The organism is Rheinheimera sp., from assembly GCF_037442525.1.
GTDB lineage: Bacteria > Pseudomonadota > Gammaproteobacteria > Enterobacterales > Alteromonadaceae > Pararheinheimera.
Window position 1 is genome coordinate 346,028 of record NZ_JBBIQD010000001.1, and the last position, 56,435, is coordinate 402,462.

The following is a 56,435-nucleotide window of genomic DNA, read 5'->3' on the forward strand; positions in this document are numbered from 1 at the left end:
GCTGCAAGGCCTGCTCGGCACTGCAACTGTCTTTGAGCGCCTGCGACATCGGAATACGGCTGACATCGATGACCGCGCCAACGCCGGAGCGCCGCAATATATGCAGAATGTCACCGGCCAGACCGTCGGAGATATCCATCGCGCTGCTGGCAATGGTCCGCAGCGCCTGCCCTAACGCCACCCGTGCGGTCGGGTAATGAAAACGCTGCAGCAGATGAGCCCTGTGTTTTTTACTGACCTCGACCTGCTGCTGCACCAGTTGCAAACCCAAAGCCGCATCACCTAAAGTGCCGGTGACATAGACATAGTCGCCCACTTTCGCTCCAGCGCGGGTTAAGGCTTTGCCTTTAGGCACCTGGCCTTTGGCTATCATGGTCAAAGACAAGGGGCCTTTAGTGGTATCGCCCCCTATCAGCTGGCAATTGTAATAATCGGCCGTTTCGCTTAAACCTTCAGCAAAAGCGGTTAACCAGGCTTCGTCGACCCGGGGCAACGTGAGGCCCAACGATAACCAGCACGGTTCGGCGCCCATGGCGGCCAGGTCTGAGACGTTGACAGCCACCAGCTTGTGCCCTAAAGCCCTGGGGTCGACATCAGGAAAAAAGTGAGTCCCTTCAATCATACTGTCGGTGGTCACCACCAAATCACAGCCTTCGCGCACCTGCAGCACGGCACCATCGTCGCCAATACCTATAGTCACATCGGCCCTTTGACGGCCAGCTTGTGCAAAACAACGCTGAATTAACTCAAATTCACCCATAAAAAAGCCGACTTTCGCCGGCTCTCCATTTTATTCAGTCCGCAGGCGTTTCACTGCTTTATCCAGAATGCCGTTGACAAACTTATGGCTGTCTTCAGCAGCAAAGGCTTTAGCCAGCTCAATAGCTTCGTTAATCACCACTTTGTACGGCACATCCAGACGGTATTTCAGCTCGTAAGCCGAGACCCGCAGTACTGCTTTTTCCACCAGATCAATTTCTTCAAAAGGCCGGTCTAAAAACGGCTTCAGAATTTCATCCAGCGTACCATGATGCACGGCCACACCGCGCAGCAGGTCCTGAAAGTAGCCTACATCCAGATGTTTGGTATTTTGTTCCAGCAATAACTGCTGTTCGATATCACCAACAGGGTTTTTACTGACCTGCCAGCTGTAAACGCCTTGGACAGCCAGACTTCTGGCCAGACGACGTGCATTAGGTTTCATGCATTATTCCTGGATCTGCGCTACCACGTTAACCATTTCCAAAGCAGACATCGCGGCTTCACCGCCTTTATTGCCCATTTTGGTGCCGGCACGTTCGATCGCCTGTTCAATACTTTCGACTGTCAGAACGCCAAATGCCACAGGCACGCTGTACTGCATCATCACCTGAGCCAGGCCTTTGGTGCATTCACCGGCCACATACTCAAAGTGTGGCGTTCCGCCACGGATCACTGCGCCCAGCGCAATAATCGCGTCATACTTTTTGCTGGCAGCCACTTTTTGTACTGCCAATGGCATTTCAAAAGCACCAGGTACGCGGATCACCGTGATGTCCTGCTCAGCAATATCACCGACACGTTTTAAGGTATCGACAGCGCCTTCCAGTAAGCTTTCCACGATAAAGCTGTTAAAACGGGCGACCACAATAGCGAATTTTTTTCCTTTGGCGGTTAAGCCAGCTTCAATCACTTGCATGGAAAATCCTCATTGCACCTGGGTTTGAAAAAAACGGCGGCAATAATACCACAACAGCATCAAATCACCGCTCGTTTTTTTATTCACAAATATAATCCACCACATCCAGGCCAAAGCCGGATAAGGCATGGTATTTTTTCGGCTGGCTGAGCAGGCGCATTTTCTTCACGCCCAGGCTGGCCAGAATTTGTGAGCCGACGCCGACATTGCGGGAGGCGCCTTTCCAGGGGGCGGCTGCCGCACGCTCACCTTTATCCTCCGCTTCAAAAGCGCGCACAGTTTCAATCAGCTCTTCCGCTTTTTCGTTTTTGCCAAGCAGCACCAGTACCCCACCTTCATCGGCGATACGTTTCATCGCACAGTGCAACGAAAAACTGCGGTTGGCACCGCGGTCTGACAGCAGTAAATCGCTGAAGGTATTGTGCAGATGCACCCGCACCAGAGTGGGTTGATCCGCTTCAATCACACCTTTGACCAAGGCAAAATGAATTTGATTGTCAATAGTGTCGCGAAAGGTATGCAGCTGGAAATCACCAAACTCAGTCGGCAGGTTGCAGCTGGCGACCAGCTCTATGGTGGTTTCGTTCAGATTGCGGTATTCAATTAAATCGGCAATGGTGCCAATTTTAATGCCGTGTTTTTTGGCAAAGACTTCCAGGTCCGGCCGACGGGCCATGGTGCCGTCTTCGTTCAGAATTTCGACTATAACGGCAGCCGGTTCCAAACCGGCCAGCCGGGCTAAATCACAACCGGCTTCAGTGTGGCCTGCGCGCACCAGCACACCGCCATCCTGCGCCATCAGCGGGAAAATATGGCCTGGGTAAACAATATCCGTCGGTTTGGCGTCCCGCGCTACTGCCGCTTTGACAGTGCGGGCCCGATCGGCCGCTGAAATGCCCGTTGTTACGCCTTCGGCGGCTTCAATCGACAGAGTAAAAGCCGTGGCAAAAGGCGACAGGTTTTTATCCACCATTAAAGGCAGTTTCAATTGCTCACAGCGCTTTTTCGTCAGCGTCAGGCAAATCAGGCCCCGGCCATGGGTCGCCATAAAGTTAATGGCATCCGGCGTCACATAATCTGCCGCCATCACCAGATCACCTTCGTTTTCCCGGTCCTCATCGTCCATCAGGATCACCATTTTGCCCTGACGGATGTCTTCAATAATTTCTGCTGGTGTATTTAATTGCATAGTCGGGTCCAGATTCAGAGGGGATCAGACAAAACCCCGTTGTTGTAATAAGTTCAGCGTCACACCAGAGCTTTTTGACTCTGTCGTAGTGGCCGTTAGCAGACGTTCCAGGTAACGGGCGATTAAGTCGACCTCCAGGTGCACCTGACTGCCCACTTTGAGTGTTAATAACGTGGTTTCTTTCGCCGTGTGCGGCACTATGGTCAACCGAAACTGGCCGGCTGCCAGTTCATTGACGGTCAGGCTGATGCCATCGACAGTGATGGAACCTTTTTCTGCGATATAACGGGATAATTCTGCTGGCATCTCGACCCAGACCTGCCAGGCTTCGCCATAGGTGTCGATACGCAGGACTTTGCCTACGCCATCGACATGACCACTGACCAGATGCCCACCTAAGCGGCTGGTCGCCAGCAAGGCCTTTTCCAGGTTCACCTGCTGCCCTACTTGATACTGGCCAAATAAGGTCCGCTTGACCGTTTCCCCCGACACGTCGGCACTAAAGGTCTGCGGCCCTAAGGCGGTGACCGTCAGGCAAACCCCGTTGGTGGCAATACTGTCACCTAATTTCACGTCGGAAAAATCCAGACTGGCCGATTCAATGGTCAGCTTCAGGTCTTTGCCTTTGTGGTGCAGCGCCGTGACCCGGCCTTTGGCTTCAATAATTCCGGTAAACATTTAAGGCTCCTGTAAGCAGGCTCTTAGTTTCACATCAGGCCCCAGGCACTGCGCCTGTTGCCACTGCCAGCGTGGCGCATCGGCTAAACGGTTCAGACTGGCCAGGTGCAGCAGTGGCTGGGAGCCAGCCCCCAGTAACAGCGGAGCCTGATACACAATGAGTTCATCCACCAGCTGCTGCTGCCATAAAGAGGACGCCAGAGTTGCGCCCGCTTCCACCCACAAGTCATTGATTTGTTGTTCGGCCAGCAGGCGGAGCAAGAACTGTAAATCCAGTTGGCCATCGTGTTCTGGCACCGCCAGGTAACGTACCGGCGCATTACTTTCTGGTGCATGGAGCTGGTCGCTATGGACTAGCCAGATGGGGCCACCAGACTGAAATAACAACTCTTGCCCGGTTAATTTCAACTGCCGGTCGAGAATAATACGCACAGGTTGCCGTACAGTGCCGTCAAGCAAAGGAGTAATCTCAGCCGTTTCAGCACGAACTGTCAGCCTGGCCTGATCCTGCATTACGGTAGTGGCGGTCGATAATATGGCGTGGGATGCAGCCCTTTCCAGCTGCACATCGGCCCTGGCTTCTGGTCCGGTTAACCATTGGCTTTCGCCATTGGCCAGCGCAATAGCGCCATCCAGGCTACAGGCAAGTTTTAACCTCAGCCAGGGCCGCTGCCGCTCCATCCGGCTGAGAAAACCCGGGTTCAGCGCCCGGGCTTCCCGCTGATACAGTCCGACATGAACCTCAATACCCGCCTGCTGCAGAATAGCAACGCCTTTGCCTGCCACCAGTGGATTCGGGTCCAACATGGCCACCACCACCCGGCTCACGCCAGCATCAACCAGCGCCAAAGCACAAGGTCCGGTGCGGCCGTAGTGACTGCAGGGCTCTAAAGTGACATAGCAGGTGGCGCCCAAAGCTTTGCTTCCAGCTTCCCTCAAGGCATAGACTTCGGCATGAGGCTGGCCAGCCTGATGGTGATAACCCTGGCCAACCACCTTGCCATCGAGAACCACCACAGCCCCAACATTAGGATTAGGTGCTGTGGTAAAACGTCCTTGCTGTGCCAGCTGCAGCGCCTGCTGCATAAATTGCTGGTCCGCGTCCGACCACCGCATTACTGATCCCCCAGGCGGGCAATTTCTTCGCCAAACTCGCGGATGTCTTTAAAAGAACGGTACACCGAAGCAAAACGCACGTAGGCCACTTTATCCAGTTTGACCAGCTCATCCATAATCAGGGTTCCCAGCAGTTCACTGGGCACTTCGCGCTCACCAGTGGCACGTAACTGGCTTTCCACTTTACTGATCAGCGACTCGACCTGCTCCGTGGGCACCGGACGCTTTTCCAGCGCCCGCATCAGGCCAAGCCGCAGTTTGGTGTCATTGTAGGGTTCACGCGAACCATCGCGTTTGATGATACGGGGCATCACCAGCTCGGCCGCTTCGAAGGTGGTAAAACGTTCATGACAGGCACCACACTCCCGGCGACGTTTCACCTGGTACCCATCAGCCACCAGGCGGGAATCGATCACTTTGGTGTCGTCGGCCCGGCAAAATGGACAAAACACTATGACACTCCTGAAAAAAAAGGCCGCACTAGGCGGCCATCTTAACACTGCGGGCAGGATCAGGCATAGACCGGGAAGCGGCTACACAGCTCTGCCACCTGGCCGCGAACCTTGTCGATCACAGCGGCATCACCGCGGCTATCCAGCACGTCACAGATAAAAGCTGCCACCTGACGCGCTTCAGCTTCTTTGAAACCACGACGGGTAATAGCCGGAGTGCCAATACGTAAACCTGAAGTCACAAAAGGTGACCGTGGGTCGTTTGGCACCGAGTTTTTGTTCACCGTAATGTGTGCCTGACCTAACCAGGCATCCGCTTCTTTACCTGTGATGTCTTTGTCGATCAGATCCATCAGGAACAGGTGATTTTGCGTGCCACCAGACACAATCTTGTAGCCACGTTGTTGCATGGCTTCACACATGGCGACTGCGTTTTTCAGAACCTGTTGCTGGTAGGCTTTAAACTCAGGTTGCAGCGCTTCTTTAAACGCAACAGCTTTGGCGGCAATCACGTGCATCAAAGGGCCGCCCTGACCACCAGGGAACACGGCAGAGTTGAGTTTCTTCTCAATTTCTTCGTTTTTACGGGCCAGGATCAGACCGCCACGTGGACCAGCCAGTGTTTTGTGCGTAGTTGTAGTGACCACATCAGCCACAGGCACAGGGTTTGGATACAGACCTGCCGCCACCAGACCAGCGACGTGCGCCATGTCCACCATCAGGTAGGCACCCACTTTGTCAGCAATGTCACGGAAACGTTGCCAATCAACAATACCTGAATAAGCAGAGAAGCCAGCGATAATCAGTTTTGGTTTGTGTTCCAGTGCCAACGCTTCAGCCTGGTCGTAATCAATCACACCAGTTTCCGGGTGCAGACCATACTGAACCGCTTTGTACAGCTTGCCAGATGAGCTGACGGTAGCGCCGTGAGTCAGGTGACCACCGTGTGCCAGGCTCATGCCCAGAATGGTATCACCGGCACTTAATAAAGCTAAGAAAACAGCAGAGTTGGCTTGTGAACCGGAGTGCGGCTGTACGTTGGCGTAATCAGCACCAAACAGCTCTTTGGCACGGGCGATAGCTAAATCTTCAGCAACGTCCACGTACTCACAACCACCGTAATAACGCTTGTGCGGGTAACCTTCAGCGTATTTGTTGGTCAGCTGAGACCCCTGAGCTTGCAGTACCCGTGGGCTGGCATAGTTTTCAGAGGCAATCAGTTCGATATGCTCTTCCTGACGACGGGTTTCGTTGGTAATGGATTGCCATAACTCCGGGTCGAAATCGGCAATGTTCATTTCACGCTTTAACATGCTTGCTCCTTGAATCGCCATAAGGCTGGGCTGATCAAAAAAATTGGCGCTATTCTACATCGAATTCCGGCAGGATGCACCGATTAAGTAGACGTCTAAACATCCAAACCAACATGTAAGAGCAGTTCGTCAGCAACGCTTTTTTTTGATGCAGGAAATCTTTGACATTCATCAGATACTGTCTAAAATTACAGCTGTATATATAAACAGTTAACGACGGTGAAGCGATGCGGAAAATTATTCATATTGATATGGATTGTTTTTATGCTGCAGTGGAAATGCGAGACAGGCCTGACTGGCGTAGCATTCCGCTCGCTATTGGCGGTAGCAGGCAGAGCCGTGGCGTCATCAGTACCTGCAATTACCCGGCACGCGCTTTTGGGGTTCGTAGCGCCATGCCAACCCATCAGGCGCTGAAACTCTGCCCACATCTGTTATTGCTGCCCGGCAATATGGAAAAATACAAAGCGGCCAGTTTGCAGATCCAAGCCATTTTTCATCGCTATACCGACAAAGTGGAACCCTTGTCGCTGGATGAGGCTTATCTGGACGTAACCGATACCCCGCTATTTAATGGCAGCGCCACCCGGATAGCGGAAGATATCCGTCGCACCATTGTGCAGGAAACTGGCTTGACAGCCTCAGCTGGCGTCGCTCCGAATAAATTTCTGGCTAAAATAGCCAGCGATGAAAATAAGCCCGATGGCCTCTTTGTGATCCGGCCCGAACAAGTCGCCAGTTTTGTCAGCACTCTGCCCCTGCACAGAATTCCCGGTGTTGGCAAAAAGACCGCTGAGCGTCTGGCGTTGCTCGGCCTGTATCACTGTGCCGACGTCCAGAAAGCACCATTGAAACAACTGATCAGTCATTTTGGCAGTTTCGCCGAAACCTTGTTAGAACGCAGCCACGGTGTGGATGAACGCCAGGTCAAAAACGACTATCCGCGTAAATCTGTCGCTGTTGAACACACTTATGATCAGGACCTTCCTGATCTTGTTGCTGGCGAACAAAGTTTGCAGGAATTATTGCCGAAGTTAAGACGTCGTATTGAACGTTGCGACGCAGCTCCTTTTATCCAGAAAATAGGCATCAAACTCAAATTTGCCGACTTTCAGCAAACAACTGTTGAGCGAAGCCAGAATGAATTGGATTTCATAACGCTGAAACAGTTATTGCAACAAGCCTGGTCCAGGGGGGAAGGCAAAAAAGTACGACTGGTCGGGATCCATGTCGGCCTGAAAGATCAGCAGGCCCAGGCTCAGTTATCTTTAGCCTTGTGAGGCCCAGCGGAGCCGCCCCCATTTATTCGTACGTCATTTATTCAGTACAGCAAAAAGTAGAGATAAAAAAACCGGCATTAAGCCGGTTTTTCCAGAAGCTTCGTCAACTTAGTGCTATTAAGCAACTACAGTTACGTTTTCTGCTTGAGGGCCTTTTTGACCTTCAGTGACTTCGAAAGTCACTTTCTGACCTTCAACCAGAGTTCTGCGGCCAGTACCGTTGATAGCGCGGAAGTGTACGAATACATCTTTGCCGCCTTCGCGCTCAATGAAACCAAAACCTTTATCTTCGTTGAACCACTTAACGGTACCGGAAATTAATTGTGACATAACATTCTCTTACTTAAACTAAATTTGCCGAGTCATCGGCGACTTTAAATATTACCGGCCACGTTGAGCTAGCACATATTTCAACCCCATTATCAGTGAAGCCACCAGAGGGGTCAATACTTATCACTGGATCAACAGAAAAATAGTTGTTTCTCTATTGGCCGTTCCGGTTACTTAACTCTATTTCTCAATAAAAACAAATTACTGCAAATTCAATTGATGAACAAAGCGTCAAAGTAACCTCTCGAGTGTAACACTTTTTTCCGAATAAAAAACAACCAAAAGTAAATTAATTGTTCTTTTTGCGTACAGGCATCAGGCCATCATCTCCAGCCTGAAAAAAATGTGGGCTAGCTGCCTTTTTACCTTTTTGTACCTGTTTTGTTTTTTGTCCCGGCGCCTTAGCTACAGAGCCCGATTTAGCCTTGACTGCTGTTTTCGGAACAGTCATCGTGACAGGCCCTTTAAAGCGGGCAATCAGTCCTTCCACTTCGGATAGCGGTAAAGGACGGCGTAAAAAGCTTTCAATCTCGCAAAAGGATTTCCAGTCTTTTGGGCCCACCAGGGAAATGGCCACGCCTTTTTGCCCTGCCCGTCCGGTGCGGCCTATACGGTGTACATATTCTTCTGCATGTTTAGGCAGGTCGAAATTCACCACATGGCTGACCTGCAGCAAATCCAATCCTCTGGAGGCGACATCAGTGGTGACCAACACCTTAAAACGGCCGGACGCAAACTCCTGCATCACTTGGTTCCGCCTGGCCTGACTCAACTTGCCACTCAGCCCCACTGCTGGCAGCCCTAATTGCTCACAGAGCAGCGCCAGCCGTTCCGTGTCTTCACGAGTTGCGGTAAACAGGATCAGCTGTTTAATCTCTTCAGTCGAAATAAAGTGCTTCAGCAGCGCTTCTTTATGGGTCAGGTGATCCGCAAAAAAACAACGCTGTTCAATGTCTTCATGTTGCTGGTGTGACACGCCGACAGAAACCCGGTGCGGACTTTTCAGCAGCGCCATAGCCAGCTCGTTAATTTCTGTATTGTCCAGAGTCGCTGAAAACATCAGGGTTTGACGCAGTCTGTGGTCCGCAGCTTTGTTGATCGCTGTCAGTTGCGGCATAAAACCTAAATCCAGCATCCGATCCGCCTCGTCCAGGATCAGCAATTCCAATCCGGCAATAAACAAGCTTTTATGCTCCAGATGATCCACCAGGCGACCGGGCGTTGCCACAATAATCTGTGGCTGACGCTTCAGCAGCTTTTCCTGATCGTTAAAGTTTTCCCCCCCGACAATCAGCGCACTGCTCAAAGGCGTATTGGCAACAAAAAGCCGCAACCGGCCATAAACCTGATGGGCCAGTTCACGGGTCGGCACCAGGATCAATGCCCTGGCATCTTGCTTCGCCAGCGCTTTGCTGCGCAGTAAACGTTGCATCATAGGCAGCAAATAGGCCAGCGTTTTGCCTGAACCTGTCTGAGACGACACCAACAGATCTTTACCTGTCATGGCTGCAGGGATCGCTTCCTGCTGCACTGTGGTTGGTTGGGCAAACCCCAAATGCTGTACCGAACGCACCAAACGCGGGTCCAGCCGGAAATCCTGAAATGCCAAAATAAATCACCTGTCCGGTCAAAAGATACCCTTATGATACCTGAATTACGCCGCAGCCGTTACTGCCTTGCTTGGCAGAGCAGGCTGCACATGAAACAATAAGCCGATCACAGAACAGGATTGCATCATGAGTAAATCACTACAGGAGCAGTTGCTCAAAGCAGGCCTTGGCAATGCCAAGACCGCCAAAAACATCAACAAACAAAAACATAAAGAACGGGTGCAGGCAGGCAAAAAGGGCACAGTGGTGAACGAAGCGTCGGTTCTGGCTGAGCAGGCACGCCAACAACAGCAAGCACGCGATCAGGAGCTGAACCGTCAACGTAAGGCGGAACAGGATCAAAAAGCCATTCAGGCCCAGGTAAAACAGCTGATTGAGCTGAACAGCATTCAGGCCAAAGGGGATTTGGCGTACAACTTTACCGATGGCAGCCTGGTCAAACGACTCTATATCAATGCCAAGGTGCAATCGGAATTGGGCAAAGGTCAGATTGCTATTGCACGATTAGGCGAAAGCTACCACCTGATCCCGGTCAAAGTGGCTGAAAAAATCCAGCAACGACTGGCATCCGCCATCATAGTGCTGAACAACTCTCAGCAAAGTGCCGAAGTACTGGCGGAAGATGACCCCTATGCGGCTTATCAAATTCCGGACGACTTAATGTGGTAGAACAGTACGACATTTTGCCTGGTGTCCAGCTTCAGCTCAGCGAGTTGGAGTTCAGTTACGTCCGGGCTCAGGGCGCAGGTGGGCAGCATGTGAACAAAACCTCGACCGCAGCCGTGCTGCGATTCGATTCACAGCACAGCAGCCTGCCTGACTGGGCGAAACAACGACTGCTGTGTTATGCCGATGATCGTATTACCCGTGAGGGTCTGGTGCTGATCAAAGCCCAAAGTAGCCGCAGCCAGGAACAGAACAAACAGGACGCCATCACTCGTTTGGTCGCTTTGCTGCAAAAAGCCCTGTTTGTCGAAAAAAGAAGAAAAGCCACCCGCCCTACCCTGGCCTCAAAAATCCGCCGGCTGGATGGCAAGAAAGCACAGCAACAGCGAAAACAACAACGTGGCAAAGTTCGACTACAGGAAGGATAAAACAATGGGGCGTCTGTTAGGCATTTTGGTATTGGTTGTATTGGCCAGCAGTACTCAGGCGAACAGTCTGTGGCAGGTGACAAAAGGCAAGCAACAGTTTTATCTGGCTGGCACCATTCACTTGCTCAGTCCCGACGATTACCCGCTGCCAGCATCTTACGAACAAGCGTTATCAGAAAGTAGACAACTGATCCTTGAAACTCCGCTGGACCAACTGGAATCGCCAGAGGGGATCAGCTTGCTGTTGCAACGTAACCGCTATCCGGACGGCGAGAGTTTACTGCAACATCTGAGTCCGACGCTGGCCGGGCAACTCAGTGAGTTTTGCCAGCAGCACCAGTTGCCGCTGCAGCAAATCAGCCGCTTCAAACCGGCTTTTGCGGCCCTGATGCTCACCAGCACTCAATTGCAACAACAAGGAGCCACTGCGCCTGGGGTGGACAAATACCTGATGCAACAAGCCAGCCAAAAAACCATCCCTCATCTCGGATTTGAGACTGTGGAACAACACCTGGCGGTATTGGATAAACTGAACCAACAAGGGGCTGAGCTGTTGATCCAAAGCACTCTGCAGGATTTGCACAGCAGCACACAGGATTTTGTTGCGATGAAACAAGCCTGGCGCCAGGGCAATGTGCAGGTACTGGAGCAGCTGTTTTTGTCTGATCTGTTAAAGTTCCCGGCCTTGTACCAAATCCTGATTGTTGAACGCAATCAGGCCTGGCTGCAGAAGCTGCCCACTTTACTGAATAACAAACCCAGCTACATAGCAGTTGGCACTTTGCATTTGGTGGGAAAAGATGGCTTGTTACAAGCCTTACAGCAGCAGGGCTATCAGATCCGGCAGGTGCAATAATGGCGTCAGTGCAATTACGCCCAGCCTTGCCGGAGCAGGTTGTGAACCTGGGAAACTGGCTGCCGGATCAACAGGCCATGGATCTGTGGGGGGGGCCGGGTTTCAGCTACCCGCTGCGACCATTGGCATTTTTGCAACAAGTGTATTTACCTGAGACCCAGAGTTACTGGCTGATGCAACAGCAACAGGCTGTGGCTTTTGGCCAGCTCTGCGATCGCTTTGACCGTCATCATCTGGCTCGTCTGCTGGTTGCGCCGTCCAAACGCAGTCAGGGATTAGGTAAAAAACTGATTCTGGCACTACTTCAGTTGGGGCTGAATGAGCAGAAGGAAAAAGACTTCTCACTGTTCGTACACAGGCACAATCAACGGGCTCTCAACTGCTACCAAAGCTTAGGTTTCCAGTTTACCACGCAGCCTGATATCGAGAATCCGAGCCTGTATTTTATGACGATGGGCCAGACCGAAGCCCGACAACTTGTGGAGTTGCACCATGATTTGGCTTGATGCCGATGCCTGCCCTGTGGTCCTGCGCGAAATGTTATTCCGCGCCGCAGAGCGCACCCAAACCCTACTGCACCTGGTGGCCAACCATCGTTTGCCTGTGCCCAAAAGCCAATACATTCGTGCCATCCAGGTTGAGCATGGCTTTGATGTTGCCGACCACTACATCAGCTCAGCCATCACGGCAGGTGATTTACTGGTTAGCAACGACATTCCTCTGGCCGCCGCAGTGATCCTAAAAGGCGCCTTGTGCCTGACCACCAAAGGCCAGTTGTTGGATAACCAAAACATCAGCGAACGTCTGGTCGTGCGGGATCTGGCAGATGAACTGCGAGGCAGTGGTGTGCAAATGCGTGGCCCTGCCCCATTATCCCAGGCAGATAAGCAGCAGTTTGCCAGCCAGCTCGACAAATACCTGCAACGGCTCAGCCAGAACTCTGGCGGGCGCTGATCCCTTTCACTGCAGGCTGGAACGAAGGTATTTTTTGCCATTTGGGCCGGATAGGTATCAGCGGATGCTCTCGCTTGCGGGCAATCAGCACATAACAGGTGCCGAAATAGCCCAGATAACGTTCACACCAACGCTGCCAGCCGCTGTTTTCTTTATAATGCCCAAGCAAACCAGACCAGAAAAAGCGCTGTTCATGGATCAGCTCAAACCCCAACAAATGTAACCAGTCCCGCACCCGTCCGGGTGTAAAAAACCGTCCTGACCAGGGCAACTGCTGTTTGACGCCGGGCCAAAGCTTCAGCAAACCGGCATTGCTTAACGGGTTGTAGCCTGTCAGCAATACATAGCCATTGGGCATCAGTACCCGGTGAGCTTCCCGCACTATATGGTGCGGATCCGGATAAAACTCCAGGCAATGCGCCAGCAATACGGCATCCACAGCGTGCTCTGTAAGAGGTAACGCATCGGGTTCACCGAGCAGATTGCTGTTCCGTTCATCTGTTCCCAGCCGGATTTGATGCTTGATAGGACATAAACTGCTGTCAAGCTCCGAGCTCAATGAGCCGACTTTCAACAAATGGTAACCAAAGATCCGCGGCCACCATGCATTCAGCTGCTGCTCTACGGCTTTTGCCATCCAGGGCCCCTGAGGTAATTCAGACCAGCTTTGTGGTAAAGGGCTACTGTGGTAACTTAAAGCGGGTTTCATAAGTCTGCCGTTGAGATAAAAAATGTCTGAGCCTGTTGCTCTGCCTGCATTTAAGGATAACTACATTTGGTGCCTGCGCCAAGAGAACAAAGCGCTGGTGGTCGACCCCGGCGATCCGCAGGTCGTACTGACGTATCTGGCCAGTCAGCAGCTGGAACTCAACCTGATCCTGATCACCCATCACCATTGGGATCATGTGGATGGTATCCAGTTGTTACGTCAGCACTACCCCCAAGCCCGTGTACTGCTGCCTGCAGCTGAACAACACAAAATTGCGGCTGCTGGTGAAGGGGTTGCACATGGGGACATCATTCACTGGCAACAGTACCAGTTTCAGGTGATGGCGGTGCCAGGCCATACATTGGGGCATCTGGCCTATTATTGCGCCCCTTGGTTATTTTGTGGCGATACGCTGTTTAACGCTGGCTGTGGCCGTTTGTTTGAAGGCACGGCCGAGCAGATGTGGCACAGTCTGAACCAGCTCATGGCACTGCCAGCTGACACCTGGCTGTACCCAACCCATGAATACACCCTGGCCAATCTGGAGTTTGCCCGTTGGGCCGATCCGAACAACCCAGAATTGGAGCGTTATCAAAAACAAAGCAAAGTGCAACGTGACAGAGGCGAACCCACTCTGCCCACCCGTCTTTCGGATCAGTTGAGATTTAATCCCTATTTACGAGCCGTGGATCCGGTGTTGCAACAGCACTGGCAGCAGGAAAACGCGCTGGAATTGTTCAGGTTTTTGCGTCAGCGTAAGGATCAATGGTAGCTGTTAACTTGCAATTCAGATCGGAGCGGGTAACATACTTGTCTTTATCGTTGTTGGAACCGCTTTATGCTCAATAAACTTTATGTCGCCGTTGCAGCGGCTTTACTTGCCAGCTGTGCAGCACAGAAGTCGGTACAAAGCCAGGATCCGGAACCAGAGATCATTGCCGATCAACCGATCCGAGACAAAGCAGCAACGGCGCAGCAAGTCGCCAATGCCCTGTGGCAGGATGCTGAACTTTCCCCTTTAGCCCCGGACACCAAACTGCAGAGTTATGACAACCTGTGGCAACGGGCCATCGCTCAGTTCAGTCTGAAGGTTCCAACCGATAATCGTGAAGTTGAACAACAAATCCGTTTTTACCTGCGCAATCAGAAGCTGCTGAAAATAGCCACCGACAATGCAGCGCCTTTCTTATACCATCTGATCACTGAGCTGGAACGGCGCAATATGCCGCTTGAACTGGCGCTGTTACCTATAGTCGAAAGCACATACAACCCAAAAGCTGGTTCTGTGTCCGGTGTACTGGGGATCTGGCAGTTCAGTGCCGGCACAGGGCGTAATTTTGGCTTAAAACAAAACGCCTGGTACGATGGACGCCGCGATGTCATCGAATCCAGCCGCGCCGCCTTTGACTACTTAAAGTACCTGTACAGCAACGTCGATCAGGACTGGCTGAGCGCTGTGGCAGCCTTTAATGCGGGTGAAGGCCGGGTGTTTAAAGCAGTAGAGCGCAACAGATACAGCGGTCGGCCGACCGATTTCTGGTCCTTGCATTTACCCAAACAAAGTACCAGTTACATTCCCAAATTGCTGGCGCTGGCCCAACTGCTGAAGCATGCAGACAAGTACGCCATTTCAGTGCCGCTTATCGCCAACAAACCGCAAAGCCGTATTCTGAAAATCAACAGAGGTCTGGATTTACCTCTGACCGCTGAAGTGTTGGGCATCAGCCTGGACGAACTCAAGCGTCTGAACCCGGGCTTTAAAGCCAACATCATTCCAAGTGCCAGTTATCAGTTGGTAGTCCCTTTAACCAGTCCGCTAGACACTAAGCAACAATTGGCCGCTTTACCTAAAGTAAAAGTCGCTCCGGTGGCCAACCCCACCAGTGCAGGGAAATACAAAGTCCGCTCTGGCGACAGTCTGAGCAAAATTGCGCTTCAGTTTAAAACCTCAGTTAACGCCTTGCAGAAAGCCAATCAGATGGCAGGTACTCAACTGAAAGTAGGCCAGGTCCTGAACATTCCGGGTCTGAATGCCACAGAGGCGCCTGCTCTGCAACCCAGAAATCAGCCAGGATCTCACTACAAAGTGAAATCCGGTGACAATTTGTGGCTGATTGCCAAAAAGCTCAATGTCAGTGCTGCCGATCTAAAACGCTGGAACCAACTCACTGATAAATCCACCTTAAAACCTGGTCAGCTGCTGCAACTTAAGTCTGTCGCGGCCAATACAGGCAATAAAATGACCTATCAGGTCAAAGCCGGCGATTCACTGGCCAGCATAGCGCAGCGCTTTAAGGTTAAGGTTGCAGATATTCTGCAGTGGAACGGCCTGAACGCCGATAACTATTTACAACCAGGCCAGGAACTAACGCTCTATACTGCAGGTTGAGGTTGTTGCTGTACTGGAGAAAAACCGATGAAACAACTACTGATTTTCATATTATCCGTCTGGTTACCCTGTGCCTGGGGCGCCTTTGAAGTACCTGGCAAAGGCAGCATGACTCTGGCTAACGGCGAAACTCAACCGCTGATGTTCAGCTTCGCCTACAAACAAGCCAACAGTGGCTTTGTGTTCCAGGCCGGACAACAAGAAGTGGAAGTCGCTGATGTGCCTGAGAAATACACTCTGGCTCTGGTACTGCATCAGGACAAAGAAGTCTGGGTCACAGACTGGGTCAATGAACCCATTGCATCCTTTGACTGGACTTTGGGCCAGTATCATCTGGTTCTGAAAAAGAATACGGATCCAAAGCTGGCCACCAAAGCCCGTGGCGGTTTCGTTTTGTCAGTGAACGGCACTCTGTACTTCTTCCATAAAAATATGGCGCAGCTGAAGTTTCATTTTGATGCGACAGGGTTAAAAGAACTCAGCGTTGAAGGCATGTTCACTCCCGGACGTTAACCCTCTATTTATCGCGCTCCGCGGGTTCTTGCTGCAGCTGCAATGCGGGTACCAGCCCCCACAGCAGACAGACCAGTGGCGCGGCCCAATGAAACCACCAATGCAGCTCCCTGCTCTGCCCCTGCAGCAATATCACCACAGAGGCAATCAACTGAAAACTCAGCCCGGTCAGGCCACAATAAAACAAGGTTTTGTTTAACCAACGGCTTGGTAACTTCATACAGGCTCCACACTGCTTGCCAGTACCGTCAGACTACCGCAAAATTCCTTATTGTGCATCCGGCTGCTGTTCAGGCGCAGCCTGAAAAAAGGCTGGCTGTTGCATACAGTGCTGATAAATACGCAATAACACTGGGTAAGGCGTCATATCCAGGTTAAAACGCAGCGCGTTGTACACCTGTGGCACCAGACACAAGTCCGCCAGGCTCACTGCATTGCCAACAGCGTACAAAGCTGCAGAGTGCTGCAGGCGTTTTTCCAAAGCGGCAAAACCTGTGTGCAGCCAGTGATGGATCCAGGCCAGTTTCTGCTTTTCATCAAGTGCCAGCGGTCCGGTCAGGTATTGCAGTACCCGCAGGTTATTGAGCGGATGGATATCACAGGCAATATCCAACGCAAGAGCCATCACTTTGGCTTTTTGCAGCGGATCAGCGGGCAATAAAGCAGGCTCCGGATACAGATCGTCCAAGTACTGGATCATCGCCAGCGACTGATTCAGTGTGTCCTGCTCCAGTTCCAGGGCCGGCACCAGCTCAGCCGGGTTTTGCAGCTGGAAAGCGGCACTGTGTTGCTCGCCCCCGTTATTCAGCAAATGCACCGGCACCTGCTCGCAGGTTACTCCTTTGAGGGCCAGAGCGATCCGGACCCGAAAGGCTGCGCTGGAACGCCAGTAACTGTAGAGTTTCATATAATGCTCCATAAAAAAGGCTATCCTGCGATAGCCTTATTGCCCGGTTCGGGCACTCAGCCCTGATACTTCACCACTTGCTGTTCAATAGCACCAAACACCGACTGGCCCTGGGCATCAAACATTTCAATACGTATGCGGTCGCCAAACTTCATAAAGGAGGTTTTAGGTGCGCCATCGCGAATGGTTTCAATCATCCGCACTTCAGCAATGCAGCTGTAGCCCACCCCACCTTCGTCCACCGAGGTGCCCCAGTCAGTGCCTTGTTTATTCGACACTGTGCCTGAACCAATCACCGCCCCTGCCCCCAAACGGCGTGTCCTGGCGGCATGCGCCACCAGCTGGCCAAAGTCGAACGTCATATCGACACCGGCATTAGGTTTGCCAAAGAGTTTGCCATTTAAATGTGACACCAAAGGCAGATGCAGTTTGGCATCCTGCCAGTCAGCGCCCAATTCATCTGGCGTGACCGCCACAGGGCTGAAGGCCGAAGCAGGTTTGGACTGAAAGAAACCAAAACCCTTGGCCAGTTCATTTGGAATAAGGCCACGCAAAGACACATCGTTCACCAGCATCACCAGACGGATTTTCTCTCTGGCTTGCTCCGGGCTTGCTGCCATCGCCACATCATCCGTAATGACCGCCACTTCGCCTTCAAAGTCGATGCCATAGTCTTCACTGACGACATCAATGGCATCCCTTGGGCCTAAAAAGTCGTCGGAGCCGCCCTGGTACATCAGCGGGTCTGTCCAGAAACTTGGTGGCATTTCGCTGTTACGGGCTTTTCGCACCAGCTCCACATGGTTGACATAAGCGCTGCCATCGGCCCATTGGTAAGCCCGTGGCAATGGCGACTCACAAGCGCTTTGGTCAAAGGCGGTTTCACCAGCCACAGTGCCGCTGTTCAGGGCCTGATAAACTTCACGGGCTTTTGGCGCCAGGCCCGCCCAATTGTCCAGCAACTGCTGCATAGTGGCAGCAATGGCCGGCACCGCCACACAACGTTGTAAATCGCGGCTGACAACCACCAATTGTCCGTCACGCTGGCCATTTTTTAAGGTCGCTAACTTCATCGACTTATCCTTCTGCCTGTACAGGTTTAATTTTCCAGCTGTTCACATAGTCCGGGTTTTCCGTGGCCAGCGCCGCTTCGCCCATCTCCAGCGCATCGCGGGTATCAAGCATCACTGCCACTTCATCGGTAAACTTTTTGCGGTACTCCCGCCCAGCCTGAAAAGCTTTCGGGTGCGGGCCATGCGTAAAACCAGCCGGGTGGAAGGTCACCATGCCACGTTCAATATTGTCGCGACTGAAGAAATCTCCGGCATGGTAAAACAGTACTTCATCGTAATCGTCATTGTTGTGGTAAAACGGCACTTTTAACGCCCCCGGATCACTTTCAATAGGACGGGGCACAAAGGTGCAGACGACAAAACGCGACGCCACAAAAGTGGTGTGGGCCGAAGGAGGTAAGTGGTAGCGGTGGCTCATTAAAGGCCGGATATCACGCCAGTTAATGCGCATCACGGTTAAATCACCATGCCAGCCAATGGCATCCAGCGGGTTGTAGGGATAAGTCATCACCGACACCTGATTGTGCCGCTTGACCTGCACCTGGGTTGGCTGCTCGGAATACTGCGCTTTAAAAGCCTCGTCAATTTTCGGGTGATCCAGCATTGCCGGGTCAAAAATAGCGTGGTTGCCGACCAGGCCTTTTTCCGGCAGCTGGTAAGAATCGTTGGTCGCTTCAATCATCAGTAAAAACAGCGGCTCTGTCACTTCCAGCCGCCACATGGTGGAGCGTGGGATCACCACATAATCGCCGTCGCGCAGCGTCAGGTGACCGTAGTCACAATAAAGCTCCGCAGCGCCCTCATGCACGAACAGCAAGTCATCACCGTCGGCATTACGCACCAGATACGGCATGGATTGTGTCAGGCGCCAGGTGCGCATTTTGCAGTGCGCATTGTGCAGTAAAAACGGCACCTGCCACGGCGACATATCTTGGTTTTCGCGGATCTGGTTGAAGTTAAACAGCCGCGGCTTGAGCGGCCCCTGCCAGTCGCTCCAGCCGGTTGGCGCATGGGTATGATGAAAATGCGCTGCCGGACCAAAAAAGCCGCTGCGGCCGGTTTCACGCTCGTAAATCGCCTGCTCCGGAAAATCAGCATGAGCCTGACGTGAAATTTCGCCTTCTTTTAATGGAAAAGACGCCCATTTACGCATCTTGCAGCACTCCGCGACGGATCTGATCTTCTTCAATGGATTCAAACAAGGCTTTGAAATTACCTTCGCCAAAGCCTTCATTGCCTTTACGCTGGATAATTTCAAAAAACACCGGGCCAATCACAGTCTTGGTAAAAATTTGCAGCAAAATACCATCTTTCATCGGTGCGCCGTCAATCAGAATGCGCAGCTCTTTCAACTGGTCCAGGTCTTCCGTGTGGCCTTCCACCCGGGCATTAACCCGCTCGTAATAGGTATCGGGCGTTGGCATAAAGTCCATGCCCCGCTCACGCAAGGTGCGCACTGTCTGGTAGATGTCTTCTGTGGTCAGCGCAATATGCTGAATACCTTCGCCTTTGTATTCACGGATAAATTCTTCGATCTGCGATTTGTCGTCAGACGATTCATTGATTGGAATACGGATTTTGCCACAAGGCGCCGTCATGGCTTTGGACACCAGGCCGGTCAGTTTGCCTTCAATGTCAAAATAACGGATTTCACGGAAATTGCCGATGCGCTCATAAAAGCCGGCCCAAATGGCCATATTGCCGCGGCGAACATTGTGTGTCAGGTGATCAATCACTTCCAGACCCACCTGGTTTTTCGCCATGTCCTCCTGCCAGTTGTCGTAGAACTTAAAGTCAACGTCGTACACTGAGCTTTGACCATAGCGGTCCACAAAGTACAGCAGGCTGCTGCCAATGCCATACACAGCAGGAATATTCAGCTCCATAGGGCCAACCTGGTTCTGGTACTGCTTGGCACCATTGTTGACGGCATTTTTCAAAGCGGCGGCAGCATCCTTCACTCGGAATGCCATAGCGCAGACGCTGGGGCCATGTTCAGCCGCAAACTTCTCTGCCTGGGAATTTGGCTCGGCATTGACGATAAAATTGACATCCCCTTGTTTATACAACCAGGCTTCTTTGGAGCGATGCTTTGCCACTTCAGTAAAACCCAAAGATTTAAACAGGTTCTTCAAATTCTCAATGCCCTGTTTGTCTGCGGCTGTGTACTCCACAAACTCAAAACCATCGGTTCCCAGCGGATTTATCGGATCGAACATCATAATTCTCCTGCAGTTGCACACTGTAATTTTGGCTTATCTTGCTTACTGCCACGAAAAAAGAAAGATAGCCCCGTGTTGGCGGGGATCCGCAGGAAAACCGGCTTTTTGTACAGTTCTGCTGACAAAACTGACCATTCAGCAAAAAATGGCGAAAAAAAGCTCCGAAACACAATCCGGAGCCCATTTTTTGTATCAGAAGCACTACAAAGCGTGGCTAAATTTTTACACTCTTCTTGCTAATACCGTAATCACGCAGTTTATTCGCGACTGCGGTGTGGCTTAAACCAAGTTTTTTCGCCAATTGGCGTGAACTGGGGTAAGCAGGAAACAATTTGCGTAACAAATCTGCTTCAAAGGCTTTGACGGCTTCATCCAGCGTGCCTTCAAAATCTTTTTCCAGATAGCCCAGATCACTGGTGTAGCTGGGCAGTTGCAGGTGGTCTTTGTCCAGCTCGTTGCTTTCCAGTAAGGTCACGGCCCGGTACAAGGCGTTTTCCAGTTGCCGCACATTGCCTGGCCAGGGGTAATGCTGCAGGAAGTGTTCACAGGCTTCGGTCAGCTTCGGTGACTTGCGACCCAAACGCGCGGCAAAACGGGCAATAAAGTGTTCCGCCAGCGGCACCACGTCCTGCTTACGCTCCCGCAGTGGTGGTAAGGTCAGGCTCAGCACATTGAGCCGGTAATACAAATCTTCCCGGAACTTGCCTTCCTGCACCATAGCAGGTAAGTCTTTTTGCGTGGTGCAAATCACCCGCACATCCACCCGCACTTCGTTTTCATCACCAACACGGCGAAAACAGCCATCCTGCAAAAAGCGCAGCAGTTTGGTTTGCAATTCGCGGGACATCTCGCCTACTTCATCCAAAAAGACCGTGCCTTTGTTGGCTTGTTCGAAAATGCCTTTTTTGGCGTCAACAGCACCCGGCATTGCATTGGGGCCATGACCAAACAGCTCGGACTCTGCCACATTGTCCGGCATCGCGGCCATATTCACGGCTAAAAAGGGTTTGCCGCTGCGGCCACTGGCAGCGTGGCAAGCCCGCGCCAGCACTTCTTTGCCTGTGCCGGTTTCGCCCATGATCAAAATAGGCGCATCCAGCAGTGCCATTTTTTTCGCTTCGCGCACCACTTTACGCATCAGGTTGCTGTGCGCATGCAGGTTGTTAAAACTCTCCTGATCGCCTTTTTTAAAGACCACCATCTGCTCACCAAGGCGGCTTTCAGATTTCAGGTTCAGTACAGCACCAGCCAGAGTTTCCTGCCCCTGTTCATCCGGCACCATCACCGGCAACAAGTCAGCAATAAATTTTTTATTCTGAATTTCGACCCGACGGGTTTGCGCCAGCACATCGTCCCCTTCGAGCCAGCGGTTTAAATGAAAGCCTTTCAACAGCGGAGTGAGCAGATGGCCTTCTATTTCTTCCCGCTTCAACGATAAAGCGTCCAGCGCGGCTTCGTTGATAATGGTGACATTGGCTTTGCTGTCGACCGCAATAATGCCATCCGGCAAGGTGCGCAGCAGAGTGGTCAGTTCATTGTGCTCGCGCTCTGAAGGTAAAAAGGCGGTGGTCTTCACGTCATCGACACCGGCCAGCCGACGGATTTTCGCCATCAACTCCTGAAAGGTAGCAAACTCAACGCCAGGAAAGGACACATAAATACGTCCCTGCGTCGGGTCCACTTCGATACCCCGTAAGTCAAGCTGATAACTGACCAGGATTTGCAACACTTCCTGAGCTATGCCCAGTCGGTCCTGGCAATGGATTTCTAACCTCATAAGCAACAACCGTGTTTGGAATTGGGTTCAGGCTATAATACGGCAGGCAACGCAGAAGAAACCAGAGTAAATTGTAAAGAATTATGCACGGCTCCGCCTGGTACAAACAAGCGGAGCCTTCTGCCGTTTAAGCGTTCAGCAGCTGATCGGTTTTCGCTGCGCAGATAAAGTCGTTTTTGTGCAGACCTTTAATGGAATGGGACCACCAGGTCACCGTCAGTTTGCCCCACTCCAGCAGCAGCGCCGGATGGTGGCCTTCGGCTTCCGCCAGTTCAGCGACTTTGTGATGAAAAGCCCAGGCTTGTTTGAAATTTTTGAATTTATAGACACGCTCCAGCTGCAGAATGTCGTCCCGCACTACAGGGGTCCAGTCCGGGATCTGACGGATCAGCACCGCCAGCTCTTCGTCACTGACTTTGGGTGCGTCGGCACGGCAGGCTTCACATTTTGCTTGGGTTAAATCAGACATGGCTTGCTTCTCTTTTTAGTCCAGCCATCAGCTGGCTTGTTTTTGTTTCGGAGGAAATTTTGCAGGATGCAGCCCCAGTGCTTTCGCCTGTTGCACCAGCGCCATCAAATCCAGTTTGGCAATATCAAACAGATCGTCAATGGACTGCAGCATAAAATACACAGGTTGCATAATATCGATACGGTAAGGCGTGCGCATCACATCCAACGCATTAAAGCTGTGGCGTTCAGGCACATCAGAACCCAGGGCATATTGGGTTTCACCAGGCGACGATAAAATCCCGCCACCGTAAATCCGTAACCCCTCTGGCGTATTCAGTAAACCAAATTCGATGGTAAACCAATACAAACGGGCCAGGTAAACCCTGTCTTCTTTGCTGGCCGCCAGACCCAACTGACCATACCTGTGGGTAAATTCAGCAAAAGCGGGATGGGTCAGCATGGCGCAGTGGCCAAAGATTTCGTGAAAAATATCTGGTTCCTGCAGGTAATCAAACTCTTCCCGGCTGCGGATAAAGGTGGCCACCGGAAACTCTTTGTTGGCCAGTAACTGGAAAAACCGGTCGAAGCTAATCAGCGCTGGCACCTCAGCACAGCGCCAGCCGGTGGCCTGCTGCAAAACAGCATTGACTTCGGCTAACTGCGGAATGCGGTCTTGCGGTAAATTCAGCTTTTTCAAGCCGTCCAGATATTCATTGCAGGCCCTGCCTTCAATGCAGGACAACTGGCGTCTGATCAACTCAGACCAGATTTGGTTTTCTTCATCAGTCCAGTGGATAAAGCCCTGTTCATCCGACTGCCTGGATACATAACTGCTGGTTTTACTCATAACAACCCTGGTGTGAAATGCTGCAATGCGGCCTTTGGCCTGCTTTTTATTGCGGCCGATACTAGTGGATTGGACTGCGGCTGTTAACCCATGGTTGTGCAACCGCCGCCTGGACCTTCTGCTGGTTTTGTAAAAAAAACGCTACATCAGGCCGTCTTCAAACCCCTGCTCTGGCGTTGTTGCATTTTTTTCAGCGCCTGAGCCAGGTCGGCAATAATATCGTCCTGATGCTCAAGCCCAACAGAAATCCGAATAAGACCGTCGCTGATGCCTGCCATCGCCCTTTCTTCCGGGCTGTAGGGGCTGTGCGTCATCGAGGCCGGGTGCTGAATTAACGACTCGGCATCCCCCAGGCTGACGGCAAGGGCCAATAACTGACACTGATTGATAAAAAACCGGCCATCGTCCAGGCTGCCGTTCAGTTCAAAAGCCAATACGCCACCGGCTCCTTTCATTTGGCCTCCGAGAAACTGATGCCCCGGATGCGACGGCAACCCAGGGTAATAAACCTTTGCCACGGCCGGGTGCTGCTCCAGGTATTCGGCCACTGCCTGCGCATTTTTCAGATGCCGCTCCAACCGCACCGACAGGGTTTTCAAGCCTCGCAGGATCAACCAGGCATCGTGTGGACTGATGGTGGCCCCCATATCTTTTAAGGTTGTCAGCTTAATGCTCTGAATTTTTTCTGCACAGCCAACAATGGCTCCAGCAACCAGATCCCCATGACCATTCAGGTACTTGGTGGCACTGTGCACAATTAAATCAATGCCATACAGTGCTGGCTTTTGCAGCAGGGGGGTCAGAAAGGTGTTGTCGACCACTGAGATCAGGCCATGACGACGGGCAAAGTCACCTAAAAAGCTCAGATCAATCACAGTCAGTGTCGGGTTGATCGGAGTTTCTGCAAACAACATTTTGGTATTGGGCCGCACCGCAGCTTCCATTGCCTGATGGTCGGTAAAATCGACAAAACTGACCTCAATGCCATACCGGGCAAACTGATGGTTAAACAACGCAAAACTGCAGCCATAAATGGCTTTGCTGGCCAGTAAATGATCGCCCTGTTGCAAAAAAGCCAAAGTAGCCGCTGCGACAGCCCCCATGCCTGTGGCCGTGGCCGCAGCGTCTTCCATGCCTTCGAGCGCCGCCAGTCGCAACTCCAGTTCACGGGTGGTCGGGTTGCCTAGCCGGGTGTAAATATAACCGTCGGCTTCACCGGCAAAGCGGGCTGCGCCTTGTTCGGCACTGTCAAACACAAAGGTCGAGGTTTGGTATAACGGCGTGGTTAAAGCGCCGTGGGGATGAGACTGGGGTTTACCAGCATGGATACATAAAGTTTCGGCATGGCCGTACTGCTTGGTCATAAAACACCTGTTGCGTCTAGATTGTGGTTTTTTCTTTTATCTAAGCAAAAGACCCTGGATCACAACAGGCATATGGACATCTGAGGGGCCGAAACAACGCGGGTAGGCTGTGACGACAACTGAGTTAAGTGTCAGAAATTATTGACAGTCACTCCTTATTCGTCCCGCTCAGGCGCTGCATCAGTGCTTTGCCAAGCTGACGCAGGCTGAGTTTCTGCTGCTCAGGCAACGGCACAGGCCGCAACAATTGCTGAGCCGCCAGACCAAGCCTGGCTGTCAATAAACCAGCGATCAGACCCTGACCTGCCCGGGCAGAAAGACGGGAGGTCAGTTCAGTGCCAACCACCTCTGACGATAAATCCAGTGCCAGCTCTGAGCCCCCCGCCCAGACCAAAGATGCAAACAGCCGTTTGAGCAGCAACAGGCTGCGCAGCTGCCCTATGCTGGCGCCATAACTTTGCGCTATTTCACGAAGCATCCGGCTGCTGCGCCACAACACGAGCAGCAGATCAGCCAACACAAAAGGCGACAGGGTCACCGCCAGGCTGGTATCTGCCGCCGCTTGATGGATCTGCTGTTGCACTTGTTTATCAAGCGGATTGAGCACCGACAACTCAAATAACTGCAGTACCTCTTTGTCACTGTGTTCGGTTTTATAGTGCTGGTGAAACTGCTGTACAGAGGCTGGCGTGGCTGGCAATTGCTTCAGCATCTGCTGACAAAGAGGCAGCGCTTCGCCATATTGCATACTTTGTTGGATACGTTCAGCACTTTGCTGCCACAGCTCTCCCTGCTTCAGACGCCGCCAGAGCCTGTACTCGCGCCCCAGTAACACCAGCACCAATCCAGTCAGACTGACCGCCAAGACAGCGCTGAAAAAAGTCCCGGCTCCCGGGTTTCTAATCAGTTGCAGTACAGTGTCCATCAGCTGCCAGCCACCATAAGCCAAGAATGACAATAACGCCGCCGCCAACCAGCGCCCCACACCTCTGCCCTGCGGAACCTCTGAGACAGGCTCGGTCAGGTCGGCTTCGACGAAGTCAGCCGGATCAAAGTCTTTGGCCTGTACAGGCAGGGTCTTGATTTCGGCCTGGCTCTGAGTTTCAAATTCAACGGCGGGTTTCAGTGGTTTCATCGGAGTTTGTCTCCCAATAAAAATTCAAGGGCATGATCCAGCCGGATATGCGGCAACGCCCCCTGGCCATCCCATGGCGCCGGGTTCAATTCACTAAAGGCAAACTGATGGGCGCTGAACAGCTGATGGTCGGGCCAATAACGCGGTACGTCGCCCGGATAAAAAGCAGTTGCGTGTGGCTGTCCGCGTTTGGTCGCACGCAAACAAGGCAAGTTTTGTCCCTGGTATTCGACAGTACCGGTTTCACTGGCCCGGACTGCTGCTATCACCATCACCTCAAACTGGCAAAGCTGGTACTGGGTTTGACTCAACTGCTCAGCCAATAACTGTTGCAGCAGCAAACTCAGCGCCTGATGCTGGTCTGGTGTGACATGGTCGGCTTTGCTGACTGCAAAAAGTACTTTGCTGATCCTGGGCTTAAACACCCGGCGCAACCAATGATTGGGCCCATAACTGAAGCTTTGCAGGATCAGCAAAATACTTTGTTTGAGCTCAGACAACGCGGCTTCACCGGCATTAAGGGCCCCCAGAATGTCCACCAGTACCAGTTGCCGGTCCAGACCGGAAAAAAACTGCTGGTAAAAGGGCTTCACCACCAGCTTCAGATAATTGGCATACTGCTGCTGCATCAGCGCCACCAAAGCGCCGCCTTGCCGAAGTTGTTCCGGCAATAATGGCAATAACTGCAACACTGGGGTGCCTTCCAGTTCTGCCGGTACCAGCAACCGGCCAGGTTGATTCAGGTAAGCACCGGCAATCTGGCTGAACTGTTGCAACAGGTCGCGATACGAAGCGCAAAGCTGCTGCACGGCCAGAGGCTCGGTTTGATTCAGATCCACCCGGCTTAGCTGCGTGCGAAACGCTTCGGCCAGCGCCTGACGATGTGGCTGGCTGAATAAGTCCCAACTCTGTTGACACCACTGCACATAACTTTGTTGCAGCATAGGTAAATCCAGCAGCCATTCGCCTGGGTAATCCAGCAATTGCAGCGACAGCTGCTGATAATCTCTGAGCAGGCGTTTGACCGTTGACGCACTTTGATAACGCAAGGTCAGCGCCAGCTGGCTCCAGCCGACTGTGGATGGCGGCCACTGTGGTTGCTGCTGCTTGAAATACAATAAATTCTGTTCATAAGGAAAACGGGGGAAGTGCAGCGCCTGCTGCGCATCAATGCGGGCCCCAAGCCAGCGTTTTTGTTGCATTACACTGAAAAAAGGCATTGCGGTGTTATCGTGCTGCAGCAGTTGTTGCAGCGCAGCGGTTAAAAAGGCGGTTTTTCCTGCGCCACTCAGTCCGGTTACCCCAAGACTCAGCTGTGTATCTAAGGCGCGCTGGCCCAGAGTTTTCAGTTGCCAGCTCGCCTTATCTACCCACGTCATTGGCTTGTCCTTGCAGTCAATATCAGTCTCAGAGCTTATTCAGCTCACGGTTCAGCTGAAACTTTGCCGAAGTCACATGGCTTTCCATATCACGCAGCCGATACTCCAGGCTATTGAACTGCGCCACCAGATGGTGCAAGGCAGACTTGGGTGCTTCTCCTCGCTGCCAGACCCGGGTTTTGACTTCGACAGGTTTCTCTTCAAACTTCGGTTGTGTGACGCCCTGACGGGCTTCCACCACAGATTTCTTTTCGAGAATAAACCAGGCAGCCACATAGAGCACCGGCAATAAACCACCTAAGCCCAACAACACCGAAGTCACCACAATCAGCCGGATTAACCAGACTTCCCAGCCAAAGTAATCGGCGATACCAGCACAGACCCCGGCGATTTTGCCGTTCCGGTCATCCCGGAACAGCTCGCGGCGTATTTTAGTCATGTTTCTCCCTCCAGCGCGGGGACTCCGCATCCAGAATGGCTTCCAGTGTTTTGATCCGGTCTGCCATTTTTTCGGCTTTATGGGACAAATCGTTTAACTGAGCCAGTTCATTGTCGCTCAGCCCCTGCCCGATTTTGTTTTTGCTTCTGTAGTGCATAAAGACCCACAGCGGCGCGACAAAAATCATAAACAGAATGACAGGAATTCCAATAACCTCACCTATATCCATGATGCACTCCTACAACGCCTGAGAATCAGGCGTTATCTTTTTTAGACAATTTAGCTTTCAGATCAGCCAGTTCGGAATCTATCTTGTCAGAAGATGCCAGTTCAGCAAACTCATCTTTTAAGCTTTTCTTGCCTAAATCATAGGATTCAACCTGCGCTTCCAGCGAATCAATTTTTTGCTCGTAGCGCTCAAACTTGTACATCGCATCCTGCAGACGGCTGCTGTCCAGCGTCTTTTTCACATCCAGCCGTGAGGCCACGGTTTTCTGGCGCATCAGAATGGTTTTCTGACGGGCTTTGGCGTCAGCCAACTTTTCCTGCAGCTGAGCCACTTCGTCCTGCAACTTGCTGATGTGCTCGTCCAGGTGCTGAATATCGGCTTCAACGGCGGCAGCCTGATCAGCCGCTTTCTGTTTTTCCACCAGCGCGGCGCGGGCCAGGTCGTCACGGTCTTTGCTCAACGCCAGTTCCGCTTTGGCCTGCCAGTCTTCCACTTCGGCATGCAGCTTGCCAATCACCCGTTGCAGTTCTTTTTTCTCTGCAATGGTTTTGGCAGAGGTGGAACGCACTTCCACCAAGGTGTCTTCCATTTCCTGAATAATCAGGCGGACCATTTTTTCCGGATCTTCAGCTTTATCCAGTAACGCATTGATATTCGAGTTCACGATATCTGAGAAGCGAGAGAAAATACCCATAGCAATTTACCTCTTAAGGATGTTTCGGTTTCGTAAGATACTATTCAGGATCGGTGCCAACTCGAAAAAACATTATAAGCAATTGTTTTAATTGAATTTTATTTATTCAGAAAAAGCACTATGCCATACCATCGTTATGAAATACACTACTTATTAGTTAAATTCACTATTTCGTGAGCAGGCATGAGCAGAGGTTTTCAGCAAGACAACTTAATAGGTCAGTCCAACAGTTTTTTAAGTGTATTGGAACAGGTGTCCCAAATTGCGCCTTTGCACAAGCCCGTGCTGATTATTGGCGAACGCGGCACAGGGAAAGAACTGATTGCCGCCCGGCTGCATTACCTGTCACAACGCTGGGATCAGAGTTACCTGACCTTAAACTGTGCCGCGCTGAATGAAAACCTGCTGGAAAGTGAATTGTTTGGCCATGAAGCAGGAGCTTTTACCGGCGCGGCTAAACGTCATGAAGGCCGCTTTGAGCGGGCTAATGGTGGCACGCTGTTTCTGGATGAGTTGGCCAATACACCGGCCATGGTGCAGGAGAAACTGCTACGGGTGATTGAATACGGTGAATTCGAGCGGGTCGGTGGCAGCCGGCCTATCCGGGTTGATGTGCGGCTGATTTGTGCCACCAATGAAGACTTGCCTGCAATGGCAGAGCAAGGCGAATTTCGTGCTGACTTGCTGGACCGGCTGGCCTTTGATGTCATCACCTTGCCACCGATGCGCGAGCGGCGTGAAGATATTCTGGTGCTGGCTGAACACTTTGCCGTCAATATGGCGCGCGAGCTGGGTTATGAGCTGTTCAGCGGTTTCAGCGAGAAAGCCAGACGCACCCTGCTGGATTACGACTGGCCAGGCAATGTGCGGGAACTGAAGAATGTGGTGGAACGCAGTGTGTACCGCACCAACAATCCTTATGTGCCGGTGCACCATATCCAGTTAGATCCCTTTGAATCCCCGTTCCGGCCTCAGCGGCGAGTCCGCACACTGGACAGGGCGCCCAAAACGGCCACACCTGTTGTGGCAGCCAAGGCAGAAACGACCATCGCAGATACAACGGCTTTCGCAGCTCCAACTGCCAGTTTTGATGCCAGCAAAGGCGCCGATTTTAAGCTGTTGTCTGAGCAGTTTGAGATGGATTTAATCAAGCAGGCGCTGGCTGGCTGCCAGTATAATCAGAAGAAAACTGCTGAAGCGCTGAACCTGACCTATCATCAGCTCAGAGGCTATATGAAAAAGTACAAAATGCTGGATAGCCAACAATGAACGTTGTCTTTTATGGCTCGCTGCTAAGCAGTCTGTGCCTGCTCAGTGCCTGTCAGCCTCAGTTACCTCAAACCCTGGCCGAAGGCCTGGTCTATTGTGCTGAGGGATCACCCGAGAGTTTTAACCCTCAGCATGTGACCTCAGGCACCACCATCGACATTGTCAGCCAGCAATTGTATGACCGGCTGCTGGATATCAACCCTCAAAGTGGGGAACTGGAGGCTGCGTTGGCTGAACGCTGGCGTGTCAGCGAGGATGGCCGTACCTATTGGTTTGAACTAAAGCCACAGGTGCAGTTTCACCACACGGGGTATTTCTCGCCAAGCCGGCCACTGCAGGCAGCTGATGTGGTGTTTACCTTTGAGCGCATTCTGGATACTCATCATCCTTATCACCCGATTGGCGGTGGAGATTACCCTTATTTCGAGAGCGTCGACCTGCGCTCCCTGGTCACCGCTGTCACTGCCGAAACCCCATTGACGGTGCGCTTTGATTTGAGCCGGCCCGACAGCTCGTTTTTATCCAACCTGGCCACTGATTTTGCCTCCATCCTTTCGGCCGAATACGCAGCTCAGCTGTTGCAGCAACACCAGCCAGAGCTGCTCGACAGCCAGCCGGTCGGCACTGGCCCTTTTATGTTTCGGGACTATAAAAAAGACCAGTTTGTGCGTTATTACCGTCACCCGGAGTACTGGGGAGGCAAAGCCCAGCTGTCTCAGCTGGTGTTCGATTTAGTGCCCGACAGTGCCAAACGTATGGCCATGTTGTTGACCCATGAATGTGATGTGGTGGCTTATCCACGTCACGCCGAGCTGAAGCTGGTCACGGAACGGCCGGATGTGGAAGTGCAAAGTCAGATCAGTATGAATGTCGGTTTTTGGGCATTTAACACCCAAAAAGCGCCCTTTAATAATGCCAAAGTGCGTAAAGCCCTGGCAATGGCGATAGACCGCAACACCATTTTGCAGGCGGTGTATTTTGGTCATGCCGATTTGGCCCGCTCTGTATTGCCCCCAACCTCCTGGGCCTTTGACAATAACGCCGAAGAACTGCCTTATGAGCCGGAGCTGGCCAAACAGTTGCTGGCAGAAGCCGGCTATCCCAAAGGCTTCCACATGGATATCTGGGCCATGCCAGTGCAGCGTCTGTACAACCCCAATGCCCAGAAGATGGCTGAGCTGATGCAGGCCGATCTCGCCCGCATCGGGGTACGTGCCCGTATTGTCTCCCTGGAATGGAACAGTTTCAGACGCAAACTCAGTGACAACGAACATGACTCTGTGCTGATTGGCTGGTCAGCTGACAATGCCGACCCGGATAATTTTTTCCGGCCATTGCTCAGCTGCGCCGCGGCACAAAATGGCAGTAACAGGGCCAACTGGTGCGATCCGAAGTTTGACAATCTGCTGAACCAGGCGCTGCTCACGGCCGATCCACAGCAGAGACGCAGTTTTTATCTGGCCGCCCAGCATTATCTGGCCGAACAGATGCCACTGTTCAGCATTGCCCACTCCAAGCGTTTTCAGGCCCAAAGTGTTAAGGTTTCAGGAGTAGTGATGAGCCCTTATGGTGGAGTGTCGATGGCCAAAGCGGAAAAGGATTTGTAATGCTGCATTATTTTCTGCGCCGGGTATTTTTACTGAGTTTTGTCTTTGTTGCCCTGACCGTTTTGGGGTTCAGCCTGAGTTATCTGTTTCCTGGCGACCGGCTCAGTACATTGTCCGGTCTGACCGATATCAGCACCGAGCAGCAACTGGAACTGATCCGGTATTACCAGTTGGATCAATCTGTGGTTCGGCAATACCTGGCTTATGTGGGCCGGATCCTGGATGGCGACTGGGGTTTATCCTTTGCCAGCCAGCAACCTGTGCTGCCGGAATTGCTCGCTGTATTTCCGGCTACGCTGGAGCTGGCAGCTTACGCCCTGATGCTGTCATTTTTTGTTGGTGTGCCTGTGGGGTTGTTTTGTGCCATCCGTTCAGAGTCGCTGCTGGCACGGCTGTTCTCAGGCCTGACGTTAATTGGTTATTCACTGCCTGTGTTCTGGTGGGCTTTGCTGCTGATTATGGTGTTTGCATTGTCGTTGGGCTGGCTGCCCACCTCCGGTCGTCTGCATGTGCTGTTTGATGTACCAGCCCAGACAGGGTTTATGCTGCTGGATATTTACCTGTCCGATTTAACACACAAAGCGGCCGCGTTTCAGGATGCGCTGTACCACCTGTTACTACCGACCATAGTGCTTGCCACCTTTCCAACCACCGTGATGATCCGTTTTACCCGTAATTCGATGCAAACGGTGCTTGAGCAGGGTTATATCAAGACGGCCCGCGCTAAAGGTCTGAGCCGCGCCCAGGTACTGTATCACCATGGCCTGCGCAACGCCTTGCTGCCAGTGATCCGCCAGGTCGGCCTGCAATTCAGCACGCTGATCACCCTCGCTATGCTGACTGAAGTGATTTTTTCCTGGCCTGGCATAGGCCAGTGGCTGATTGACAGCATCTACCAGCGCAATTACCCGGCGATCCATGGCGGCTTGCTGGTGGTGTCGTCCCTGGTGATAGTAGCCAATATGCTGACCGAGATCCTGCATACCCTGTTTAACCCTCTGGCGCGTCAAGGCTGATATGAAAAAGTTTCGCCTGTATTTTGAAGAGCATAACCGCGGTCCGCTCAGCCAGCTCTGGCAGCAGTTTCAGCGCCAGCACAGCGCCATGCTCGGTTTGGTGCTTTTTGTGTTTTTCCTGGCGCTGGTGCTGCTCGCCCCGGTGCTGAGCCCCCATGACCCCTACCTGCAAAACCCTGATCTGCTGTTACTGTCGCCCTCCTGGAGTGACGCCGGCCAGGTCAGTTATGCCTTTGGTACCGACGATTTGGGCCGCGACATTATGTCCCGGCTGATCACCGGGGCTGTCTATACCTTTGGATTGTCTATTGCGGCTGTGCTGATGGCGCTGCTGCTTGGGCTGGCTCTGGGGGTGATGGCCGGCATGAGCAAAGGGGTGAAATCCAGCATTTTTAATCACTTACTCGATTTGGCCCTGACCATCCCTTCCCTGCTGCTGGCCATACTGATTGTCGCCGTGTTGGGTCCTGGTTTATGGAACACCACCTGGGCTATTGTACTGGCCTTATTGCCCCAGTTTGTCCATGGCATCCGTAACAGTATTCAGGACGCACTGAAACAGGATTACGTGGTTGCTTACCGGCTGGATGGTGCCAATAACTGGCAGGTGCTGCGCCATGCCGTGCTGCCCAATATCTGGGAGCCTGCCACTCTGATGTCCAGTATGGCCTTGTCCACCGCCATGCTGGACATTGCCGCCTTGGGGTTTTTAGGCTTGGGTGCGCAGGCGCCAACGGCCGAATGGGGTACCATGATAGCCGACGCTTTGGACCTGATCTATCTGGCTCCATGGGCCATCGCCTTGCCGGGTTTATTGTTGTTTGCTGCGGTGTTGTCGGTCAATCTGGTCGGTGACGGCCTGCGCACAGCCATTAAAAAACGGCGGGAAAACTGATGATTCTGCTCGATATTAAGAACCTGACCATTGAACTGGAAACTGCGGACGGCTTGATCCGCGCTGTTGACCGGGTCAACCTGACGTTAAGGGAAGGCGAAATCCGGGGTCTGGTTGGTGAATCCGGCTCAGGCAAAAGCCTGATCGCCAAAGCCATAGTGGGCGTGTTGAACAAACGCTGGCGCATCACCGCCGACCGTTTCAGCTGGCGAGGCCAGGATTTGTTACGCCTGCCCTATTCGGAGCAACGCAGCATTATCGGTCGCGATATTGCGATGATCTACCAGGAACCCAGCCGCAGTATGGACCCCACCTCCCCCATACTGGAGCAACTGACCGAATCCATTCCCGACTGCGAACTGGAAAGTGGTTGGTTTGGACGGCCTTTTGAGCGGCGAAAAAAAGCCGCAGCCTTGCTGCATAAAGTGGGTATTCGTGACCATCAGGCGATTTTCCAGTCTTACCCTTACCAGCTGTCCGAAGGGGTGTGTCAGAAAATATCCATTGCGATGGCCATCGCCAAAAAGCCCAAGTTACTGATTGCCGATGAACCGACGACAGCGCTGGAAAGCACCACTCAGGCTCAGCTGTTCCGTTTGCTGGCCAGCTTTAACCAGCTCAAAGGCATGTCGATTTTATTGATCAGCCACGAGCTGGAAAGTGTCGCCCGCAATACCGATACCTTGAGTGTGTTGTACTGTGGTCAGTTGGTGGAAGCCGGTGAAACCGAAGCGTTGCTGTCCAAACCTATGCATCCTTACACCCATGCCCTGATCAAAAGTGTGCCTGAGTTTCAACCCGAGCTGCAAAGCAAACAGCCGCTTTATGCCCTGCCCGGCAGCATTCCGACCCTGCAGCATCTGCCTATTGGTTGCCGCTTAGGCCCACGTTGCCCCAATGCGCGCAAAGAATGTGTGAAAACCCCTATGCTGGAACGGCTGCAAAACCATTATTACAGCTGTCATTTTCCTTTGGGTGGCAAAAAACCATGAAGCAGGTGTTACTGGAAGTCCGTCAACTGAGCAAAAGTTACCAGAAAGCCCAGGGCTTTTTTGGTCAGAAAAAAATTCAGGCATTGTCCCACATCAGCTTTGAGCTGGAAGCCGGCCAGACCCTGGCCATAGTGGGCGAAACCGGCTCAGGCAAAAGCACGCTGGCCAAGTTGCTGATCGGCATTGAAAGCCCGGATCAAGGCGAAATTTTACTGGACGGTGAAGCCATTAAAATCACTGATTTTAAAGATTACAACCAGGTGATCCGCTACATTTTTCAGGACCCGGCCCGCTCATTAAACCCGCATCAGAAAATCGGCCAGATGCTGCAGGATGTGCTGCGTTTCAGCTCGCCGTTGCCAGCTGAAGAACACCAGGCGAAAATTCAGCTGACCTTAAGGCAGCTCGGCCTGATGGATGAACATGCCGACTACTACCCTCATATGTTTTCTGGCGGTCAGTTGCAACGGGTTGCGCTGGCCCGGGCACTGATTCTGGACCCTAAACTGCTGATCCTGGACGAAGCCCTGACCGCAATGGATCCCTCGTTACGGGCACAAATTGTCAACCTGCTGCTGGAACTGCAAAAACAACAGGGACTGGCTTATTTGCTGATCACCAACCATCTGCGGCTGGTACGGCATATTGCCGACAAAATGCTGGTGCTGCATCAGGGCAATGCGCTGGATTACGGCGATACCGCCACTGTTTTTGCCAACCCGCAGTTTGACTACAGCAAAAAACTGATTAGCAGTGCAATGAGTTAAGTGATTGCTTCTGCATAAACGGCATACCGTACATCCTGTACATCGCCGTTAATTGCTCCTGCATAAACGGCATACCGTACATCCTGTACATCGCCGTTAATTGCTCCTGCATAAACGGCATACCGTACATCCTGTACATAAAAAAACCGGCGCTTAAGGCGCCGGTTTTTCTTTAGCACTACTGCAGTTACTGTTCGTCGCTGCTGGCAACTTCCAGGCTTCGAACTATCTCCGCTTTCGCTTTTAACGCAGCAATCACAGCAGCATAACTTTGCTGAGCTTTTTGCTGGCCAAACTGCTCCAGATCTTCTTTAGTCGGAGTTGCAGTCACTTCGGTGTCGGTGACTTTCGTCACGGCCACTACTACGGCGTCTCCTCCTGCAGTGGTCAATGAACCGTAAGAGACAGCCGCCTGCTCTGACGGTTTCGCCAGCTCAAAGGCTTTGGTGCGAATATCTGCATCCAGATCGCCGCCAAAACGTGGTACCGCAGTTTTGCTCTCCACCGTCAACTGATTGGCTTGCGCTGTTGCTTCCAGCGTAGCTCCTCCCTGCAAAGCAGCCAGTAGCTCCGCGGCCTTGGCCTGTGCCATTTCTTCGGTTTTCTGACTCAGCACCGCGGTACGTACCTGCTCTTTGACTTCATCAAAGCCTTTGGTTTTTTCTGGCTGATGGCTGCTGATACGGACCACGACCACCTGGTCCGCCGAGACCTCCAGCACGTCACTGTTCACACCGCCGGCAATAAATTCTTCAGAGAACAAAGTGCTCAGCACGGCCGGTGCATTTAGTGGCGCTGGGGCGGCCCCCTGGGTAAAGGCAGGTACAGAGACTACTTGACCGCCAATGGCTTGCGCAGCTTCCTGCAGCGAGTCGGCAATTTCGAAGCTCTTTTCACCTAAAGCCTGTTGCAGCTCAATAAACTTCTCTGCGGCTTTCTGATCTTTCAGCTCAGTGGCGATTTGCTCTTTCACATCAGCGAACGCTTTGGTTTGTGACGCCTGCACCTCGGTCAGCTTAATCAGGTGGTAACCGAATTCAGTTTTCACCACTGGACTGATTTCACCTACCTGCTTCAGCGCAAAAGCCGCTTTCTCAAACTCAGGGTCCATAACACCGGCTTCAATAAAGTCCAGATCGCCCCCGTTTTCTGCCGAGAAGGTATCACTGGATTCCTTTTTGGCCAGTTCGGCAAAATCCGCGCCCTGAGCCAGCTGAGCGGCCAGCGCTTCGGCTTTGGCTTTTACCTCTGCATTGTCTTCAGCTGATTCCAGCAGTATATGGGACACCCGGCGGCGCTCTTCAGTCTGATAGCGATTTAAATTGGCATCGTAGTAGGCTTGCAGATCAGCATCTGACACCGCAATACCTGCTGCGATATCCGCTTTGTTTAACTGCACATAATCAACAGCCACAGTTTCAGGCGAGACAAACTGGTTCAGGTTGGCCTGATAATAATCCTGCAGCATTTGTTCAGTCACTTCGACTTTATCGGCAAAGCTGGCCGCTTTGATCTGCAGATACTGCACATCGCGGGTCTGCTGCTGCAGTTTCGCCAACAGGGTTAACTCAGATTCTGTGGCAAATTCACTGGACACCAGGCTGCTGACCAACTGAGTGCGTGACATCTGGCTGCGCAGGTAATCACGGAACTGGTTTGGTTCATAACCATTCTGGCGCAATAACGCCAGATAGCGGTCGTTATTAAACACGCCATCCACCTGAAACTCAGGCAGAGACAAGATAGTTTCACGGATTTGCTGGTCACTGACCATCAGGTTTAAATCCGTCATCAGCTGCTTTTGCAATTTTTCATCAATCAGCTTTTCCAGGACCTGGCTGCGGAAGCTGTTCATATAGTTAGGGTCGCTGGCCAGACTGCTGAACATCTCACCAAACTGCTGTTGCATCCGGTTGCGTTCATTTTGCAGCGCGGTATCAAATTCTGTTTTGGTCACATCTTCGCCGTTTACTACAGCAACCACTGGCTCTTTGGTATTTCCCAGATAGCTGCCAACCCCGGCTAATGCAAAGGTCAGGATCACAAAACCAAGAATCACCTTGGCGATCATCCCCTGAGAACCTTCTCTGATCTTCTCTAACATGCTCTCTATGTCTCTTTTGCCAACAATGTGGTAGTAAAAAAAAAGCGCATCTTAGCAGATACGCCTTTTTCATTAAAGCTGCGACCGCATCAGGCTTGTTGCTATCTGCGCCACGGCTTTCCCCAACCGGTTGACCAGTCGGGGTCTGGATTAGTTCACGCTGTCTTTTAATGCTTTACCAGGCTTGAACGAAGGGATCTTCGCAGAAGCGATCTGGATAGTTGCACCAGTTTGTGGGTTGCGGCCTGAACGTGCGGCGCGCTCGCGAACGGCAAAAGTGCCGAAACCAACTAAGGCTACTGAGTCACCTTCTTTCAGAGCTTGCGTCACTGCGTCGATGAACGCGTCCAGTGAACGACCAGCTGCCGCTTTAGAAATGTCTGCACCAGCAGCGATTTTGTCGATAAGTTGAGACTTGTTCACAATATCATCCCCTTCAATTGTTATTATTTTCAACAACTACCAAAAATTAATTTGTTGTGTAGTGCGCACTTGTTATATCAAGCCTGAAATGGGCTTGCAAGCACAAAACGCCGCCCCACAAAAACTTTTTGTTAGGCTGCAAGCCTTGTCAGACAAGGCCTGCAGCGAAACTGCCCATAACTTAACACACAAAAAGCGTTTGAAAAGCCCCTAGGCCGGATTTTTTTGGCTTTTTTTCGCTTTTGGCGCGGCTTTTGGTGCAGTTTCAGCCGTTTCGATTACAGCCATGCCAGTTGGTGGCTCCTGCAACGCCAATTCCAGTACGTCATCAATCCATTTCACGGCACGGATATCCAGATCGCCTTTCACATTGTCCGGAATATCTTTTAAATCCCGAACATTGTCATGTGGGATCAGCACCCGCTTAATACCACCACGGTGGGCCGCCAGTAATTTTTCCTTCAGACCACCAATAGGTAACACTTCACCACGCAGCGTGATCTCCCCCGTCATCGCGACATCCGCCCGCACCGGGTTGCCGGTCAGGCTGGACACCAGCGCTGTGACCATGGCGATACCGGCGCTGGGGCCATCTTTCGGCGTCGCACCTTCAGGCACATGCACGTGAATGTCACGTTTTTCATAAAAGTCTTCATTGATCCGCAGCTTTTCCGCACGACTACGCACCACAGTCATCGCCGCCTGAATGGACTCTTTCATCACATCGCCGAGTGACCCTGTGTAGGTTAATTTACCTTTACCAACCACAGCCGCCGCTTCAATGGTCAATAAATCACCGCCCACTGAGGTCCAGGCTAAGCCCGTCACCTGCCCAATGCGGTTACTGTCTTCGGCTTTGCCATAATCAAAGCGTTGTACGCCGAGGTATTCTTCCAGGTTGGCCTGGTTGATGGTGACCTTCTTCAGCTTGCTGTCGAGCAGAATATTCTTCACTGCTTTACGGCACAGTTTGGAGATTTCACGCTCCAGATTGCGCACCCCGGCTTCCCGGGTGTAGTAACGGATAATGCCGATAATGGCACTGTCTTCCACTTCAATTTCATGCGGTTTCAGACCATTGCGCTCAATTTGTTTGCTCAGCAAATGTTCTTTGGCTATGTTCAGTTTTTCATCTTCGGTGTAACCCGCCAGACGGATCACTTCCATCCGGTCCAGCAAAGCTGCCGGAATATTCAGGCTATTGGAGGTGGCAAAAAACATCACGTCAGACAAATCGTAATCCACTTCCAGATAGTGGTCTGAAAAGGCCGTGTTTTGCTCCGGGTCCAGTACCTCCAGCAGCGCTGCCGCAGGGTCACCACGGAAATCGGAGGCCATTTTGTCAATTTCATCAAGCAGAAACAGTGGGTTCCGTACGCCAACTTTGGCCATTTTCTGGATAATTTTGCCTGGCATAGAACCAATATAAGTGCGACGGTGACCACGGATTTCCGCTTCATCCCGCACACCGCCCAGCGCCATCCGCACATACTTGCGGCCTGTGGCTTTGGCCACTGACATGCCCAGAGAAGTTTTACCCACCCCCGGCGGGCCTACCAGACATAAAATAGGGCCTTTTAGCTTGTTCACTCGTTGCTGAACAGCCAGATACTCCAGAATACGTTCTTTCACTTTATCCAGGCCATAATGGTCTGAATTCAGAATTTTTTCTGCGCCCGCCAGGTCTTTTTTCACCTTGCTGCGTTTTTTCCATGGCACATTGGTCAACCAGTCAATGTAACTGCGTACCACTGTGGCTTCGGCCGACATGGGCGACATCATCTTCAGCTTCTGCAATTCGGCCGTCGCTTTTTGCTTTGCATCAGCCGGCATTTGCGCCGCTTCAATTTTGTTGTTCAGGGTTTCAAATTCATCTGGCGTGTCTTCCAGCTCGCCCAGTTCTTTCTGAATGGCTTTCATCTGCTCATTCAGATAGTACTCGCGCTGGCTTTTTTCCATTTGTTTTTTCACGCGGCTGCGAATACGGCGTTCCACCTGCAGAATGTCGATTTCGCTTTCCATCATCGCCATCAGAAACTCTAACCGTTCCGTGACGTCAATAATTTCGAGAACCTTCTGTTTATCCTCGACTTTCAGCGGCATATGGGCCGCCATGGTGTCAGCCAGACGTGCAGCGTCATCAATACCAGATAACGCAGTAAGCACTTCAGGCGGGATCTTTTTATTCAGTTTGATATAACCTTCAAACTGATTAATGGCCGAGCGCAAAATCACTTCCTGCTCGCGGCTGTCCAGCTGAGGTGTCGGGATCAAATCGACATAAGCCGCAAAGGTTTCTTCGGTATCAGTGAACTCCGCCAATTCGGCGCGTTTGCCACCTTCAACCAGCACCTTGACGGTTCCATCCGGCAGCTTCAGCAATTGAAGAATAGTGGCGACAGTACCAACACGATACAAATCGTCGTCTTTCGGGTCATCCAGTGTGGCATCTTTTTGCGCAACCAGGAAAATCTGCTTTTCCTTTTCCATCGCCGCATCCAGGCATTTGATTGACTTAGCCCGGCCAACAAACAGTGGGATCACCATATGCGGATAGACGACCACGTCCCGTAATGCCAGCACAGGCATATGCAAACGTTCTGTCTTTGCTACTGTCATGAAATCTCTCTTGAATTATTTACTGCAGGGGTGAATTCCCAGTATATGGGGTCACTATTTGCGACTTCAACGAGTTAGTGAAAAATTTGAACCGGCTGGGCACAGAATAGACAAAGCCGGTCAGAACCGGCTTTGTTAAGTGCGTACACGGAATTATTGGCCCGAAGCCGCCTCAGCTGATTCATAGATGAGAATAGGCTGGGATTCACCACGGATCACGGTTTCGTCGATCACCACTTTGCTGACATGTTCCATTGATGGCAATTCATACATGGTATCCAGCAACACGTTTTCGACTATAGAGCGCAAACCACGGGCTCCTGTTTTACGCTCCATGGCTTTATTGGCAATGGCTTTCAGTGCGTCGTCACGGAATTCCAGGTCCACCCCTTCCATCTGGAACAGAGCGCCAAACTGTTTGATCAGCGCATTCTTCGGCTCACTGAGGATTTGCACTAAAGCGTCTATATCCAGTTCTGTCAGCGTGGCAACCACAGGCAGACGGCCGATAAATTCGGGGATCAGGCCATATTTCACCAGATCTTCCGGCTCCACATCACGGAAGCTTTCAGTCAGGCTGCGGCTGGATTCTTTGCCCCGCACTTCAGCACCAAAACCTATACCTGAGCCTTTGGCACAGCGCTGTTCAATCACTTTATCCAGACCGGCAAAAGCCCCGCCACAGATAAACAGGATTTTTGAGGTGTCCACCTGCAGGAATTCCTGCTGCGGGTGCTTGCGGCCCCCTTGCGGCGGCACCGAGGCAATGGTGCCTTCAATCAGTTTTAACAAGGCCTGCTGCACACCTTCACCAGACACGTCACGGGTAATGGACGGGTTGTCTGACTTGCGGGAGATCTTGTCGATTTCGTCGATGTAAACAATGCCTCGTTGGGCTTTTTCTACATCATAATCGCATTTCTGCAGCAACTTCTGGATGATGTTTTCCACATCTTCACCGACATAACCAGCTTCGGTGAGGGTGGTGGCATCGGCCATAGTAAAAGGCACATCCAGCAAACGGGCCAGAGTTTCAGCCAGCAGAGTTTTACCGCTGCCCGTCGGGCCAATCAGCAGGATATTGGATTTACCCAGTTCCACATCGGCTTTTTGCTGCACAGAACGCAGGCGTTTGTAGTGGTTGTACACCGCAACCGCCAGAACTTTTTTCGCGTGTTCCTGGCCAATCACATAATCGTCCAGGTGGTTGCGTATCTCACGTGGAACAGGCAGTTTACTGGCATCACGCTTAGGCGAAATATCTTTAATTTCTTCGCGGATAATGTCGTTACACAAGTCAACGCATTCATCACAGATGTACACCTGTGGGCCTGCAATCAGTTTGCGTACTTCGTGCTGCGACTTACCACAGAAGGAGCAGTACAACAGCTTGCTGCTTTTTTCGCCGTCAGAGCGGTGATCAGACATGGAACTTCCTCTTCAACTGGGGCCTGCACCACTAAGGCTGCCCGACCCCTAACTCAATTACTTCGCATCCCTTTGCGTTAATATGGCATCGACCAGGCCATATTCCAAGGCTTGTTGCGCACTTAAGAAGTTATCGCGCTCGGTGTCCTTGATAATTTGCTCATAACTCTTGCCGGTATGCTCGGCCATCAGCCGGTTTAATTTCTCTTTCACCGTCAGAATTTCACGGGCGTGGATCTCAAAATCCGTCGCCTGACCCTGGAAGCCGCCCAGTGGCTGGTGAATCATTACCCGGGCGTTTGGCAGCGCATAGCGTTTGCCTTTGGTACCACCAGATAACAGGAATGCGCCCATGCTGCAAGCCTGACCGATACAAACGGTGGCGACATTGGGTTTGATGTATTGCATGGTGTCGTAAATCGACAGACCAGCCGTCACTGAGCCACCTGGTGAGTTGATATAAATGTAGATATCTTTTTCCGGGTTTTCGGATTCCAGAAATAACAACTGCGCGACAATCAGGTTGGCCATATGATCTTCCACCTGACCGGTCAGGAAAATCACCCGCTCTTTCAGCAACCGCGAATAAATGTCAAAGGAGCGTTCGCCTTTGGCGGTTTGTTCGATAACAATGGGGACCAGCGCGCTGACGATATCACTCATTTTTGGCTCGAATGCCATCATGGTACTTCCTTATGCTGTAGGGCCGCAGAAAAGAAAATGGCCCGAACTTTAATGCTCGAGCCATTAAAACTGTCAGATCAACAGATGTCAATTCTTAGTTTGACGCCTGTGGATTCATGATTTCGTCGAACTTGGCTTTCTGTTCAGTCACTTTGGCTTTTTCCAGAACCAGGTCAATGGCCTGCTCTTCTAACGCCACATTGCGCATACCTTGCAGCAACTCTTTGTTGCTGTTGTAGTACTGCACCACTTCTTGCGGATCTTCGTAAGCCGAAGCCACAGTTTCGATCAGTGCCTGAACGCGGGCATCATCCACCTGCAGGTTGTTTGACTTGATCACTTCGCCCAATAACAAACCTACTTTGACGCGGTCTTTGGCTTGTTCAGCAAACAAAGAAGCTGGCAGCTCCGGCAGGTTTTTTGCGTCCAGGTTATTACCGAAACGCTGCAGAGCCTGACGACGCAGTACGTCCACTTCGCTGTCGATCAGGGCTTGTGGCACATCCACTTCGTGGTTCGCCAACAGACCTTTCACTACCTGATCTTTGACTTTCGCTTTGATGTTGTTGCTCAGCTCGCGTTCCATGTTTTTCTTCACTTCAGCGCGCAGTGCATCCACAGTTGGCTCAGCCAGACCGAACAGAGCAGCGAATTCTTCGTTCACTTCTGGCAGCTTCTGCTTTTCTACGCCGTTAATTTTGATGGCGAACTGGGCCGCTTTCCCTTTCAGGTTCTCGGCATGGTAATCGTCCGGGAAGGTCACATCGATGGTGAACTCTTCACCGCTTTTCTTGCCAATGATGCCATCTTCAAAACCTGGGATCATGCGGCCCTGGCCGATTTCCAGCGTGAAACCAGCAGCTTTGCCACCTTCGAATTCAACACCGTCAATGGAACCAGTGAAGTCCATGTTGACACGGTGACCTTTGGCGATAGCGGCTTTGGTCTTGTCCCAAGTCGCGTGTTGTTTACGCAGTGTGTCGATCATAGTGTTCAGATCGGCTTCTGTGATTTCAACCACTGGCTTGCTCACTTCTACTTTATCCAGGTTGTTCAACTGAACTTCCGGGTACACTTCGAAGGTGGCCACAAATTCTAAATCTTTGCCTTCAGCCAGTTGCTTAGGAGCAAAAGTTGGAGCGCCGGCCGGGGTCAGTTTGTTTTGGATAATGGCCTGGTAGAAATGGTTTTGCATCTGACGCGACGCCACATCTTGCAGCACTGGCAGACCAAACATTTTTTTGATCATCGCAACCGGAGCTTTACCAGGACGGAAACCGTCGATACGGCGGGTCTTAGCGATAGTACGTAATTCTTTTTCAACTTCAGCGCTAATTGCCGCAGCCGGAACTGTGATGGTTAAACGGCGTTCTAAACCCTGAGTGGTTTCCACAGAAACTTGCATCTTGTTACCTCAAAATCAAATCAGGCGTTTCGTGACGCCATCTTAGTGCTGGTCCGGGAGCCTTCTGTTGACGCGTCATCCAGACCTGTTATACAGGACGCGGCATTATAACGAGGCTTTTTCGTTGCGTCGAGCTTTTGATAAAAACTCAGATTTGACGCGGCTTAGAAGGCTGATTTTGTTATTTTTTTGCGATGACTTTCGCTGATTTTGCCGCCAGCATAACTTGCGGCAGGCGGCAGGCTCAGGGCACACTGCCCCTTCAGTTTTTCACCGATAAGAACAACTTATGACCGAACTGGATCTTTGGCCTCTGTGTGGCATTTTGTTACTCGCCCTTGGGCTGTTACTGAAATTCCATCCGCTGCTGGTGGTGATTCTGTCCGCGCTCGCCACGGCGCTGGCCACAGGGTTACCGCTGCTGTCCTGGCTTGAACAGTTGGGCGATACTTTTTTACGCACCCGAAATTTGCCGCTGATCCTGTTGTTGCCACTGGCGGTGATAGGTTTGCTGGAACGCCATGGCCTGCGTCTGCAGGCGCAGCGGCTGATTGGCCGGATTAAAGTGGCGACGACAGGTCGCTTACTGTTGGTGTATCTGGCGCTGCGCGAAAGCTCAGCCGCTGCAGGCTTAACCAGCCTGGGCGGCCACCCACAGATGGTACGGCCGCTGGTGGCCCCTATGGCTGAAGCTGCCCACCCGGATGGGGCCAGGCACCCGCTCATCCGCGCAAAAATCCGGGCAATGTCCGCCGCCACAGACAATGTGGGGCTGTTTTTTGGCGAAGATATTTTTGTCGCCTTTGGTGCCATTATCCTGATGCACACTTTTTTGCGTGAATCCGGCATTGAAACCGACCCGCTGCATATCGCACTCTGGGGCATCCCCACTGCAGTCGCCGCCTTTTTAATTCATGGCTACAGGCTGGTCCGGTTTGATCGTTACCTGGCTCGCCTGCAACAGGAGCAGGCCAATGATTGATTTGCCCTTGCTGTACCTGATTGTCGGCCTGCTGTTTGCAGTGGTGGCTTTGTATGCGATTCAGGACAGGCGCTTCGCCGCCGCGTTGTTCTGGGGCAGCTATAGCCTGATTTTTCTGGCCGGGGACCATCTGCCCAAAGCGCTGGTGGGCGCGCTGGTGGTACTGATGAGTACCATAGGCGGCTTATCGCTGGTGAAAGCCCGCCGCTATCAGGAGCTGAGCTCTGAGCAACAACTGGCTTCCGTCCAGAGGCTCGGTCATAAACTCTTTGTGCCAGCCCTGCTGATCCCCTTGGGAACTGTATTTGGCGTGCTGGTGTTAGCTCATCTGAGCCTGTTTGACCGGCCGCTACTCTCCCCTGCCAACCTGACCCTCTCAGCCCTTGCGGTGGCAGCCTTTATTGCCCTGTTGTTTGCGCTGTATTATTGCCGAGAAAAGCCACAACAGGCGCTGGCCGAATCATCCAGACTGATTGAAGCTATGGGCTGGGCAGTACTGCTGCCCCAACTGCTGGCCACTTTGGGTTTGCTGTTTACCCAGGCCGGTGTCGGTGACACCGTTGCAGAACTGAGTCAGCGCTATCTGGCTCTGGAGCATCCGCTGGCCGCAGTGGCCTGTTATGCCCTGGGCATGGCGCTGTTTACTGTCATTATGGGCAATGCCTTTGCCGCCTTTCCGGTGATCACTGCTGGTATTGGTATTCCTTTATTGGTACAGCAGCACGGCATTAACCCGGCCATGATGGCCGCCATTGGCATGTTCAGCGGGTACTGCGGCACCTTGCTGACCCCTATGGCCGCCAACTTTAATATAGTGCCGGTGGCGCTGCTGGAGCTCAACGACAAACATGCGGTTATTAAAGCCCAGGCCCCAACTGCAGTTTGGTTGCTGCTGACGAATATTGTGCTGATGTACTTGTTTTTAAGGTGGTTTTAAATGGCGACAGTCTTATTAACCGGCTTTGAGCCGTTCGGCGGCGAACCTATCAATCCGTCCTGGCAGGCCGTGCAGGCGCTGGATGCTGTCTGGCTGGATGACGAAGTGCAAATCAGAGCTGTGCAGCTGCCCTGTACCTTTGCGGACAGCCTGCAGACTCTGGAGCAAAACATCTCCAGGTTTAAACCTGCACTGGTGCTGTGTTTAGGCCAGGCGGGCGGGCGCACTGACCTGAGTTTTGAAAAAGTCGCCATTAATCATATTGATGCACGGATTGCCGATAATGCCGGTGCACAACCCATCGACCAGCCGGTCATAGCACAGGGTCCCGCTGCTTATTTCAGTACGCTGCCGTTAAAAGCCATGGTCAGCCACCTGCATCAGGCCGGTTTTGCCGCCAGTATTTCCTACAGCGCAGGCACTTTTGTCTGCAATCAGGTGTTTTACGGCCTGATGCACCTGCTGCAAAACCAGCCACAAGTGCGTGGCGGCTTTTTGCATATTCCTTATTCTCCGGCGCAGGTGCTGGGCAAACAACAAGCCTCTATGAGCCCTGAGCTGGTGGTTCAGGCGCTGAAAGTCTGTCTGCCTGTTGCGCTGCAGACAGAACAGGATTGGTTAATAGCCGGCGGCACACTGGACTAACCGCGACCAATTGGTTATTCTCTGCCCGCTTTTCACTGGCCAGGCGGGACGACCCGCCTGCGCGTCACAAGTCCGGGGACGACCCCATTCACTGACATGACTTCAGCAACAGGCTTGCTGTGAGTCGTTGGAGATTTGGTATGAATTGGGTTCTGCTTCTTATTGCGGGTTTACTGGAAGTCGGTTGGGCTGTGGGCCTGAAATACACTGAAGGCTTCAGCAAATTCTGGCCTTCCGTCTGGACTGTACTGGCCATGCTGCTAAGCATCAGCCTGCTTGGCCTGGCAATGCGGGATTTACCTGTCGGCACTGCTTACGCTGTCTGGACAGGTATAGGGGCTGTCGGTACTGTGATTGTCGGCATTTTCTTGCTGGGCGATCCGGCCAGCTGGCCACGTCTGGTCAGTATTGCCATGATTCTGCTGGGTATTATTGGACTGAAGCTGTCCAGTTAATCGTATCAGCCGGGGAGCCACAGCTCCCCAGCCTCCGGCACCTACAGGGTAATATGCTGGCGTACCCGCTCGGCCAAGCCCAGACCCGCTTCTGACATGGTCAGGTAAGTGTGGTCGGCGCCGGCCGCCATAATCTGCTCAGCTTCATCCTTGTGCATACTGTGCGACACTATTAAACCGGCAAAGCCCGCCTGCCGGAGCTTGCGGGTGGCGATCACTTTGGCTTCCAGATCATTGAGACAAAGTACCACAGCCTTGATGCCGTCAAGTTTCACCCCTTGCCAGAACACCTGATCTTCCGCATCAGCAAAGAGCACATTTTTGCCTTGTTCAAAATGCTGCGCTACTTTGGCCGGATCCGAGTCCAGCGCCACCAGATGGCATTTATGCTCCAGGTACTCATAGGCCGCACTGCCGGTGCGGCCCATGCCCATAATCAGCACTTCGGCATCCCCCAGTGACACCGGCTGCTCATCTGGGTGATGGCTGTCGCGTTCAAAGGGGATCAGCCGCTGCGCCAGCCGCTCATACAAAGGGTGGGCAAAACGGTTCAACGGGGCAGACACCACAAAAGACAAAGCCACAGTCAAAGCCAACGGGATCAAAAATTGCGGCATGGTCGCAGCCACCACAATCAAGGCAAATTCACTGTAGTTGCTCAGCGCCAGACCGGATAAAAAAGCACTGCGGGCCCGCAGTTTAAACAGCACCAGCAAGGCAAAAAACAGCAGGGCTTTCACTGGTAACAACAATGTCATCAGACCGGCAAACCACCAGGCCTGCAGATCCGGCATGCCTCCGAGACCGATTTGCAGAAAGAACCCCACCAGAAAAAACTCTTTAAGCGCCCACAGGGTTTTGGACAGTTCTCCTGCCCTGCTGTGCCCGGCCAATAAAGCGCCAAACACCAAAGCACCCAATTCAGAACTCAGACCCAGCAGATGGAAACCTGAGCCTCCTACCACCACGGCCAGCATCACGCCAAACAGGATCTGCAGATCATCATGCCCCATTAAGTCCATCAGTTTATAGAGCACGGGCCTGAGCAGTGGCACCAGTAACACCAGCAGCGCCCATACCGAAGGCGTGGTCCCCTGTGACAGGCTTAACAAGGCCATCGCAATCAGATCCTGCATCACCAGAATACCTATAGCCACCCGGCCATGAAAGGCCCGAATTTCCCGTTTATTTTCCAGCACTTTGGCCGCCAACACTGTACTGGAGAAAGCCAAAGCGGCCCCCAGCATCAGCGCATGGGGCCAGTTGGGTTCAAAAGCGAGGTAAATGACCGGTGCATAAAACAGCGCCGACACAGAAAAATGCGCCAGGCTGCCGCCCAAAACCTCAGTTTTGGTCAGGCTGCGTATATTCAGTTTCAGGCCCACAGTAAAGAGCAGCAGCAACACCCCCAGATGGGCGACATGAGCAATAATGGCATTGCCTTCTTTTGGTAAATCCAGCTCAGAACCTGTGGCCGTAATGACAAAACCTGCCGCCAGATAACCAATTAACGGCGGTAAACCCGCCAGCCGGACCATCAACCCCAGACTGAAGGCAAAGCCGATCCATACTGCTTCCAATAACATTTATTTTCCTTTGTCCAATGCGTCTTTGTTTTTATCGGACGCCCGTTCCACCCAGTCTTTTGACGTTCTGTGCACACCGCGGCGCAGTGCTGAACTGGCATCTTCCAGTAAATTCACACCGGTCAGAATACCCACCACCAAAACCGATAACCAAATAGCGGTATGGTAATAGCCAATACCGGCGGCCACACCAATAGCAGCTAACATCCAGATGGTCGCCGCCGAAGTGACGCCCACCACCAAACCATCGCGGGTGAGCATCACCCCGGCGCCTAAAAAGCCAATGCCTGTGACCACCTGACCGATAATACGGCTTGGATCCATCAGCGCGGTTTGCAGCGACAAACTCAGGGCAACAAATAAATAAGTGCCCAAAGTGATCAAAATGGAAGTGCGAATGCCTGCCGGTTTGCCGCGCAGCTGACGCTCCAACCCCACCACAGCGCCGCACACCAAGGTGCAGCCAACCCCGGCCCAGCTGAGCGGGCTGATATCCAGCCATTGTTGCCAGTTAATTGTGAACATTGTCACTCCGCTGCCGGTTACGTTGTCTGGCATCCAGCCATTCCTGCTGGGTCATGGCTTTTTGCGCGACCGGAGCCTGCCAGTCCGCTTTGCGCCGCGCTATGTTGAGCGCTATCTGTTGGTACTGGTCGGGCGTTTTTTTACGCCAGTCGACAATTTCATCCATATGGCGGTAACAACCAATACAGACGTTTTCTTCATTCAGGCGGCAACAGGCCACACAAGGAGACTCCATACCTCACTCCGCTGATTCTATCTTGTTGCAGTGTAATCAGTTTTTGTTCCAGACCAAAGTTTTTGCTGTTAGTCCGCTTCTGAGGTGAATTGGTCTGCTTTGCTTTACCCCGCTGTGCCGTTGTGGCAGTTTGATGCGGCAACTTACAAGGAACCTGTCCATGAAAAACTATAACTACAACTTGCTTGCGCTGGCCATGATGGCCAGTTGTACAACGCTGGCCGAAGACAAGGCACCCGCCTGGTCGGTCGATAAACCCCTGGGTCAGTTTGAAGATATTCAGATCAAGGTGCAAAGCGGCACCTGGATGAATGTCAGTGTCAGCCCGGACGGCAAAACCATTGCGTTTGACTTGCTCGGCGACATCTACACCATGCCGATCAGCGGTGGCAAAGCCAAAGTGCTCACCTCCGACATTGCCTGGCAAATGCAGCCGGTATTCAGCCCGGACGGCAAGCACATCGCCTTTACCAGCGATCAGGGCGGTGGCGACAATATTTGGGTGATGAAAGCCGACGGCTCCAACCAGACCCCAGTCACCCACGAAAAATTCCGTCTGCTGAACAGCCCGGCCTGGAGCCCGGATGGCGAATTTATCGTCGCGCGCAAACACTTTACCAATACCCGTTCCTTAGGCGCCGGTGAAGTCTGGCAATACCATAAAAGCGGTGGTGACGGCGTCATGCTGACCGCCAAAGCCAATGATGAAAAAGATTTAGGCGAGCCGGCCTTTTCGCCCGACGGCAACTACATTTATTTTTCGCAGGACGACACTCCGGGCAAAACCTTTCACTACAGCAAAGACTCCGAACAAGGCATTTATGTGATTAAACGCTTTGAACGGGAAACAGGTGAGATTGAAGTGCTGCTGAGTGGTGCTGGCGGTGCGATTCGCCCTACCCCTTCACCAGACGGCAAGTACCTGGCCTATATCCGCCGCGTTGATTTCCAGACCACGCTGTTTTTATACAACCTGGCCACAGGGGAACACACCGAACTGGATAACACACTGGACCGGGATATGCAGGAAACCTGGGCGATACACGGCGTGTACCCCAGCTTAAGCTGGACACCGGACAACCAGCATCTGCTGTACTGGGCCGGCGGCAAAATCAATAAATTAAACATCAAAGAGAAAAGCCGCAGCGAGATCCCATTCAGCATTGAACGCAGCAAAAAAATTCAGACGGCCCAGCGGGTCAAACAAGACATCAACCCGGATCAACTGGATGTCAAAATGCTTGGCAATGTGCAGGTGTCACCGGACGGCAACACTGCCGTCTATTCCGCACTGGGGCATCTGTACATCAAGCAGCTGCCATCCGGCACCCCACGACGTTTAACCAGCCAGACCGAACACTTTGAGTTTTACCCGCAGTTTTCCCGGGACGGCAAACAACTGGTTTATGTCAGCTGGCATGACGACAAACAAGGCGCAGTGCATCTGCTGGACATCGCCACAGGCGCTAACCGCACTCTGACACCGCAACCAGGCAAATACGTTGAACCCACCTTAAGCCCGGATGGCCGTACTCTGGTGTACCGCAAGTCCGGTGCCGGCTCGCTGTTAAATAAACAATATTCACGCGACACCGGCTTGTATGCCGTACCAGTCAGTGGTGCCGAAGCACCGCGGCTGATCGCCCGTAATGGCTACGCGCCTATGTTCGGCAAAGAGAACGACCGGGTCTTTGCCCAGGATTATGGCCAGTCGCCTGTGCTGTTAAGTATTGATTTGGCGACAGAACAGCAGCGCACCTTGTACAGTGCCAAATACGGCACTGAATTTAAGGTGTCGCCGGACGGCAAGTACCTGGCCTTTATTGACCGCTTTAAAGTCTATGTCACCCCTTTTGCTGAACGCGGCAGCGTGATTGATATCAGCGGCAGTGACAGCCAGTTTCCGGTCAAACAACTGTCGGTCAAAGCAGGCAGCGACATCAGCTGGACAGCCGACAGCGCCAGCCTGTACTGGCATTTGGGCCCAGAGCTGTACCACAGCTCTGTTGCCGGCTTGTTTGACGTTGGCAGCAAAGTAAAAATTGCCGCCAAAAACGGCGCCAATTTAAGCTTTGAGGTGCCGATGGCCACCCCGGCTGGCTCTGTGGCTTTTGTCGGTGGTCAGGTGATTACGATGGAAGGCGACCAGGTGTTGCAGGATGCGGTGGTGCTGGTCGAAGGCAATCTCATTAAAGCCGTCGGCAGCAAAGACGAAGTGCAGGTACCATCGGACGCCAAAGTGATCGACATCAGCGGCAAAACCCTGATGCCAGGCCTGTTTGACGCGCACGCCCACGGCGCACAGGGCGTGAACCAGTTAATCCCACAACGTAACTACGCCAACTACGCCAGCCTGGCGCTGGGCGTGACCAGCATTCACGACCCGTCCAATGACACCCAGGAAGTCTTTACTGCCAGTGAGCTGCAAAAAGCCGGCCTGACCGTAGGCCCACGTATTTTCAGCACAGGAACCATATTGTACGGGGCTTATGGCGCGGGTTACAGCTCCCATGTCGACAGTCTGGAGGATGCGAAATTCCATCTGGAGCGGCTGAAAAAAGTGGGAGCTTTTTCGGTAAAAAGTTACAACCAGCCACGCCGTGAACAGCGTCAGCAGGTGATTGAAGCCGCCCGCGAACTGGACATGATGGTGGTGCCTGAAGGGGGCTCCCTGATGCAGCACAATCTGAGCATGGCGGTAGACGGCCACACCACCTTGGAACACTCGCTGGCAGCCGCAGTGCTGTACGACGATGTAAAACAATTGTGGTCACAGACCCAAACCGCCTACACCCCGACCCTGGTGGTCGCTTATGGCGGTATTTTTGGTGAAAACTACTGGTACGACAAAACCGACGTCTGGAAACACCCGCGCCTCAGCAAGTTTGTTCCCGCCGATGAGCTGCGCCCGCGCAGCATGCGCCGTACCAAAGCACCAGACCATCACTACAATCACTTTGCCATTGCCAAAATGGCCAAAGAGCTGAACGATCTGGGCGTGGTGACCAATATTGGTGCTCACGGTCAACGTGAAAGTTTGGGGGCTCACTGGGAGATCTGGATGTTTGCCCAAGGGGGCATGAGCCCGCTGCAGGCACTGAAAACCGCTACCATTAACCCGGCCAAAACCTTTGGGATGGATCACCAGTTGGGGTCCATCAAAGCTGGCAAGCTGGCGGACTTAATAGTACTGGACGCCGACCCGTTGAAAAATATCCGTGACACCGATAAGGTGAAATACAGCATGGTTAATGGTCGTCTGTTTGATGCACAAAGCATGGACGAGCTGCATCCACAGCAAGTGAAAAATCAGCCGTTTTTCTTCCAGCGTTAAGCGATTGCAGCAGGCCTGAATGGCAGGCCTGCTGTTTCTGCACAGAATCCCCCTTTGTCGCCAGCCTCAACAACTGCTAGCATTAACTGAAATTCAGCTAATACAGTCATTTATGCGAAGCACTTGCCTGAGATTTCTGCTGTTGTTTGTCACTGGCATTGCCTGTGCTTCCCCTCCACTGTTGCCACAACCTCAATTTGCGATGTTTTCGGAACAAGTGCAGGATGCCCCTGTGGTCAGTTACGATCTGGTGCAGGACCAGACAGGTTATCTGTGGCTGGCCAGTGAACTGGATGGTCTGCAACGGTTTGACGGCTATGAATTGTTGCGGTACCCCATTTTTTTTGAACAGGAAACTGCTCATCGCCGCGCCAATGTGAATAGAGTACTGAGCGCGAAAAGGCAGTTATGGGTCAGTACCTGGGGTCAGGGGTTCAGCCTGCTGGATCACAACGGCACCCTGCTCAGACGCTACCATACCAGTTCAACCCCTGCCTTACCGTCCGACCATGGCCAGACCATTTACCAGGATGCACAAGGCCGTACCTGGCTCGCCACCATAGCTGGCCTGCGTATCGTCGAACCGGGGTTGAACCTGGCAGCGGCGGACAAAGTGCCGGCGGAGCTGCGGGACAACAGGGTCTGGCAAATTCAGCAGGACACTCAAGGCGCACTCTGGTTTGCCACGAGCACAGGCTTGTATAGGTTCAGCCAGGATTTAACAGACAAACAGCATTGGCCTGTGCCATCCACCACTGCGCGACAACACAGCCAGGAAATTCGCACCTTGTTGCTGACGGAAGCCGGTGTCTGGTTTGGCACCCAACTGGGGTTGTATTGGCTGGCTTTTGCTGAACCAAAGCAAGTGGTGCAGGTGGCCCCCACCATTCAACGGGTGAACGTCTTGTTTCAGGACAACAGCGGGCTGTGGATAGGCACCAGCCGTGGTTTGTATTTGCTGAGCCAGCACCAGCAGTTACAGCATTTTTTAGGCAGTGCCGATATTCGTCAGCTGTATCTGGATAAAACCCAGGTGCTGTGGATCAGCAGCCGCAATCTGGGCTTGTTTAAACGCGATCCCATCGAGCGTTTATTCGAACCTTTGTACTTTCCCGGTGTCTCCGCCAGTGATGAATTGCCTGCGCGCCAATTACAGAGCATGACATGGCTGAACGATCACATTTGGCTCGGACTGGACCGGCAACTGCTGGCCTTTAGCCCAACGCAGCAAAGCTACACAGCAGTGCCGTTTGAAACCCAAAATACCCCAACCCGGGTGTCGGCCGTCAGCCGGTCTGGACAACAGCTTTGGATAGCAACAGATGCGGGTTTATTCCGCCAGCAATCCGACCAGAGTGCGCGCCAGGTGACCTTGCCCACAGGTTTACCGCCACAACCGGAAATCACCAGCCTGTTCGCAGCCACAGATAACAGCTTATGGTTTGGCGTCTGGGAACAAGGCCTGTATCGCTGGCAGCTCAACTCTGACACCAAAACGCTGCAGCATTATGCGGTAGCCACCCAACCCGGCGATGCCATCATTCAGCTGAAGCCGGACCGGAACCATTTGTGGCTGGTCAGCCGTTTCAGTGGTCTGTACCGGTTGACCCCGGAGACAGGCCAACTGGCCCACTTTCATCAGGGCGCTGACAGCCCCCTGCCTTTACCATCCGACACCTTGTTATGTGCCGAGGCTGCCAGCCGGGGCGGTTGGTGGCTCTGTACCGATCAGGGCCTGTTTTGGTTCAATCCGGCCACGGGCGAACATCAGCTGTACAGCAAACAACAGGGCTTGCCAGACCAACGGGTGATCGCTGTCTCTGACAGTGGTGAAGGTCAGATTTGGATCAGTACCAGACGGGGTCTGGCCATGCTCGACAGCAGCAACCAGCGTATTTATTCCTTTGGCCGCAAAGATGGTCTGCCGGCCATGTCACTCGGAGTCCGGGCTTTGGCGCAAACTGACAAAGATCAGCTGTTTATCGGTACCCATCAGGGCTTGTTCCGCATTGAGCCAGATAAACTGAAAGACGAAGAATTGCCCACCTCTACTATGGTAATTAGCAAACTGGAACTGGATCAGAAAAGTATGCCCGTGCCGGCCACCAGCGCGGAGCAGCCGCTGATCTTGCCCATGCATAACAAAAGACTGCAGATCCATTTCAGTTTTCTGGAGTTTTATTACACAGACCTGCATCACTACCAATACAGATTGCTGGGTTTAAGCGAGCAATGGCATCCACTGGGCACCATCCATCAGGTCAGCTTTAATCACTTGCCAACCGGCACTTATGTGTTTGAGGTCAGAAACAGTACATTTCAGGATGAAACCAACGCAGCCAGGCTGTATTTTGTGGTCCCTGCCCCATGGTGGCAAGACTACAGACTTTGGTTAGGCTTTGCCCTGGTTGCAGCCTTCGTCAGTTGGAGATTATGGTGCTGGCGTAACCGTCTTTTACTGAAACAAAACCAAAAACTCAATCTGATGGTGTCTGAACGCACTCAGGCACTGGCGGCCGCTAACAATGCCCTGAACCAGCAAGCCAGAACGGACTTTTTAACCCAATTGCCAAACCGGCTGGCCTTTACAGAGCAGTTTGAACGCTGTCTGGCGCAGGCGCAACGCAGCGGACAGCCGATGGCACTGGTGCTGTTGGATGTCGACCACTTTAAACAGATTAATGACCAGTATGGCCATGAAACAGGCGATTATGTGTTGTTGCAAATAGGTCGGTTGTTATTGCAGCGGCTGCGGAAACAGGACCTGGTGGCCCGCTGGGGTGGCGAAGAGTTTATTCTGCTGTTACCAGACACAACAGTTGAAGGGGCTTTGCAACTCTGTGAAGAATTACGTCACAACATCGGCCAGATGGAACTGAGCTATCAGCACCAGTCTTTCCGCATCAGCGCCACTTTTGGGGTTCAGGTACGCCGGGCCAGCCATTCAGATGCGATGGACCAATGGTGCAGCAGTGCCGATCAGGCACTGTACAGGGGTAAACGCAGTGGTCGCAACCGGGTAGTGTTGTATGCACCAGCCGAACCTGTGGAAGCAGATTCGATTTAGTCGAACTGATTCATGCGTTTTTAGCGATATTCTTTCCATAAAAATTTTTTTAAGCTGGCAGCAATCGATCCACTGAGCCTGAACAATGACCTTACCCCTGCTGTTTTTTGGTCATGGCAGCCCCATGAATGCGCTGCAGTCCACCCCTCTGACCCAGAGCTGGGCCCGGCAAATTCCGGTGCACCCTCCTGCTGCTATTTTGATGATTTCCGCCCATTGGTTTACCCAAGGCACTGCGGTTACGGCGCAGACACACCCTGCGACTGTGCATGATTTTTTTGGTTTCCCGGACCTGTTGCAACAGTTTCAGTACCCAGCACCGGGCCATCCCGGGCTGGCAGACCGCATTGCCGCGTTGCTGGCGCCCCATCCGGTGCGACTGAGCACTGACTGGGGGCTGGATCATGGCAGCTGGTCTGTACTGACGCATCTGTATCCTGATGCCACTGTTCCCGTGGTCCAGCTCAGTCTGGACGCAGGTTTAAGTGCGTCACAGCATTTAGCGCTGGCCCGCCAATTGCGCCCACTGCGCGATCAGGGGGTACTGATCATGGCGTCCGGCAATCTGGTGCATAACCTGCGTTTATTGCGCTGGCACAGTGAGAAGGTGCCCGGCTAGGCGCTGGATTTTATCCGGCCTGTACGGCATTGGATTGAACAGCGGCAGTTTGACCAGGTGGCAAATTACCAACAATTGGGTGACGTGGCGCAACTGGCGGTGCCACACCCGGATCATTTTTTACCCTTGTTGTATGTGCTGGGTGCCAGCACAGAGCAGGACAG

General features: G+C 52.5%; 57 protein-coding genes (2 of these 57 running past the window's edge). 23 read left to right on the plus strand and 34 right to left on the minus strand.

The window, feature by feature from the left end:
* The 8 genes from thiL to glyA form a co-directional block, all read right to left on the minus strand.
* Nucleotides 1-760, minus strand: partial view of a thiamine-phosphate kinase gene (thiL, locus tag WKJ03_RS01535; protein WP_337840394.1) — the 5' portion only. The gene continues 200 nt to the left of window position 1, outside the view; the window shows 760 of its 960 coding nt (coding positions 1-760); it begins with the start codon at nucleotides 758-760; its stop codon lies beyond the left edge, outside the window.
* Between the two features lie 30 nt (nucleotides 761-790).
* A complete protein-coding gene (gene nusB / locus WKJ03_RS01540) occupies nucleotides 791-1,204 on the minus strand; it encodes a transcription antitermination factor NusB (protein ID WP_337840395.1) in 414 nt (137 codons plus the stop codon).
* Between the two features lie 3 nt (nucleotides 1,205-1,207).
* Nucleotides 1,208-1,678, minus strand: a complete 471-nt coding sequence (gene ribE, locus WKJ03_RS01545; protein ID WP_337840396.1) for a 6,7-dimethyl-8-ribityllumazine synthase — start codon at nucleotides 1,676-1,678, stop codon at nucleotides 1,208-1,210.
* Between the two features lie 79 nt (nucleotides 1,679-1,757).
* Nucleotides 1,758-2,867 (minus strand): bifunctional 3,4-dihydroxy-2-butanone-4-phosphate synthase/GTP cyclohydrolase II, encoded by a 1,110-nt coding sequence (gene ribBA / locus WKJ03_RS01550; protein ID WP_337840397.1) that lies wholly within the window; start codon nucleotides 2,865-2,867, stop codon nucleotides 1,758-1,760.
* Between the two features lie 24 nt (nucleotides 2,868-2,891).
* On the minus strand, nucleotides 2,892-3,545 hold the full coding sequence (locus WKJ03_RS01555) for a riboflavin synthase (RefSeq protein WP_337840398.1): 654 nt from the start codon (nucleotides 3,543-3,545) through the stop codon (nucleotides 2,892-2,894).
* Nucleotides 3,546-4,661, minus strand: coding sequence for a bifunctional diaminohydroxyphosphoribosylaminopyrimidine deaminase/5-amino-6-(5-phosphoribosylamino)uracil reductase RibD (gene ribD, locus WKJ03_RS01560; protein ID WP_337840399.1), 1,116 nt, complete (start codon nucleotides 4,659-4,661; stop codon nucleotides 3,546-3,548).
* On the minus strand, nucleotides 4,661-5,113 hold the full coding sequence (gene nrdR / locus WKJ03_RS01565) for a transcriptional regulator NrdR (protein WP_337840400.1): 453 nt from the start codon (nucleotides 5,111-5,113) through the stop codon (nucleotides 4,661-4,663). The genes ribD and nrdR overlap by 1 nt, the downstream gene beginning before the upstream one ends.
* A 59-nt stretch (nucleotides 5,114-5,172) precedes the next feature.
* A complete protein-coding gene (gene glyA, locus WKJ03_RS01570) occupies nucleotides 5,173-6,426 on the minus strand; it encodes a serine hydroxymethyltransferase (RefSeq protein ID WP_337840401.1) in 1,254 nt (417 codons plus the stop codon).
* Nucleotides 6,427-6,653: 227 nt separating this feature from the next.
* Here glyA and dinB point away from each other — a divergent pair, with 227 nt between their 5' ends.
* Nucleotides 6,654-7,706: a DNA polymerase IV gene (dinB, locus tag WKJ03_RS01575; RefSeq protein WP_337840402.1), complete on the plus strand. Its 1,053-nt coding sequence runs from the start codon at nucleotides 6,654-6,656 to the stop codon at nucleotides 7,704-7,706.
* 117 nt (nucleotides 7,707-7,823) lie between these two features.
* Here the strand turns inward: dinB and WKJ03_RS01580 are convergent, their stop codons facing one another.
* Nucleotides 7,824-8,036 (minus strand): cold-shock protein, encoded by a 213-nt coding sequence (locus WKJ03_RS01580; protein WP_031565533.1) that lies wholly within the window; start codon nucleotides 8,034-8,036, stop codon nucleotides 7,824-7,826.
* A 289-nt stretch (nucleotides 8,037-8,325) separates the two neighbouring features.
* Nucleotides 8,326-9,645, minus strand: coding sequence for a DEAD/DEAH box helicase (locus WKJ03_RS01585; RefSeq protein WP_337840403.1), 1,320 nt, complete (start codon nucleotides 9,643-9,645; stop codon nucleotides 8,326-8,328).
* A 127-nt stretch (nucleotides 9,646-9,772) separates the two neighbouring features.
* On the opposite strand from WKJ03_RS01585, the gene WKJ03_RS01590 reads away from it, so the two are divergent.
* From WKJ03_RS01590 to WKJ03_RS01610, 5 genes are read left to right on the plus strand one after another with little or no spacing between them, the layout of a single operon-like run.
* The gene (locus WKJ03_RS01590) at nucleotides 9,773-10,315 is read left to right on the plus strand and encodes a DUF2058 domain-containing protein (protein ID WP_337840404.1); all 543 of its coding nucleotides are present in this window, start codon (nucleotides 9,773-9,775) and stop codon (nucleotides 10,313-10,315) included.
* A gap of 11 nt (nucleotides 10,316-10,326) precedes the next feature.
* Nucleotides 10,327-10,740, plus strand: a complete 414-nt coding sequence (gene arfB, locus WKJ03_RS01595) for an alternative ribosome rescue aminoacyl-tRNA hydrolase ArfB (RefSeq protein WP_337840893.1) — start codon at nucleotides 10,327-10,329, stop codon at nucleotides 10,738-10,740.
* 4 nt (nucleotides 10,741-10,744) lie between these two features.
* Entirely contained in the window at nucleotides 10,745-11,596 is an 852-nt protein-coding gene (locus WKJ03_RS01600; protein ID WP_337840405.1) for a TraB/GumN family protein, read from the plus strand.
* Complete coding sequence (locus WKJ03_RS01605) at nucleotides 11,596-12,102, plus strand: GNAT family N-acetyltransferase (protein WP_337840406.1); 507 nt, start codon at nucleotides 11,596-11,598, stop codon at nucleotides 12,100-12,102. The genes WKJ03_RS01600 and WKJ03_RS01605 overlap by 1 nt, the downstream gene beginning before the upstream one ends.
* Nucleotides 12,089-12,550: a YaiI/YqxD family protein gene (locus WKJ03_RS01610; protein ID WP_337840407.1), complete on the plus strand. Its 462-nt coding sequence runs from the start codon at nucleotides 12,089-12,091 to the stop codon at nucleotides 12,548-12,550. The genes WKJ03_RS01605 and WKJ03_RS01610 overlap by 14 nt, the downstream gene beginning before the upstream one ends.
* Here WKJ03_RS01610 and WKJ03_RS01615 read toward each other — a convergent pair.
* Nucleotides 12,525-13,259, minus strand: a complete 735-nt coding sequence (locus WKJ03_RS01615) for a methyltransferase domain-containing protein (RefSeq protein ID WP_337840408.1) — start codon at nucleotides 13,257-13,259, stop codon at nucleotides 12,525-12,527. The two genes, WKJ03_RS01610 and WKJ03_RS01615, sit on opposite strands and share 26 nt — an antisense overlap.
* 22 nt (nucleotides 13,260-13,281) lie before the next feature.
* Here WKJ03_RS01615 and gloB point away from each other — a divergent pair, with 22 nt between their 5' ends.
* The 3 genes from gloB (at nucleotide 13,282) to WKJ03_RS01630 (ending at nucleotide 16,161) form a co-directional block, all read left to right on the plus strand.
* Nucleotides 13,282-14,031 carry a hydroxyacylglutathione hydrolase gene (gloB, locus tag WKJ03_RS01620; protein ID WP_337840409.1) on the plus strand — a complete coding sequence of 250 codons (750 nt, stop codon included), beginning with the start codon at nucleotides 13,282-13,284 and terminating at the stop codon, nucleotides 14,029-14,031.
* Nucleotides 14,032-14,097: 66 nt separating this feature from the next.
* Nucleotides 14,098-15,648, plus strand: a complete 1,551-nt coding sequence (locus WKJ03_RS01625; RefSeq protein ID WP_337840410.1) for a LysM peptidoglycan-binding domain-containing protein — start codon at nucleotides 14,098-14,100, stop codon at nucleotides 15,646-15,648.
* A gap of 27 nt (nucleotides 15,649-15,675) precedes the next feature.
* Nucleotides 15,676-16,161 carry a hypothetical protein gene (locus WKJ03_RS01630; protein ID WP_337840411.1) on the plus strand — a complete coding sequence of 162 codons (486 nt, stop codon included), beginning with the start codon at nucleotides 15,676-15,678 and terminating at the stop codon, nucleotides 16,159-16,161.
* A gap of 4 nt (nucleotides 16,162-16,165) precedes the next feature.
* Here WKJ03_RS01630 and WKJ03_RS01635 read toward each other — a convergent pair whose 3' ends face one another.
* The 14 genes from WKJ03_RS01635 to pspA form a co-directional block, all read right to left on the minus strand.
* Nucleotides 16,166-16,381 (minus strand): hypothetical protein, encoded by a 216-nt coding sequence (locus WKJ03_RS01635; protein WP_337840412.1) that lies wholly within the window; start codon nucleotides 16,379-16,381, stop codon nucleotides 16,166-16,168.
* Between the two features lie 48 nt (nucleotides 16,382-16,429).
* A complete protein-coding gene (maiA, locus tag WKJ03_RS01640; RefSeq protein ID WP_337840413.1) occupies nucleotides 16,430-17,068 on the minus strand; it encodes a maleylacetoacetate isomerase in 639 nt (212 codons plus the stop codon).
* Nucleotides 17,069-17,124: 56 nt separating this feature from the next.
* Nucleotides 17,125-18,141 carry a fumarylacetoacetate hydrolase family protein gene (locus tag WKJ03_RS01645; RefSeq protein ID WP_337840414.1) on the minus strand — a complete coding sequence of 339 codons (1,017 nt, stop codon included), beginning with the start codon at nucleotides 18,139-18,141 and terminating at the stop codon, nucleotides 17,125-17,127.
* 4 nt (nucleotides 18,142-18,145) lie between these two features.
* Nucleotides 18,146-19,294 (minus strand): homogentisate 1,2-dioxygenase, encoded by a 1,149-nt coding sequence (locus tag WKJ03_RS01650; RefSeq protein WP_337840415.1) that lies wholly within the window; start codon nucleotides 19,292-19,294, stop codon nucleotides 18,146-18,148.
* Nucleotides 19,287-20,360 (minus strand): 4-hydroxyphenylpyruvate dioxygenase, encoded by a 1,074-nt coding sequence (gene hppD, locus WKJ03_RS01655; protein WP_337840416.1) that lies wholly within the window; start codon nucleotides 20,358-20,360, stop codon nucleotides 19,287-19,289. The genes WKJ03_RS01650 and hppD overlap by 8 nt, the downstream gene beginning before the upstream one ends.
* Before the next feature lie 217 nt (nucleotides 20,361-20,577).
* Nucleotides 20,578-22,140 carry a transcriptional regulator TyrR gene (gene tyrR, locus WKJ03_RS01660; RefSeq protein ID WP_337840417.1) on the minus strand — a complete coding sequence of 521 codons (1,563 nt, stop codon included), beginning with the start codon at nucleotides 22,138-22,140 and terminating at the stop codon, nucleotides 20,578-20,580.
* A gap of 127 nt (nucleotides 22,141-22,267) precedes the next feature.
* The gene (locus WKJ03_RS01665; RefSeq protein WP_337840418.1) at nucleotides 22,268-22,609 is read right to left on the minus strand and encodes a 4a-hydroxytetrahydrobiopterin dehydratase; all 342 of its coding nucleotides are present in this window, start codon (nucleotides 22,607-22,609) and stop codon (nucleotides 22,268-22,270) included.
* Nucleotides 22,610-22,636: 27 nt separating this feature from the next.
* Nucleotides 22,637-23,437 (minus strand): phenylalanine 4-monooxygenase, encoded by an 801-nt coding sequence (gene phhA / locus WKJ03_RS01670; protein WP_337840419.1) that lies wholly within the window; start codon nucleotides 23,435-23,437, stop codon nucleotides 22,637-22,639.
* A 146-nt stretch (nucleotides 23,438-23,583) separates the two neighbouring features.
* Entirely contained in the window at nucleotides 23,584-24,801 is a 1,218-nt protein-coding gene (locus WKJ03_RS01675) for an aminotransferase class I/II-fold pyridoxal phosphate-dependent enzyme (protein WP_337840420.1), read from the minus strand.
* 148 nt (nucleotides 24,802-24,949) lie between these two features.
* A complete protein-coding gene (locus WKJ03_RS01680; protein ID WP_337840421.1) occupies nucleotides 24,950-25,936 on the minus strand; it encodes a TIGR01620 family protein in 987 nt (328 codons plus the stop codon).
* Nucleotides 25,933-27,315, minus strand: coding sequence for a YcjX family protein (locus tag WKJ03_RS01685; RefSeq protein WP_337840422.1), 1,383 nt, complete (start codon nucleotides 27,313-27,315; stop codon nucleotides 25,933-25,935). The genes WKJ03_RS01680 and WKJ03_RS01685 overlap by 4 nt, the downstream gene beginning before the upstream one ends.
* 28 nt (nucleotides 27,316-27,343) lie before the next feature.
* The gene (gene pspC / locus WKJ03_RS01690) at nucleotides 27,344-27,754 is read right to left on the minus strand and encodes an envelope stress response membrane protein PspC (protein ID WP_337840423.1); all 411 of its coding nucleotides are present in this window, start codon (nucleotides 27,752-27,754) and stop codon (nucleotides 27,344-27,346) included.
* Entirely contained in the window at nucleotides 27,747-27,983 is a 237-nt protein-coding gene (gene pspB, locus WKJ03_RS01695) for an envelope stress response membrane protein PspB (protein WP_337840424.1), read from the minus strand. The genes pspC and pspB overlap by 8 nt, the downstream gene beginning before the upstream one ends.
* A gap of 25 nt (nucleotides 27,984-28,008) precedes the next feature.
* Nucleotides 28,009-28,677: a phage shock protein PspA gene (pspA, locus tag WKJ03_RS01700; RefSeq protein WP_337840425.1), complete on the minus strand. Its 669-nt coding sequence runs from the start codon at nucleotides 28,675-28,677 to the stop codon at nucleotides 28,009-28,011.
* Nucleotides 28,678-28,860: 183 nt separating this feature from the next.
* Between pspA and pspF the strand changes: the two genes are divergently transcribed.
* The 6 genes from pspF to WKJ03_RS01730 are packed head-to-tail and all read left to right on the plus strand — an operon-like array spanning nucleotide 28,861 to nucleotide 35,223.
* Nucleotides 28,861-29,946 (plus strand): phage shock protein operon transcriptional activator, encoded by a 1,086-nt coding sequence (pspF, locus tag WKJ03_RS01705; protein ID WP_337840426.1) that lies wholly within the window; start codon nucleotides 28,861-28,863, stop codon nucleotides 29,944-29,946.
* A complete protein-coding gene (locus tag WKJ03_RS01710) occupies nucleotides 29,943-31,553 on the plus strand; it encodes an ABC transporter substrate-binding protein (protein ID WP_337840427.1) in 1,611 nt (536 codons plus the stop codon). Before pspF ends, WKJ03_RS01710 begins: the two co-directional genes overlap by 4 nt.
* Nucleotides 31,553-32,569 (plus strand): ABC transporter permease, encoded by a 1,017-nt coding sequence (locus tag WKJ03_RS01715; RefSeq protein ID WP_337840428.1) that lies wholly within the window; start codon nucleotides 31,553-31,555, stop codon nucleotides 32,567-32,569. The genes WKJ03_RS01710 and WKJ03_RS01715 overlap by 1 nt, the downstream gene beginning before the upstream one ends.
* A 1-nt stretch (nucleotide 32,570) precedes the next feature.
* Nucleotides 32,571-33,464 (plus strand): ABC transporter permease subunit, encoded by an 894-nt coding sequence (locus tag WKJ03_RS01720; protein WP_337840429.1) that lies wholly within the window; start codon nucleotides 32,571-32,573, stop codon nucleotides 33,462-33,464.
* Nucleotides 33,464-34,456, plus strand: coding sequence for an oligopeptide/dipeptide ABC transporter ATP-binding protein (locus tag WKJ03_RS01725; RefSeq protein ID WP_337840430.1), 993 nt, complete (start codon nucleotides 33,464-33,466; stop codon nucleotides 34,454-34,456). The genes WKJ03_RS01720 and WKJ03_RS01725 overlap by 1 nt, the downstream gene beginning before the upstream one ends.
* The gene (locus WKJ03_RS01730) at nucleotides 34,453-35,223 is read left to right on the plus strand and encodes an ATP-binding cassette domain-containing protein (protein WP_337840431.1); all 771 of its coding nucleotides are present in this window, start codon (nucleotides 34,453-34,455) and stop codon (nucleotides 35,221-35,223) included. The genes WKJ03_RS01725 and WKJ03_RS01730 overlap by 4 nt, the downstream gene beginning before the upstream one ends.
* Before the next feature lie 187 nt (nucleotides 35,224-35,410).
* Here the strand turns inward: WKJ03_RS01730 and WKJ03_RS01735 are convergent, their stop codons facing one another.
* The 6 genes from WKJ03_RS01735 to tig form a co-directional block, all read right to left on the minus strand.
* Nucleotides 35,411-37,327: a SurA N-terminal domain-containing protein gene (locus WKJ03_RS01735; protein WP_337840432.1), complete on the minus strand. Its 1,917-nt coding sequence runs from the start codon at nucleotides 37,325-37,327 to the stop codon at nucleotides 35,411-35,413.
* Between the two features lie 150 nt (nucleotides 37,328-37,477).
* The gene (gene hupB / locus WKJ03_RS01740; RefSeq protein ID WP_337840433.1) at nucleotides 37,478-37,750 is read right to left on the minus strand and encodes a nucleoid-associated protein HU-beta; all 273 of its coding nucleotides are present in this window, start codon (nucleotides 37,748-37,750) and stop codon (nucleotides 37,478-37,480) included.
* A gap of 210 nt (nucleotides 37,751-37,960) precedes the next feature.
* The gene (gene lon, locus WKJ03_RS01745) at nucleotides 37,961-40,369 is read right to left on the minus strand and encodes an endopeptidase La (protein WP_337840434.1); all 2,409 of its coding nucleotides are present in this window, start codon (nucleotides 40,367-40,369) and stop codon (nucleotides 37,961-37,963) included.
* A 153-nt stretch (nucleotides 40,370-40,522) separates the two neighbouring features.
* Nucleotides 40,523-41,797: an ATP-dependent protease ATP-binding subunit ClpX gene (gene clpX / locus WKJ03_RS01750; protein WP_337840435.1), complete on the minus strand. Its 1,275-nt coding sequence runs from the start codon at nucleotides 41,795-41,797 to the stop codon at nucleotides 40,523-40,525.
* Nucleotides 41,798-41,854: 57 nt separating this feature from the next.
* Nucleotides 41,855-42,460 carry an ATP-dependent Clp endopeptidase proteolytic subunit ClpP gene (gene clpP, locus WKJ03_RS01755; protein ID WP_337840894.1) on the minus strand — a complete coding sequence of 202 codons (606 nt, stop codon included), beginning with the start codon at nucleotides 42,458-42,460 and terminating at the stop codon, nucleotides 41,855-41,857.
* 115 nt (nucleotides 42,461-42,575) lie between these two features.
* Nucleotides 42,576-43,886, minus strand: coding sequence for a trigger factor (gene tig, locus WKJ03_RS01760; protein WP_337840436.1), 1,311 nt, complete (start codon nucleotides 43,884-43,886; stop codon nucleotides 42,576-42,578).
* A 289-nt stretch (nucleotides 43,887-44,175) separates the two neighbouring features.
* On the opposite strand from tig, the gene WKJ03_RS01765 reads away from it, so the two are divergent.
* From WKJ03_RS01765 to sugE, 4 genes are all read left to right on the plus strand, one after another.
* A complete protein-coding gene (locus WKJ03_RS01765) occupies nucleotides 44,176-44,868 on the plus strand; it encodes a DUF969 domain-containing protein (protein ID WP_337840437.1) in 693 nt (230 codons plus the stop codon).
* Nucleotides 44,861-45,805, plus strand: coding sequence for a DUF979 domain-containing protein (locus tag WKJ03_RS01770; RefSeq protein ID WP_337840438.1), 945 nt, complete (start codon nucleotides 44,861-44,863; stop codon nucleotides 45,803-45,805). The genes WKJ03_RS01765 and WKJ03_RS01770 overlap by 8 nt, the downstream gene beginning before the upstream one ends.
* Nucleotides 45,806-46,450, plus strand: a complete 645-nt coding sequence (gene pcp, locus WKJ03_RS01775; protein WP_337840439.1) for a pyroglutamyl-peptidase I — start codon at nucleotides 45,806-45,808, stop codon at nucleotides 46,448-46,450.
* 140 nt (nucleotides 46,451-46,590) lie between these two features.
* Nucleotides 46,591-46,905: a quaternary ammonium compound efflux SMR transporter SugE gene (gene sugE, locus WKJ03_RS01780; RefSeq protein ID WP_337840440.1), complete on the plus strand. Its 315-nt coding sequence runs from the start codon at nucleotides 46,591-46,593 to the stop codon at nucleotides 46,903-46,905.
* Between the two features lie 41 nt (nucleotides 46,906-46,946).
* Here the strand turns inward: sugE and WKJ03_RS01785 are convergent, their stop codons facing one another.
* The 3 genes from WKJ03_RS01785 to WKJ03_RS01795 are packed head-to-tail and all read right to left on the minus strand — an operon-like array spanning nucleotide 46,947 to nucleotide 49,251.
* Entirely contained in the window at nucleotides 46,947-48,491 is a 1,545-nt protein-coding gene (locus WKJ03_RS01785) for a cation:proton antiporter family protein (RefSeq protein ID WP_337840441.1), read from the minus strand.
* Nucleotides 48,492-49,016: an MgtC/SapB family protein gene (locus tag WKJ03_RS01790; RefSeq protein WP_337840442.1), complete on the minus strand. Its 525-nt coding sequence runs from the start codon at nucleotides 49,014-49,016 to the stop codon at nucleotides 48,492-48,494. It lies immediately after the preceding gene.
* Nucleotides 49,003-49,251, minus strand: coding sequence for a DUF1289 domain-containing protein (locus WKJ03_RS01795; RefSeq protein ID WP_337840443.1), 249 nt, complete (start codon nucleotides 49,249-49,251; stop codon nucleotides 49,003-49,005). Before WKJ03_RS01795 ends, WKJ03_RS01790 begins: the two co-directional genes overlap by 14 nt.
* A gap of 160 nt (nucleotides 49,252-49,411) precedes the next feature.
* On the opposite strand from WKJ03_RS01795, the gene WKJ03_RS01800 reads away from it, so the two are divergent.
* From WKJ03_RS01800 to WKJ03_RS01815, 4 genes are all read left to right on the plus strand, one after another.
* The gene (locus tag WKJ03_RS01800) at nucleotides 49,412-52,585 is read left to right on the plus strand and encodes an amidohydrolase family protein (protein ID WP_337840444.1); all 3,174 of its coding nucleotides are present in this window, start codon (nucleotides 49,412-49,414) and stop codon (nucleotides 52,583-52,585) included.
* A 112-nt stretch (nucleotides 52,586-52,697) separates the two neighbouring features.
* Nucleotides 52,698-55,652 carry a diguanylate cyclase gene (locus WKJ03_RS01805; protein WP_337840445.1) on the plus strand — a complete coding sequence of 985 codons (2,955 nt, stop codon included), beginning with the start codon at nucleotides 52,698-52,700 and terminating at the stop codon, nucleotides 55,650-55,652.
* A gap of 85 nt (nucleotides 55,653-55,737) precedes the next feature.
* Nucleotides 55,738-56,271 (plus strand): class III extradiol ring-cleavage dioxygenase, encoded by a 534-nt coding sequence (locus tag WKJ03_RS01810; protein WP_337840446.1) that lies wholly within the window; start codon nucleotides 55,738-55,740, stop codon nucleotides 56,269-56,271.
* 57 nt (nucleotides 56,272-56,328) lie between these two features.
* Nucleotides 56,329-56,435 carry the 5' portion of a hypothetical protein gene (locus tag WKJ03_RS01815; protein WP_337840447.1) on the plus strand. Its footprint extends 79 nt past the window's final position, so 107 of the gene's 186 nt are visible here — the first part of the coding sequence; the start codon lies at nucleotides 56,329-56,331; the stop codon falls past the right edge of the window.

Coding starts and splice junctions, on each gene's coding strand:
- WKJ03_RS01685 (WP_337840422.1), bottom strand. CDS start 27,315: ATGACGTGGGTAGATAAGGCGAGCTGGCAACTGAAAACTCTGGGCCAG.
- WKJ03_RS01635 (WP_337840412.1), bottom strand. CDS start 16,381: ATGAAGTTACCAAGCCGTTGGTTAAACAAAACCTTGTTTTATTGTGGC.
- WKJ03_RS01675 (WP_337840420.1), bottom strand. CDS start 24,801: ATGACCAAGCAGTACGGCCATGCCGAAACTTTATGTATCCATGCTGGT.
- WKJ03_RS01725 (WP_337840430.1), top strand. CDS start 33,464: ATGATTCTGCTCGATATTAAGAACCTGACCATTGAACTGGAAACTGCG.
- WKJ03_RS01805 (WP_337840445.1), top strand. CDS start 52,698: ATGCGAAGCACTTGCCTGAGATTTCTGCTGTTGTTTGTCACTGGCATT.
- WKJ03_RS01600 (WP_337840405.1), top strand. CDS start 10,745: ATGGGGCGTCTGTTAGGCATTTTGGTATTGGTTGTATTGGCCAGCAGT.
- pspB (WP_337840424.1), bottom strand. CDS start 27,983: ATGGATATAGGTGAGGTTATTGGAATTCCTGTCATTCTGTTTATGATT.
- WKJ03_RS01650 (WP_337840415.1), bottom strand. CDS start 19,294: ATGCGTAAATGGGCGTCTTTTCCATTAAAAGAAGGCGAAATTTCACGT.
- pcp (WP_337840439.1), top strand. CDS start 45,806: ATGGCGACAGTCTTATTAACCGGCTTTGAGCCGTTCGGCGGCGAACCT.
- pspA (WP_337840425.1), bottom strand. CDS start 28,677: ATGGGTATTTTCTCTCGCTTCTCAGATATCGTGAACTCGAATATCAAT.
- WKJ03_RS01785 (WP_337840441.1), bottom strand. CDS start 48,491: ATGTTATTGGAAGCAGTATGGATCGGCTTTGCCTTCAGTCTGGGGTTG.
- WKJ03_RS01800 (WP_337840444.1), top strand. CDS start 49,412: ATGAAAAACTATAACTACAACTTGCTTGCGCTGGCCATGATGGCCAGT.
- WKJ03_RS01730 (WP_337840431.1), top strand. CDS start 34,453: ATGAAGCAGGTGTTACTGGAAGTCCGTCAACTGAGCAAAAGTTACCAG.
- WKJ03_RS01735 (WP_337840432.1), bottom strand. CDS start 37,327: ATGTTAGAGAAGATCAGAGAAGGTTCTCAGGGGATGATCGCCAAGGTG.
- ribE (WP_337840396.1), bottom strand. CDS start 1,678: ATGCAAGTGATTGAAGCTGGCTTAACCGCCAAAGGAAAAAAATTCGCT.
- WKJ03_RS01770 (WP_337840438.1), top strand. CDS start 44,861: ATGATTGATTTGCCCTTGCTGTACCTGATTGTCGGCCTGCTGTTTGCA.
- gloB (WP_337840409.1), top strand. CDS start 13,282: ATGTCTGAGCCTGTTGCTCTGCCTGCATTTAAGGATAACTACATTTGG.
- nusB (WP_337840395.1), bottom strand. CDS start 1,204: ATGAAACCTAATGCACGTCGTCTGGCCAGAAGTCTGGCTGTCCAAGGC.
- ribBA (WP_337840397.1), bottom strand. CDS start 2,867: ATGCAATTAAATACACCAGCAGAAATTATTGAAGACATCCGTCAGGGC.
- ribD (WP_337840399.1), bottom strand. CDS start 4,661: ATGCGGTGGTCGGACGCGGACCAGCAATTTATGCAGCAGGCGCTGCAG.
- sugE (WP_337840440.1), top strand. CDS start 46,591: ATGAATTGGGTTCTGCTTCTTATTGCGGGTTTACTGGAAGTCGGTTGG.
- tig (WP_337840436.1), bottom strand. CDS start 43,886: ATGCAAGTTTCTGTGGAAACCACTCAGGGTTTAGAACGCCGTTTAACC.
- WKJ03_RS01665 (WP_337840418.1), bottom strand. CDS start 22,609: ATGTCTGATTTAACCCAAGCAAAATGTGAAGCCTGCCGTGCCGACGCA.
- hppD (WP_337840416.1), bottom strand. CDS start 20,360: ATGTTCGATCCGATAAATCCGCTGGGAACCGATGGTTTTGAGTTTGTG.
- WKJ03_RS01615 (WP_337840408.1), bottom strand. CDS start 13,259: ATGAAACCCGCTTTAAGTTACCACAGTAGCCCTTTACCACAAAGCTGG.
- tyrR (WP_337840417.1), bottom strand. CDS start 22,140: ATGAGGTTAGAAATCCATTGCCAGGACCGACTGGGCATAGCTCAGGAA.
- WKJ03_RS01645 (WP_337840414.1), bottom strand. CDS start 18,141: ATGAAGTTAGCGACCTTAAAAAATGGCCAGCGTGACGGACAATTGGTG.
- clpX (WP_337840435.1), bottom strand. CDS start 41,797: ATGTCTGATCACCGCTCTGACGGCGAAAAAAGCAGCAAGCTGTTGTAC.
- WKJ03_RS01630 (WP_337840411.1), top strand. CDS start 15,676: ATGAAACAACTACTGATTTTCATATTATCCGTCTGGTTACCCTGTGCC.
- WKJ03_RS01720 (WP_337840429.1), top strand. CDS start 32,571: ATGAAAAAGTTTCGCCTGTATTTTGAAGAGCATAACCGCGGTCCGCTC.
- pspF (WP_337840426.1), top strand. CDS start 28,861: ATGAGCAGAGGTTTTCAGCAAGACAACTTAATAGGTCAGTCCAACAGT.
- maiA (WP_337840413.1), bottom strand. CDS start 17,068: ATGAAACTCTACAGTTACTGGCGTTCCAGCGCAGCCTTTCGGGTCCGG.
- WKJ03_RS01625 (WP_337840410.1), top strand. CDS start 14,098: ATGCTCAATAAACTTTATGTCGCCGTTGCAGCGGCTTTACTTGCCAGC.
- WKJ03_RS01810 (WP_337840446.1), top strand. CDS start 55,738: ATGACCTTACCCCTGCTGTTTTTTGGTCATGGCAGCCCCATGAATGCG.
- WKJ03_RS01555 (WP_337840398.1), bottom strand. CDS start 3,545: ATGTTTACCGGAATTATTGAAGCCAAAGGCCGGGTCACGGCGCTGCAC.
- WKJ03_RS01680 (WP_337840421.1), bottom strand. CDS start 25,936: ATGAAACCACTGAAACCCGCCGTTGAATTTGAAACTCAGAGCCAGGCC.
- WKJ03_RS01580 (WP_031565533.1), bottom strand. CDS start 8,036: ATGTCACAATTAATTTCCGGTACCGTTAAGTGGTTCAACGAAGATAAA.
- phhA (WP_337840419.1), bottom strand. CDS start 23,437: ATGAGTAAAACCAGCAGTTATGTATCCAGGCAGTCGGATGAACAGGGC.
- WKJ03_RS01715 (WP_337840428.1), top strand. CDS start 31,553: ATGCTGCATTATTTTCTGCGCCGGGTATTTTTACTGAGTTTTGTCTTT.
- WKJ03_RS01795 (WP_337840443.1), bottom strand. CDS start 49,251: ATGGAGTCTCCTTGTGTGGCCTGTTGCCGCCTGAATGAAGAAAACGTC.
- clpP (WP_337840894.1), bottom strand. CDS start 42,460: ATGAGTGATATCGTCAGCGCGCTGGTCCCCATTGTTATCGAACAAACC.
- WKJ03_RS01790 (WP_337840442.1), bottom strand. CDS start 49,016: ATGTTCACAATTAACTGGCAACAATGGCTGGATATCAGCCCGCTCAGC.
- glyA (WP_337840401.1), bottom strand. CDS start 6,426: ATGTTAAAGCGTGAAATGAACATTGCCGATTTCGACCCGGAGTTATGG.
- WKJ03_RS01610 (WP_337840407.1), top strand. CDS start 12,089: ATGATTTGGCTTGATGCCGATGCCTGCCCTGTGGTCCTGCGCGAAATG.
- lon (WP_337840434.1), bottom strand. CDS start 40,369: ATGACAGTAGCAAAGACAGAACGTTTGCATATGCCTGTGCTGGCATTA.
- pspC (WP_337840423.1), bottom strand. CDS start 27,754: ATGACTAAAATACGCCGCGAGCTGTTCCGGGATGACCGGAACGGCAAA.
- WKJ03_RS01765 (WP_337840437.1), top strand. CDS start 44,176: ATGACCGAACTGGATCTTTGGCCTCTGTGTGGCATTTTGTTACTCGCC.
- WKJ03_RS01605 (WP_337840406.1), top strand. CDS start 11,596: ATGGCGTCAGTGCAATTACGCCCAGCCTTGCCGGAGCAGGTTGTGAAC.
- WKJ03_RS01590 (WP_337840404.1), top strand. CDS start 9,773: ATGAGTAAATCACTACAGGAGCAGTTGCTCAAAGCAGGCCTTGGCAAT.
- dinB (WP_337840402.1), top strand. CDS start 6,654: ATGCGGAAAATTATTCATATTGATATGGATTGTTTTTATGCTGCAGTG.
- WKJ03_RS01710 (WP_337840427.1), top strand. CDS start 29,943: ATGAACGTTGTCTTTTATGGCTCGCTGCTAAGCAGTCTGTGCCTGCTC.